This window comes from Microcoleus sp. B3-D7 (assembly GCF_036705305.1).
Lineage (GTDB): Bacteria > Cyanobacteriota > Cyanobacteriia > Cyanobacteriales > Microcoleaceae > Microcoleus.
Genome location: NZ_JAUBUE010000010.1, coordinates 115,343 through 173,013, shown reverse-complemented (window position 1 = coordinate 173,013; position 57,671 = coordinate 115,343). Strand labels below are relative to the sequence as shown.

At 45.8% G+C, this 57,671-nt stretch carries 43 protein-coding genes and 1 tRNA gene (1 of these 44 cut by a window edge); 19 read left to right on the top strand and 25 right to left on the bottom strand.

Annotated elements, in window-relative coordinates:
• Nucleotides 1-31: 31 nt before the first annotated feature.
• Both QUB25_RS10530 and QUB25_RS10525 read right to left on the bottom strand, forming a co-directional pair.
• Complete coding sequence (locus QUB25_RS10530; protein WP_333061994.1) at nucleotides 32-484, bottom strand: cupin domain-containing protein; 453 nt, start codon at nucleotides 482-484, stop codon at nucleotides 32-34.
• A gap of 213 nt (nucleotides 485-697) precedes the next feature.
• A complete protein-coding gene (locus tag QUB25_RS10525; RefSeq protein WP_333183213.1) occupies nucleotides 698-1,468 on the bottom strand; it encodes a cysteine hydrolase family protein in 771 nt (256 codons plus the stop codon).
• A 214-nt stretch (nucleotides 1,469-1,682) separates the two neighbouring features.
• Here QUB25_RS10525 and QUB25_RS10520 point away from each other — a divergent pair, with 214 nt between their 5' ends.
• The 6 genes from QUB25_RS10520 (at nucleotide 1,683) to QUB25_RS10495 (ending at nucleotide 8,841) form a co-directional block, all read left to right on the top strand.
• Nucleotides 1,683-3,128 carry an amidohydrolase gene (locus tag QUB25_RS10520; RefSeq protein ID WP_333183211.1) on the top strand — a complete coding sequence of 482 codons (1,446 nt, stop codon included), beginning with the start codon at nucleotides 1,683-1,685 and terminating at the stop codon, nucleotides 3,126-3,128.
• A gap of 113 nt (nucleotides 3,129-3,241) precedes the next feature.
• Nucleotides 3,242-4,378 (top strand): serpin family protein, encoded by a 1,137-nt coding sequence (locus QUB25_RS10515; RefSeq protein WP_333183210.1) that lies wholly within the window; start codon nucleotides 3,242-3,244, stop codon nucleotides 4,376-4,378.
• A gap of 134 nt (nucleotides 4,379-4,512) precedes the next feature.
• Nucleotides 4,513-5,715 (top strand): glycoside hydrolase family 10 protein, encoded by a 1,203-nt coding sequence (locus QUB25_RS10510; protein WP_333183208.1) that lies wholly within the window; start codon nucleotides 4,513-4,515, stop codon nucleotides 5,713-5,715.
• Between the two features lie 14 nt (nucleotides 5,716-5,729).
• Nucleotides 5,730-6,407 carry a TIGR02117 family protein gene (locus QUB25_RS10505; RefSeq protein WP_333183206.1) on the top strand — a complete coding sequence of 226 codons (678 nt, stop codon included), beginning with the start codon at nucleotides 5,730-5,732 and terminating at the stop codon, nucleotides 6,405-6,407.
• A gap of 131 nt (nucleotides 6,408-6,538) precedes the next feature.
• Complete coding sequence (gene hisA / locus QUB25_RS10500; protein WP_333183204.1) at nucleotides 6,539-7,312, top strand: 1-(5-phosphoribosyl)-5-[(5-phosphoribosylamino)methylideneamino]imidazole-4-carboxamide isomerase; 774 nt, start codon at nucleotides 6,539-6,541, stop codon at nucleotides 7,310-7,312.
• Between the two features lie 158 nt (nucleotides 7,313-7,470).
• Nucleotides 7,471-8,841, top strand: coding sequence for a cation:proton antiporter (locus QUB25_RS10495; protein WP_333183202.1), 1,371 nt, complete (start codon nucleotides 7,471-7,473; stop codon nucleotides 8,839-8,841).
• Nucleotides 8,842-8,945: 104 nt separating this feature from the next.
• On the opposite strand, the gene QUB25_RS10490 is transcribed toward QUB25_RS10495, so the two are convergent.
• From QUB25_RS10490 to QUB25_RS10455, 8 genes are all read right to left on the bottom strand, one after another.
• Nucleotides 8,946-9,953 carry an ADP-ribosylglycohydrolase family protein gene (locus tag QUB25_RS10490; protein WP_333183200.1) on the bottom strand — a complete coding sequence of 336 codons (1,008 nt, stop codon included), beginning with the start codon at nucleotides 9,951-9,953 and terminating at the stop codon, nucleotides 8,946-8,948.
• 229 nt (nucleotides 9,954-10,182) lie between these two features.
• Nucleotides 10,183-13,014, bottom strand: a complete 2,832-nt coding sequence (locus QUB25_RS10485; protein ID WP_333183199.1) for a PAS domain S-box protein — start codon at nucleotides 13,012-13,014, stop codon at nucleotides 10,183-10,185.
• A 41-nt stretch (nucleotides 13,015-13,055) separates the two neighbouring features.
• Nucleotides 13,056-14,060, bottom strand: coding sequence for a BMP family protein (locus tag QUB25_RS10480; RefSeq protein WP_333183197.1), 1,005 nt, complete (start codon nucleotides 14,058-14,060; stop codon nucleotides 13,056-13,058).
• 207 nt (nucleotides 14,061-14,267) lie between these two features.
• Nucleotides 14,268-16,442, bottom strand: a complete 2,175-nt coding sequence (locus QUB25_RS10475; RefSeq protein ID WP_333138518.1) for a glutamine synthetase III — start codon at nucleotides 16,440-16,442, stop codon at nucleotides 14,268-14,270.
• 811 nt (nucleotides 16,443-17,253) lie between these two features.
• Complete coding sequence (locus tag QUB25_RS10470) at nucleotides 17,254-18,504, bottom strand: alpha/beta hydrolase (protein ID WP_333183196.1); 1,251 nt, start codon at nucleotides 18,502-18,504, stop codon at nucleotides 17,254-17,256.
• Between the two features lie 523 nt (nucleotides 18,505-19,027).
• Entirely contained in the window at nucleotides 19,028-20,830 is a 1,803-nt protein-coding gene (locus QUB25_RS10465) for a serine hydrolase (RefSeq protein ID WP_333183194.1), read from the bottom strand.
• 71 nt (nucleotides 20,831-20,901) lie between these two features.
• The gene (locus tag QUB25_RS10460; RefSeq protein ID WP_333183193.1) at nucleotides 20,902-21,636 is read right to left on the bottom strand and encodes a calcium-binding protein; all 735 of its coding nucleotides are present in this window, start codon (nucleotides 21,634-21,636) and stop codon (nucleotides 20,902-20,904) included.
• A 348-nt stretch (nucleotides 21,637-21,984) separates the two neighbouring features.
• Complete coding sequence (locus QUB25_RS10455; RefSeq protein ID WP_333183191.1) at nucleotides 21,985-22,107, bottom strand: hypothetical protein; 123 nt, start codon at nucleotides 22,105-22,107, stop codon at nucleotides 21,985-21,987.
• Nucleotides 22,108-22,236: 129 nt separating this feature from the next.
• Between QUB25_RS10455 and QUB25_RS10450 the strand changes: the two genes are divergently transcribed.
• Nucleotides 22,237-22,398, top strand: coding sequence for a hypothetical protein (locus QUB25_RS10450; RefSeq protein ID WP_333183189.1), 162 nt, complete (start codon nucleotides 22,237-22,239; stop codon nucleotides 22,396-22,398).
• Between the two features lie 341 nt (nucleotides 22,399-22,739).
• Nucleotides 22,740-24,161, top strand: coding sequence for an AAA-like domain-containing protein (locus tag QUB25_RS10445; RefSeq protein ID WP_333183188.1), 1,422 nt, complete (start codon nucleotides 22,740-22,742; stop codon nucleotides 24,159-24,161).
• Here the strand turns inward: QUB25_RS10445 and QUB25_RS10440 are convergent.
• Both QUB25_RS10440 and QUB25_RS10435 read right to left on the bottom strand, forming a co-directional pair.
• Nucleotides 24,158-25,015: a calcium-binding protein gene (locus QUB25_RS10440; protein ID WP_333183186.1), complete on the bottom strand. Its 858-nt coding sequence runs from the start codon at nucleotides 25,013-25,015 to the stop codon at nucleotides 24,158-24,160. The two genes, QUB25_RS10445 and QUB25_RS10440, sit on opposite strands and share 4 nt — an antisense overlap.
• A gap of 79 nt (nucleotides 25,016-25,094) precedes the next feature.
• Complete coding sequence (locus tag QUB25_RS10435; RefSeq protein WP_333183184.1) at nucleotides 25,095-25,982, bottom strand: calcium-binding protein; 888 nt, start codon at nucleotides 25,980-25,982, stop codon at nucleotides 25,095-25,097.
• Between the two features lie 298 nt (nucleotides 25,983-26,280).
• Here QUB25_RS10435 and QUB25_RS10430 point away from each other — a divergent pair, with 298 nt between their 5' ends.
• Nucleotides 26,281-30,051: a WD40 domain-containing protein gene (locus QUB25_RS10430; RefSeq protein WP_333183183.1), complete on the top strand. Its 3,771-nt coding sequence runs from the start codon at nucleotides 26,281-26,283 to the stop codon at nucleotides 30,049-30,051.
• Between the two features lie 328 nt (nucleotides 30,052-30,379).
• On the opposite strand, the gene QUB25_RS10425 is transcribed toward QUB25_RS10430, so the two are convergent.
• On the bottom strand, nucleotides 30,380-30,982 hold the full coding sequence (locus QUB25_RS10425; RefSeq protein WP_333183181.1) for a 2OG-Fe(II) oxygenase: 603 nt from the start codon (nucleotides 30,980-30,982) through the stop codon (nucleotides 30,380-30,382).
• 644 nt (nucleotides 30,983-31,626) lie between these two features.
• Between QUB25_RS10425 and QUB25_RS10420 the strand changes: the two genes are divergently transcribed.
• On the top strand, nucleotides 31,627-31,986 hold the full coding sequence (locus QUB25_RS10420) for a group 1 truncated hemoglobin (protein ID WP_333183179.1): 360 nt from the start codon (nucleotides 31,627-31,629) through the stop codon (nucleotides 31,984-31,986).
• A 122-nt stretch (nucleotides 31,987-32,108) separates the two neighbouring features.
• Nucleotides 32,109-32,384 (top strand): ester cyclase, encoded by a 276-nt coding sequence (locus tag QUB25_RS10415; protein ID WP_333183236.1) that lies wholly within the window; start codon nucleotides 32,109-32,111, stop codon nucleotides 32,382-32,384.
• Nucleotides 32,385-32,609: 225 nt separating this feature from the next.
• On the opposite strand, the gene QUB25_RS10410 is transcribed toward QUB25_RS10415, so the two are convergent.
• Both QUB25_RS10410 and QUB25_RS10405 read right to left on the bottom strand, forming a co-directional pair.
• Nucleotides 32,610-34,214, bottom strand: coding sequence for an alkaline phosphatase D family protein (locus QUB25_RS10410; protein WP_333183177.1), 1,605 nt, complete (start codon nucleotides 34,212-34,214; stop codon nucleotides 32,610-32,612).
• Nucleotides 34,215-34,435: 221 nt separating this feature from the next.
• Nucleotides 34,436-34,582, bottom strand: coding sequence for a hypothetical protein (locus tag QUB25_RS10405; protein ID WP_333183176.1), 147 nt, complete (start codon nucleotides 34,580-34,582; stop codon nucleotides 34,436-34,438).
• Between the two features lie 292 nt (nucleotides 34,583-34,874).
• On the opposite strand from QUB25_RS10405, the gene QUB25_RS10400 reads away from it, so the two are divergent.
• The 3 genes from QUB25_RS10400 (at nucleotide 34,875) to QUB25_RS10390 (ending at nucleotide 40,600) form a co-directional block, all read left to right on the top strand.
• Nucleotides 34,875-37,211 carry a glycoside hydrolase family 31 protein gene (locus QUB25_RS10400; protein WP_333183174.1) on the top strand — a complete coding sequence of 779 codons (2,337 nt, stop codon included), beginning with the start codon at nucleotides 34,875-34,877 and terminating at the stop codon, nucleotides 37,209-37,211.
• A gap of 319 nt (nucleotides 37,212-37,530) precedes the next feature.
• Nucleotides 37,531-39,396 carry an ABC transporter ATP-binding protein gene (locus QUB25_RS10395; protein WP_333183172.1) on the top strand — a complete coding sequence of 622 codons (1,866 nt, stop codon included), beginning with the start codon at nucleotides 37,531-37,533 and terminating at the stop codon, nucleotides 39,394-39,396.
• Nucleotides 39,397-40,003: 607 nt separating this feature from the next.
• Nucleotides 40,004-40,600 (top strand): Uma2 family endonuclease, encoded by a 597-nt coding sequence (locus tag QUB25_RS10390; RefSeq protein ID WP_333183170.1) that lies wholly within the window; start codon nucleotides 40,004-40,006, stop codon nucleotides 40,598-40,600.
• 129 nt (nucleotides 40,601-40,729) lie between these two features.
• On the opposite strand, the gene QUB25_RS10385 is transcribed toward QUB25_RS10390, so the two are convergent.
• Entirely contained in the window at nucleotides 40,730-41,152 is a 423-nt protein-coding gene (locus QUB25_RS10385) for a hypothetical protein (protein WP_333068923.1), read from the bottom strand.
• A 293-nt stretch (nucleotides 41,153-41,445) separates the two neighbouring features.
• Between QUB25_RS10385 and gnd the strand changes: the two genes are divergently transcribed.
• A complete protein-coding gene (gnd, locus tag QUB25_RS10380; protein ID WP_333183168.1) occupies nucleotides 41,446-42,900 on the top strand; it encodes a decarboxylating NADP(+)-dependent phosphogluconate dehydrogenase in 1,455 nt (484 codons plus the stop codon).
• A 60-nt stretch (nucleotides 42,901-42,960) separates the two neighbouring features.
• Here the strand turns inward: gnd and QUB25_RS10375 are convergent, their stop codons facing one another.
• Nucleotides 42,961-44,445 (bottom strand): alpha-amylase, encoded by a 1,485-nt coding sequence (locus QUB25_RS10375; protein ID WP_333183166.1) that lies wholly within the window; start codon nucleotides 44,443-44,445, stop codon nucleotides 42,961-42,963.
• A gap of 346 nt (nucleotides 44,446-44,791) precedes the next feature.
• On the opposite strand from QUB25_RS10375, the gene QUB25_RS10370 reads away from it, so the two are divergent.
• Nucleotides 44,792-45,262 (top strand): restriction endonuclease, encoded by a 471-nt coding sequence (locus QUB25_RS10370; protein ID WP_333183164.1) that lies wholly within the window; start codon nucleotides 44,792-44,794, stop codon nucleotides 45,260-45,262.
• A gap of 72 nt (nucleotides 45,263-45,334) precedes the next feature.
• Entirely contained in the window at nucleotides 45,335-45,748 is a 414-nt protein-coding gene (arfB, locus tag QUB25_RS10365; protein ID WP_333183163.1) for an alternative ribosome rescue aminoacyl-tRNA hydrolase ArfB, read from the top strand.
• Between the two features lie 111 nt (nucleotides 45,749-45,859).
• On the opposite strand, the gene QUB25_RS10360 is transcribed toward arfB, so the two are convergent.
• Together QUB25_RS10360 and QUB25_RS10355 are read right to left on the bottom strand one after the other, a co-directional pair.
• On the bottom strand, nucleotides 45,860-46,141 hold the full coding sequence (locus QUB25_RS10360) for a helix-turn-helix transcriptional regulator (RefSeq protein ID WP_333183161.1): 282 nt from the start codon (nucleotides 46,139-46,141) through the stop codon (nucleotides 45,860-45,862).
• A 309-nt stretch (nucleotides 46,142-46,450) separates the two neighbouring features.
• The gene (locus tag QUB25_RS10355) at nucleotides 46,451-46,723 is read right to left on the bottom strand and encodes a helix-turn-helix transcriptional regulator (RefSeq protein WP_333038829.1); all 273 of its coding nucleotides are present in this window, start codon (nucleotides 46,721-46,723) and stop codon (nucleotides 46,451-46,453) included.
• Between the two features lie 357 nt (nucleotides 46,724-47,080).
• On the opposite strand from QUB25_RS10355, the gene QUB25_RS10350 reads away from it, so the two are divergent.
• Entirely contained in the window at nucleotides 47,081-48,079 is a 999-nt protein-coding gene (locus tag QUB25_RS10350; protein WP_333183160.1) for a hypothetical protein, read from the top strand.
• Between the two features lie 7 nt (nucleotides 48,080-48,086).
• Nucleotides 48,087-48,248, top strand: a complete 162-nt coding sequence (locus QUB25_RS10345) for a hypothetical protein (protein WP_246276752.1) — start codon at nucleotides 48,087-48,089, stop codon at nucleotides 48,246-48,248.
• 617 nt (nucleotides 48,249-48,865) lie between these two features.
• On the opposite strand, the gene QUB25_RS10340 is transcribed toward QUB25_RS10345, so the two are convergent.
• The 6 genes from QUB25_RS10340 to zds form a co-directional block, all read right to left on the bottom strand.
• Nucleotides 48,866-52,414 carry a PAS domain S-box protein gene (locus QUB25_RS10340; RefSeq protein WP_333183158.1) on the bottom strand — a complete coding sequence of 1,183 codons (3,549 nt, stop codon included), beginning with the start codon at nucleotides 52,412-52,414 and terminating at the stop codon, nucleotides 48,866-48,868.
• Nucleotides 52,415-52,946: 532 nt separating this feature from the next.
• Complete coding sequence (locus QUB25_RS10335; protein ID WP_333183234.1) at nucleotides 52,947-53,555, bottom strand: Uma2 family endonuclease; 609 nt, start codon at nucleotides 53,553-53,555, stop codon at nucleotides 52,947-52,949.
• 163 nt (nucleotides 53,556-53,718) lie between these two features.
• Nucleotides 53,719-53,792 (bottom strand) — tRNA-Val (locus tag QUB25_RS10330).
• Between the two features lie 87 nt (nucleotides 53,793-53,879).
• The gene (locus QUB25_RS10325; protein WP_333183156.1) at nucleotides 53,880-55,871 is read right to left on the bottom strand and encodes a serine/threonine-protein kinase; all 1,992 of its coding nucleotides are present in this window, start codon (nucleotides 55,869-55,871) and stop codon (nucleotides 53,880-53,882) included.
• 106 nt (nucleotides 55,872-55,977) lie between these two features.
• A complete protein-coding gene (locus QUB25_RS10320) occupies nucleotides 55,978-56,424 on the bottom strand; it encodes an SRPBCC family protein (RefSeq protein ID WP_333183154.1) in 447 nt (148 codons plus the stop codon).
• Between the two features lie 102 nt (nucleotides 56,425-56,526).
• A protein-coding gene (gene zds / locus QUB25_RS10315; protein ID WP_333183232.1) for a 9,9'-di-cis-zeta-carotene desaturase crosses the window boundary here: on the bottom strand, nucleotides 56,527-57,671 show its 3' portion. 292 nt of this gene lie beyond the right edge of the window; only the last 1,145 of its 1,437 coding nucleotides appear in the window; the start codon falls outside the window, past its right edge; the stop codon is at nucleotides 56,527-56,529.

The window sequence follows — 57,671 nt, the reverse complement described above, 5'->3', positions numbered from 1 at the left end:
CAAACCTAGTAATCAAGTTCTTACTACAAACCTAGCACGGTACGAGTACATCCGATCGACCGAGAACTCTCATATCTTCCTCATCGAGTTCGACTGGTGTACCGCTGCGAATTAGTTCCACAAAATCCTCATTCGGCACCATAATGCACAAAGTGTACAAACGTTCACTGCCCGTATTCTCAATTACGTGAGTGCCTGTGGGAGGCACTAACAAACTATCTCCAGGTTGAATACTAACTGTTTTGCCGTCGCAGGTTGCTTGCCCTCTTCCTTTGAGTACAAAAAACATTTCTACTGCGAATTGATGGCGGTTGGGAGGAGTTTTGCCCCCCACATCGAAAATCTCCACGCAAACTGTTAATGAAACATTAGCTATTACCGGATCGAAGACAATAGCTAATCTATTAGTATCGCCCGGACTGATGCGGAATGCTTGATAGTCTTTCGGAGACTTTATAACAGGAATCACGCACTGGTTTGTCATTTTTTTATTGTTAGTTGTCAGTGGTTATGTTTCTGCTGTCATTAATGAGAATCCAGAGTCATTAGTCCGCCGCTCAACCTCCAAAGTTTATTGATATCACAGGAGAGTTCGCTATCAGAGCAGGAAGCGAGATATATAGGCTTTGCTGTGCGGGACTCTCGCACTCCTAAAAAACGCTTTTTATACTCCAGAGGGATACTCCCCTGATGACTGCTATTTAATTGTTTCTAACATAGCCTGAGAATCCGACAAAAAGCCAAAACATTGTTTAACGTTATAAAGAGTAGCTTGCCAGCAATACTCGGGAGATGTCGTAGCTGTACAATCTTTGACTAAAATACAGTCGTAACCGAGGAAATTAGCATCTTGCAGCGTAGCCATGACGCACTGATCGGCGTTTACTCCTCCGAAGAAAAGTGTAGTTCTGCCGAGGTTCCGCAAGATACTATCTAAAGGAGTATCCCAAAAGCCGCTCATCCGATATTTATCAACGCAAATATCCTCCGGTTTGGGTTTTAATTCATCGACAACCTGCGCCGCCCAACTCCCTGCCATCAGTACAGGTGCGTTGTTTTTTGGCAGCGGATCTCCCAAACCTACGCCGTCGCCTGTGGGATTGTAAACGTGACGGGAAGCTGCACTAATATTGAGCAAATCGGGGCGGTTTCCCCAGTTGATCCAAATAATTGGTACTGCGTGCGATCGCAATTTTGGCAGCAAATTTATTAAAGGATTAATTGGAGTTCTTGCGGGCGTTACATCTACGCCGATATGTGCTAGCCAACCGTCGGGATGACAGAAATCGTTTTGCATATCTATCACCAACATTGCTGCTTTTGCTAAGTCCAAACGCAGGGTTTTAGTTTCTGTTTCCAGGGTAACAGGTTGAGGCGCGATCGGCGATCGGGTGATATCGGCAATTTTGGCATCAACTTTCCAAGCATTCGGCGGTACGCCCAAAGTGCGGAGAGAATCAGGATTCATATGATTGTGACTCAAAAACAATTTCAATCTTATAACTATTTGATTGTTACTAACTTGTCATATCTTAAATCTTTGTTATAATTAAGTAGCCGGGGTAACTTTTTAATAAAAACATTATAATTTATTAACTTTATTATAGTTGATCGCTCGCCAATGTTAGCGCCTGGGAATCATACAATAAAAATTAATGTAAATTTACAAAAAAGGTAAATCGATGAGCTTTACAATTCAAAATGCTTTAATTCCGGTTAATAGCGGTTATGAAACCGCAGATGTGCAAGTGGTGGATAATTGCATAAGTGCGATCGCGCCCAATAACCTCCCCTCTCATTCCCCCCCTTACCAAGGGGGGGATAGGGCGGGTCAAACAGTTATTAACGGCAAAAATAAGCTGCTGCTGCCAGGTTTTGTCAACGCGCACACTCACTCTTCAGAAATGTGGCAACGGGGCATAATTCCCCCTTTACCGCTGGAGTTGTGGATTGCCGAATTATACGATTTTACACCTCTAGAACCCGAACAAGTTTACTTGAGCGCCTTGGGAACTGCGGTAGAAACATTGCTGTCGGGCGGTACAAGCGTAGTCGATCATTTAGTGTTGATTCCGGGGCAAGAATTAGAGACAATTGCCGCCGCAGTTCGCGCTTATCAAGAAATCGGTATCCGCGCTTTTATCGGGCCGTTAATTCAAGATCAATCCCTGACAGCGGGAATGCCTGCAGGCGATAGCGGTATCGAACACGCGGCTTACATTCGATCGACTAAGGCAACTTTGGAATTAATGGAAACAGCCATAAAACAGTTTCACAATCCCGAAAAAGGTGTTAATATGTTGTTGGCGCCGACTGGTATTCAACTGTGTTCCGATGCTTTGTTTGAAGGCTGCATCGAATTGAGCGATCGCTACAACCTTTGTCGGCACGCCCACCTCTTGGAAACCCCCCCTCAAAAACAACTAGCTCACGAAAAATACGGCTGTAGCGCTGTCGAACACCTGCAAAAAATTGGTTATTTGAGTCCGCGAACTTCCTTAGCTCACTGCGTTTGGCTGGACGATTCCGACATTGCGATTATGGCAGAAACTGGAGCGACAGTCGTACACAATCCCCTCAGCAACTTGCGCTTGGGAAGCGGGATTGCACCAATTTTGAAATACCGTCAAGCGGGAGTCAACGTATCTTTTGGCTGCGACGGCGCTGCTAGCAATGACTCTCAAGATTTGCTGGAAGCGATTAAAATTGGTTCGATTTTGCACAATATTACGGATTTGGATTACCGCCAATGGATTACACCACGCCAGTCTGTAGAAATGGCATCGATGGGAGGAGCAAAAGGCTTGAATCTCGCCGATGAAATGGGTTCGTTGACCGTCGGTAAAAAAGCAGATTTTGTGCTGTATGATTTAACAAGTTTATCATTGCTGCCGCGCACCGATCCGATTGGCTTGCTAATATTGGGACGCCCGACTAATGCGGTAGACAGCGTTTGGGTAAACGGCAAGCAAATTGTCGCCGAAGGTAAGGTGAAAACGATCGATGTTGATGCTTTGAGGCGGGAATTATTCGATCGCAGCGAGTGGACGGGGAAGCGTCAATCGCAAACAGTAAGTGAAATAGAAGCCCACTATCGAAAAGTCATGAACCTGCAAGGTTATTCTTAAAAAATTAACCAATAGAATATGATATCATGTCCGGTAAAATCACATAATTAGCGCGGGCACTAAAAATTAACGCAATCAACCTCGCAAATCCCAATCACTCAGAAATTGTAGCCATGACACCCCCTAACAACCAGATAAATGTAGACGCCAGACTTGTTGCAGCTAATACCAAATTTGGTTTTAACTTGTTCCACACCCTCAGCAAACAACAGCCGAATCAAAATATATTTATTTCCCCTACTTCTGTGGCCCTCGCACTGTCAATGATATACAACGGAGTCAGCGGAGAAACCAAACAAGAAATGACAAAAGTTCTCGAATTAACGAAAATGAGTCCAAAAGCAATCAACGCAGCCAATCACAATTTGCAAAAGAGTTTGCAAAAAGATGACCCCAAGGTTCAAGTATCAATTGCCAACGCGCTTTTGGTCAGACAAGGCTTCTCATTAAAACCCGAATTTTTGCAAATAAATCAACAATACTACCAAGCCAATCTTACCGAAATAGACTTTGAGAGTCCGCAAGAAGCTCTCAGCATCATTAACAACTGGGTGAGCGAAAAAACTAACGGAAAAATTGATAAAATAGTCACTAAAATCAACCCTAATACACTTTTATTTTTGATTAACGCCATCTATTTCAAAGGAAACTGGGAAACGCCCTTTGATCAATCTAAAACTGCCAACAAAACTTTTTATTTAACAGACAGCAGTTCCAAACAGCATCCAATGATGTCCCAGATGGGCTCTTATCGGTGCTACGAAACAGAAACTTTTCAAGCAGTCAGTTTACCTTACGGCAAAAAAGGCGCTCTGAGTCTGTATATTTTTTTGCCAAACTCCAATACCAATTTGGCAACTTTCTCGCAGCAATTAACAGCCGAAAACTGGAATAAATGGATGCAAGAATTTAGAGTTAAAAGTGGAATGATTGAAATACCGCGCTTCAAAATGGAGTATGAGGTTCAACTGAAAGACACACTTATAGCTTTGGGAATGGCAGAATTTTTCGGTGGATTGAAAACAGACTTTTCCCCGATGACTGATAGCCAAGTAGCAGTAGAATCGGTAAAACACAAAACATTTGTCGAAGTTAACGAAGAAGGTACAGAAGCAGCAGCCGTGACTGTAATTGAGATGACGAGATCTATGCCGGCTTTTAAAATGAATGTAAACCGTCCATTCTTTTGTGCTATTCGAGACAATACTACAGGAACAATATTATTTATGGGTATCATCGTTGACCCCTAATAATATCAAAAATAGTAGGTGCGTCAGGAAATGTTCGATCGACTTTTAATAAAATAACCCTAGCTGGCGCACCCTCACAAGCTAATTATACGGTAAAATATCAGTCTAAAAATAATCATATTTGCGACAAATTGGTGATTAAATTGCACAAATGGCAGCGGATACTGGCTTTAATAGTTGTTTTTGCGATCGCCCTTACCTCCTCCGCCATATTATCCCCGCGTCTGTTAGCGCAAACCCGCCCCCAAACCCCAACAACCGAATTGCGCGGCGTCTGGCTGACGAACATTGACAGCGACGTTATTTTCTCCCGCAACAACATCATTGACGCTGTCAATCGACTGGACAAACTCAATTTTAATACCATCTATCCCACGGTTTGGCAAGGAGGCTATACCCTTTATCCGAGCGCTGCAGCCCAGCGAGTATTCGGACAGTCGATCGACCCATCGCCCGGATTGAAAGACCGAGACATCCTCAAAGAAATTATAGCACAATCCCATCAAAAAGGTATAGCAGTAATTCCCTGGTTTGAGTTTGGTTTCATGGCTCCCGCCGAATCGGAATTAGCCACACTTCACCCCGACTGGCTGGCGCACCGACGCGACGGTTCAACTATTTGGAAAGAAGGCAAACACGAGCGAGTTTGGCTGAATCCCTTTCATCCCGAAGTCCAGCAATTTATCTTAGATTTAATCCTAGAAATTGTCGATAATTATGATATAGATGGCATTCAATTTGACGACCATTTCGGCTTGCCAGTAGAATTTGGCTACGAACCGCTAACAGTGTCAATGTATCAGGAACAAATCAAAAGTCCTCCCTCCGACGACGCCCGCGAAACCTTCTGGGTGCGCTGGCGCGCTGACAAAATCAACGACTTCGTGGGGCGAGTTTCCCGCGCCATCAAATCCCGGAAAGAAAAATGTATTGTCAGCTTATCTCCGAACCCTTTTCACTTTTCTTTACCCGCCCACTTGCAGGACTGGTTTACCTGGGAAAGACGCGGCTACATCCAAGAAATTGTGTTGCAGGTTTATCGCAGCGATATCAAGCGTTTTAGTGCCGAACTGGAACGGGAAGAAGTTAAACTGGCTAAACTTAACATTCCAACTGCGATCGGCATTTTAACTGGTCTTAAAAATAATTCGGTGCCGCTCAAGCAAATTCAAGAACAAGTGCAAGAAGTGCGAAAAAGAGGTTTCGCTGGCGTGTCGTTCTTTTTCTACGAAAGTTTGTCGAATTGGGCTAGGGAAACCCCCGAAGAGCGCAATTCTGCTTTGCAAGAATTCTTCCCCACAAAGATGCAGCGCCCGCCACCCAAAGCCAGAATTTGAAACCTACTGTTAAAATGAGAAAAAGCAGACAGCGCTTAGGAATTGTCATCTTATCTTTGACTGCTTTCCTAACAATTGGCTATCTCACTCCCAGAAAGTGGGGAAATTACTCGCAAGCAGATTGCACAATCTGTCTATACATTTCCAACCAAGGCATTCACACGGAAATCATTGTTCCAGTTAAAAATGAATATTTTGACTGGAATCAATTTTTACCGCTAACAGAAATAGGGCGGGATGCCACTTCTGATTATAAATATCTATCTTTTGGCTGGGGAGATAGAGCTTTTATGCTGGAAACTTCTACCTCAGTAATCATCAACCCAGTTACAGCTTTCAAGGCGCTATTTCTCCCTACTCCGTCTACCGTACACGTTCAAGGTTATCGGCTTCCTCCCCAAAATATTGAAGCCAAATGTGTGAAAATTAGTGGAGCGAATTATCTTAAAATAATAAACTTTCTTAAAGATACATTCCAATTAGACGCAGCAGGTAATAAAATTAAAATTAGCTACAGCTACGACAACAGCGATAGTTTTTATGAAGCAAAAGGCAGTTATTCTATTTTGAGAACTTGCAACGACTGGACAGCCGAAGCTTTGCAAAAAGCTGATGTCAATACTCCTCTATGGTCTACGCTTTCTTCTGCGATTATGTTTCATTTAAATAGCGGTTGTGAATGTCAAAAATAAATGTAATGCGTAATACAATTTTAGATTTTAGATTAAACGATTGGGAATGACTGATTATCTATGGGCTGGGAGCTTGCCTAAAGTTGCATTCTTTTTTTTAACTGGTATAATTAGCAATTTGAGCAAAAATCATGAATGTAATTCCAGCGATCGACTTATTGGATGGAAAATGCGTCAGATTGTATCAGGGAGACTACGCGAAGTCTCAAACTTTTAACGACAACCCCGTCGAAGTCGCCAGACAGTGGGTAAATGAAGGCGCAACCATGCTGCATTTAGTAGACCTCGACGGCGCTAAAGCAGGTCATCCAGTCAACCAAGCAGCCATTGAAGCGATCGTCCGATCAGTAGATGTTCCCTGTCAAGTAGGTGGGGGAATGCGCGATCGCGCTTCTGTTGCTGGTATCCTCAATTTAGGCGTCCGGCGCGTCATTCTCGGCACTGTCGCCGTCGAACAACCGCAATTAGTCGGCGAATTGTGCGCCGAATTTCCAGGCCGAATTCTGGTTGGCATTGATGCCAGAAATGGTAAAGTTGCGACTAGAGGCTGGCTAGAAACTTCGGAAGTTTTAGCAACAGAATTGGCGCAAAAAATGGCCGAGTTAGGGGCGGCTGAAATTATTTACACCGACATTCACCGCGACGGTACTATGGAAGGGCCGAATTTGGAATCTTTGCGCGAAATTGCTAACGCTATTTCAATTCCGGTGATTGCTTCGGGTGGCGTTAGTTCGATCGCAGATTTGTTAAGTTTGCTGGCTTTGGAACCAATTGGTGTCAAAAGTGCGATCGTCGGTAGGGCAATTTATACCGGCGATATCTTGCTAAAAGAAGCAATTCAAGCAGTCGGACAAGGGCGGTGGCAGGATGTACCGCCAGATTTGGGTTCTTCGAGTTTTGCTTGATAGTCATGTCGAGTTAACTGCCTACCCAATATGTAACACTTATCAATTTTCCGGCTCACAGTCAACAGTCAACAGTCAACAGTCAGCCTAGAATTGTCTTTCTTACCATCATCGTACCCATGTTTTTGAACCATACAATTACAGCTTTAAGTTCTGGGATGGCTTCTCTAATTGCCCCCATACCTTTGTTAGCAACAGTCGAGGCAGAAAATTCGCCGATCGTCCTCAGCGGAGTTTTGCTCAGTTTGGTAGTGATTTATATCGCCAGTAAAATCGGCGCCGAAGTAGCGAGAAACTTCGATTTTCCACCGGTGTTGGGTGAACTTGTAGCAGGGGTGATTATTGGGGTATCTGCTTTACACTTGATCGTTTTTCCCGGAAGCGGGCTGTCAGCATCCAACTCAGGGATTATGACAGTTCTGCAATCGATTAATCATCTGTCTCCGGCCGCCCTCACCAGTGTCTTTGAATCGCAGAGTGAAGTCATTTCAGTGCTGGCTGAATTAGGCGTGATTATTCTGCTGTTTGAAATTGGCTTAGAGTCGGATCTCAAACAACTCAAGCAAGTCGGAATTCAAGCTACCGTTGTCGCCTGCGTAGGTGTGGCAGTTCCCTTTGCCGCGGGTACTGCAGGCTTAATGATAATTTTCCACACGGCAGCAATTCCAGCAATTTTTGCGGGGGCAGCTTTGACCGCAACCAGCATTGGAATTACCTCCAAAGTGTTGTCTGAATTAGGACAACTGAACTCTAAAGAAGGTCAAATTATTGTCGGTGCGGCGGTGATTGATGATGTGCTAGGAATTATTGTCCTGGCTGTTGTCGCCAGTTTAGCCAAAACCGGGGAGATTGATGTTGTTAATGTCATCTATTTGATCGTAAGTGCAACTGCCTTTCTGCTAGGTTCGATTCTCTTGGGTGGTGTCTTCGACAAAACTTTCTCGGCGGTGGCGGGTCAACTCAAAACTCGCGGCAATATTATCATCCCGGCATTTATCTTTGCTTTCTTCATGGCTTTTCTAGGCAACGCAATTCATCTCGAAGCGATTTTGGGTGCGTTTGCGGCTGGTTTGGTGTTGGATGAAAGCGATGCCCGCCTAGAGTTGGATGAACTGGTGAAACCCATCGCCGATTTATTTGTGCCAATCTTCTTTGTAACGGTGGGGGCTCGGGCGGATTTGGGGGTTTTGAACCCAACAGTGCCGGATAATCGGGCGGGACTTTTGATTGCCGTCTTTTTGATTTTGGTTGCTATTTTTGGCAAGATCGTAACAGGCTGGGTGGTGTTTGGTCAGCCGGGAATCAATCGATTGGCGATCGGAGTGGGGATGATTCCTCGGGGCGAAGTCGGGTTAGTGTTTGCCGCCATCGGTTCCGCGAGTGGGGTTTTGGATAAACCGTTAGAAGTCTCGATTATTATCATGGTGATTCTGACGACTTTTTTGGCTCCGCCTTTTCTGCGGATTGTCTTTGGCGATACGGTAGAGCCTCCTGCTAGCGGGGAACTTTCTAGCGAGAAAATCGTTTGATTGAGGGAATTTGAGTCTAGGACGATCGACTCATTGAGAAATACAAATGTCGATCGTCCAAATTTATTTAGCCGTAATAATAAGTTCTAAGTTGTTATAAGCGGCTACAACTTGACTTTTAACTCATAACAATTGTCAGCGAGTTGAATCAGTTCGCCCAGACCCCAGGTACCCCGATCGTTCAAAAATTCCGCTAGTTGATTCGGGATGGCTTCTAGGCCCAGAAATGCCCCGCTGATGGCACAAGCCATTGCTGCGGTGGTATCCACATCGCCACCGACGGCGATGCTAGTGCAGAGAGTTTCCCAGTAATCTTGAGGTGTTCTCAAAAACGCATATAAACTCCACAAGACGCTACCGACTACAAAAGGGGAAATTCCTTGCCAAGAGTCCTTGTAGTTTAACGGGAGTCCAGCTCTAGAAATCAACTCTACGGCTGACTCTGGGGGCAATTTGACCCAATCAATCAAATCTTTGAGCAAAGCGGCAAAGGAAGAATCAACTTCTCCTACCCATTCGCTCAGTTGACCGAGAAATGGCTCAGTTTCAATCATCATGTCAGATTGAAGGGCGATCGCCACAGCCCCGGCGATCGCCACAGCCCCGGCCGAACACCGCGAATCTTGATGGGTGATGCGCCCTTGATCGCAAGCAGCTTGTACAAGCTGGGACGGGCGATCGTAGAATATTAAGCCGATGGGTGCAGCCCTCATAGCACTGCCATTACCAGCATTGGGAGCAGGAGTACCAGCTTCTTGCCAAGCAACGCCCCGAATCAGGCGGTTTGCAGCTTCTTCTGTCGCTCGACCGCGCCCGACAATGCGCTGTTGAGCGAAAATGTCAGCAATACGGGTGGCGTAGTCGCTGGGGTCGAATTCGCCACAAGCGACGTAGCTTTGGAGGAGTTCGCGGGCGAGTTGGGAGTCGTCGGTGTATTGACCAAAAGGCAAGCCGAAGCGATCGCGATCTCTGATTTTTTTGCGTATAACTTCGTAGCGGACAAAGTTTTGGCAAACTTCCGGAGAATAGCCTTCTACTCTACAGCCTATAGCGTCGCCGAGACACTGACCGATCAGACAACCTCTAAATTGTTCGAGACGCGGTACTGTCATTTATCTAGCTTTAAGTAGGTCGATCTAATCTTATGTTAAATCCCCGACTCCTTAAAGCTTGCTGTCGAGAGTCAGAGAGCCCACTGCTGACAGTAACTACTTGTCTGCCCCCTTTTTTTATTGAATTTGAACTCACCACTTTTCTTTTATTTACACAAATCATTCAGATGCGCTATAGCAGTTTTCCAGTTACTTAAAAAACGCTATATATAGAGGAATGTGATAGCAGTTATTTACCCACGAGTGCTACAGCACCGCTTTGCAAAACAGGAATTTCAATTAGAAACTCTGTTCCTTGATGGGGTTGAGAGAAGCACTGGATGGAGCCACCGTGCTTATCAACTACAATTTGATAGCTGATGGATAGCCCTAATCCAGTTCCTTTACCAGTTGGTTTTGTGGTGAAGAAGGGATTGAACACCTGTTGTCTAACAGTTTCCGTCATCCCTGGCCCATTGTCTTGAACTTGAATCACCACGTTTTTAGAATAACCGGACCCAGTTTCGTTTGTGACTAGCTTAGTCCGAATAGTGATGCGACTGGAATTCTTTTGGGTGTCTTTTGGAGAACGCTGATTGTCGTAGTTTTCTAAAGCATCAATCGCATTTGCCAGAATATTCATAAAGACTTGGTTCAACTGTCCGGCATAGCACTCTACTCGCGGTAAGTCGCCGTACTCTTTAACAATTTCAATAGCAGGATGAGCCGGATTTGCCTTCAGTCTATTTTGCAAAATCATCAATGTGCTGTCAATTCCCTCGTGGATATCAACAGGCTTCTTTTCTGCCTCATCCAGCCGCGAGAAGTTTCGCAGCGACAGGACTATTTGACGAATGCGATCGGCTCCTACCTTCATTGAAGTCAGCATTTTGGGCAAATCTTCACTAATGTAGTCCAGATCGAACTCTTCAATTTTTTCCTGAATTTGGGCATTAGTTGGATAGGTTTGCTGGTAAAGCTGAATCAACTTTAGTAAATTTTGCGTGTAGTCGGCAGTATGGCTCAGGTTGCCATAGATAAAGTTGACTGGATTATTAATTTCGTGAGCAACACCAGCAACCAGTTGCCCCAAACCTGACATTTTCTCTGCCTGAATAAGCTGTGCCTGAGTTTGCTGTAAGGTTTTGAGTGCAACCTCAGCTTGCTCTTTTGCTTGCCTTAACGCAGCTTCGGCTTGCTTGCGCTCAGTAATATCCAGTGTCAAGGAAGCAACTCCAACAATCTTTCCAGCCTCCCCTACTAAAGGCGTATTGAACCATTCGCAAATAATTGTTTTGCCGTCTTTGGTAATATTTTCGTTGACGCTGTAGATTCCTCCAACCTGACTCAACAACTCGTTCATAACTCGATCGACTACCTCTCTGGCAGACGCAGGCACAATTAATTCTGCGGCATGGTGTCCGATCGCCTCTGTAGCCGTGTAACCAAAAATCTTCTCGGCCGCTGGATTCCAGGCAGTGACTTTAAAGTTTAAATCCCATTCCACAACTGCCAGCGAACTTTGGCGGAATAGAAAAGATAGCCGCTGTTCCGACGCTTTGAGTTCTTCTTCTACCTGTTTCCGTTTAGTAATGTCAATCCCTGTTTTGATGATGTACTCAATTTCACCTTGATTATCGACTAAAGCAGTATCTGACCAGGCAATCCGTCTGAGTTGTTGATTTTTGCTCACCCAACTGCCTTCATACTGCTGGGGAAAATTACCAACTTGTAAAGACTCAAAAGCAGTTTTGGCAAGTCCTGCTAAGTCTGAGTTCGGGAACAAGTCCCAAATGTAGCGCCCTTTCACTTCACTAAATGAGTAATGAGTCGTTTGTTCGCAAGCCCGGTTAAAGCGAACGATTTGTCCCTGCGGGTCGAGCACAACTACCAGCGCACCTGCAATTTCAAGAATGGCTGAAACGAAATTGCGTTCCACTTCAACTGCTGTAATCAGTTCCTCTAACTGGGTTGCCATATTGTTAAATGCGATCGCCAATGTCCCCAGTTCGTTTTGGCTGTCGATGTTGACCCGTGTATCTAATTGCCCCGCACTGAGTTCAGTAGCTGCAGCGGTTAAGCGCTGGAGCGGCACCACAATTTGCCGAATAAATAGATACCCAATGCCAACAGCGACGATCGTCACCACCGCCAATGAGCCTCCCATAACTGAGAGCATCTGGTAAACGGGAGCATAGGCCTCAGCCGTTGGCAGTTCTACAACCACATTCCAATTCACGCTCCGAACTAAGGCAGTAGCTCCCAATACTTCTACCTGCTTTAGACCCTGATAAACGTTAAGGTGCTTAGTATCTTCGGATGCTTTCAAGAATTGAAAAAAGGGGCGCTTAGAAATATCTTGAAGTTGAAACGTTTCTGGCTTACTACCCTTTTGAGCAATGAGAAAATTACGCTCATCAACTACATAGACATAACCCGTCTTGCCCACCTCCGTTTGGGAAACAATAAACCAGAGAAAGTTGAGATTTACCTGCGCTAATAGCACCCCATCCACCTCATCTCGCTCATTCCGAATCGGAACCGCCAGAATGGTGGTTGGTTGGTGAGTTTGAGGATTAATTTCTACAGGACTCACATAATCTTCCTGTTGTTTGAAGGCACGAATAAACAGTGGCGAAGTGGCTGGATTTTCTAACTTGAGCGGTTCGTAGGGTGAAACTGACGCGACAACTTGTCCCTTCCGGTTCAAAATGGCAACGGCTTCATAAGCATCATTATGACGAATCATCCCTTCCAACAGGCTCTGCTGCGCTTGAGGTTGAAATTTTGTGAGTCCTTTGACCCTAGCTAAATAGCTCAGTTTTCGTTTCAAGTCATCTAAATAATTATCAATTTGCCCTCCTGCTGTCTGGCTGCGCTCTTCTTGGAGCGATCGCGATTGCTGGATCTGCGCCTGAAAGCTGAGGTAGATCAGCAAGCCACCAGTGGGCAGTAAGCTCAGAAGAACCAAAAATATCAAACCATAGCGGAGCTGATGTGCAATAGAAAAGAAGCGTTGCCAAGGATGAGAACGGGAGCTTCTGGCGATCGGCAGAACGCGCTCGTTGCGTTGATTTTGCATCGGGCTTATGATCAATATTGGTAAATCAATTAATGCGCGCACTAAGGAGAAACATCGATTTTGCCAGTCGTCACAGCATCTCGGATGGTCTTGAAAGTGTCCTCTTCCTGAGACGTGAGAGTGCCACGGAAAGGGGCAAAGTCATAGATCTTTTCCTTGAGCCCAAACTTGTAAAGTTTTCCTTCCCAGCGACCTTGCTGGGTTAAAACTGCCACATTTAGCACCAGATTGGGAATGTCCTGCAGAACGCTAGTGAGGACTTTGCCAGGAGCCACTTCATACTGATCCTTTGTCCTACCAATTACCAAGACTCCTGGCTTTTGCGAAACGGCTGTTAGCGCGGCTAACCCTGCCTCACCCGCGTTGAAGGTCAAAACATCTACTCCAGAGGCAACCATATCAGTTGCAATTTTGGTGGCTTTTTCTGTATCAACCCAAGAATTGAGAAAAGCAGTCGAGGCTTGAACAGAGGGATTCGTTGCCTTCACTCCCCGCCTAAACAAGGCTTCTTCTTCTTTGTAAACCGGATAAGGCTCACCCACAATATAGCCAACTTTATTGCTTTTGGTCTTCATGGCAGCCAAAGCGCCTGTGAGGTAGCCCACCTCACCCGATCGAAAGGCAACAGCCCCCAAATTTCTGTTATTCCCTGGATGCGTTGTAATCAGGGCAAATTTCGTTCGCGGAAATTCTTTAGCGACCTTTTCGGAAGCTTTGGAATAGGCACCACTGGCTGCAATTACCAGGTCATAGCCTGACTGGGCATATTTGCGTATGGTAGGTTCACTATTTTCACCGTCCATACTGTCAGTAATGTCTACCTCAGCATTAAATTTATTTTTGATTAGATTCAATCCTTCAAAGCAAGCTTGATCCCAACTTTGGTTATCTTTGGCGCCTGTGGTGAGCATTGCCACTCTAAAGCTGCTAGAGGTAGTTGGTTCAGGGGAAGAGTCTACGTTCGGAGTCGAGCGACTGCAACTGATCGCAAAAAATAGAGCTAGAGCCGCCAGAGTCATTTGTTTAAAGAAAGATTGAATTCGCATAAGAGCTTTTCGGAGCCAGGTTAATTTTTTCACCCCTAAAAATTATTTTAAGGGTATCTCAACAATCTTCAGAACTCTTACTCTCGCTCGCATTTAATGACTCTGACATATTCAGCGTAACACTCATTTAAGCTCAACAACAAGTAAGGACACGGCACTGCCGTGTCCTTACTACTCTAACCTGCAATTAACCGAATTTGTTTGCTATTACTTAACAAACAGCATTTCTTGATAAGTAGGCAGAGGCCACAAATCATCAGCCACTTCACCTTCCAGAGCATCCGCATACTTGCGAACCTCATCCATCAAAGGACGAATTGTTTGCGAAGCATACTGCATATGGTCTTCTGTGGAAGCAAAATCGTGCTTGCTCAAAGCAGCACTCAATTTGCTCGCAGTATCCATCATGGACTTAACTAGCACTGCTACTTTTTCGGCACTTTCCTTTTCCAGTTCAATTCCAATCTCTTTCAATTTAGAAATCGTGCCAGAAACTTCAGCTAAATACCTCAAAGCTGCAGGGTAAATAATGGTTTTTGCCATGCTTATTACCAGTTTTGCTTCGACTTCAATTGCCAGTAAATACTGCTCAGCATAAACATCGTAACGGCTTTCCAATTCAACTGGAGTCAGAACACCTGTCTTTTCAAACAAGTCTTCAATGTATCCTTCCTTCAACACGGGCAAAGCATCTGCAGTAGTCCGCAAGTTAGCTAAACCCCGTTCCTCAACAGCCATTTTGTGCCATTCTTCCGAATAGCCGTTGCCGCCAAATACAACCGCACCGTGCTCGTCCATCACTTCTTTGAGAAGTGTTTGGATGGCAGCATTCAGTTCAGTTCCGTTAGCCAAATCGCTTTCTAATTTGTTAGCAATCCAGTCCAAAGAATCTGCAAGAATTGTATTCATCGCCACCAGCGGCCCGGAAACCGACTGACCCGAACCTACTGCACGGAATTCAAATCGGTTTCCAGTAAAGGCGAAGGGCGAAGTCCGGTTTCTGTCTCCAGCATCCTTCATGAAAGTAGGCAGTGTTTCTACACCTAAGTTCATAATTCCCCGACCTTTAGAGTCCTTAACTTCTCCCCGGCTAATTTGCCCGAAGATATCTTCTAATTGCGAACCCAAATAGACAGAGATAATTGCTGGTGGAGCCTCATTTGCACCCAACCGGTGGTCGTTGCTAGCAGTAGCAACTACCGCGCGCAATAGCGGGCCGTATTTGTGAACTCCGCGAATCACAGCGCCGCAGAAAACTAGAAATTGTATGTTCGAGTGCGGTGTATCGCCTGGGTCTAATAAGTTTCCTTGGGTGGCATTGCCGACCGACCAGTTGACGTGTTTGCCGGAACCGTTAATGCCGGCGAAAGGCTTCTCATGCAGCAAACACATAAAACCGTGTTTCTTCGCAGTGTTGCGGAGAATTGTCATGGTTAATTGTTGGTGGTCGCTGGCGACGTTTGCAGCTTCAAAAACTGGTGCAATTTCAAACTGACCGGGAGCTACTTCGTTGTGGCGGGTTTTGGCAGGAATTCCCAGCCGATACATTTTTTCTTCTACTTCCTGCATGAAGACTTGAACGCGCTCTGGAATCGCTCCAAAATAGTGGTCGTCAAATTGCTGACCTTTCGCAGGAGGTTTGCCAAAAAGGGTGCGACCAGCTAGTAGTAAATCTGGGCGGCTGTTGGTGAAATTGGCATCTACGAGGAAGTATTCTTGTTCGGAACCGCAACTGGAATTGACCGGAGCAACTTCGGTATTTCCTAATAGCTTTAACACTCGGGTTGCTGCTTTGTTCATGGCGGCAATGGAACGCAAAAGCGGCGTTTTCTTGTCTAAGGCTTCCCCTGTCCAAGAGATGAAAACAGTGGGAATGCACAATGTCATGCCGTTATCTGTTTCCATGACATAAGCAGGGCTGGTGACATCCCAGGCTGTATATCCGCGAGCGGCGGCGGTGGAACGAATGCCGCCGTTGGGGAATGAGGAGCCATCGGGTTCGCCTTGTACTAGAACTTTTCCTGCAAATTCTGAGATGACGGAGCCATCGCCTTGCACTGAGATGAAAGCATCGTGCTTTTCGGCGGTGCTGTTGGTTAGCGGGTAAAATACGTGGGCGTAATACAGGGCTCCTTTGGAAAGAGCCCAATCTTTCATTGCTGCTGCAACTACATCAGCTACGGAATCATCTAGTTTTTGGCCGGTTTGAATGGTGTTTTTTACGGATTTGAAAATGCTTTTGGGCAGACTTTCTTGCATCTTGCTCAGACTAAAAACGTCTGTTGCCCACATATCTTCTAACCGCTTGGGAGGCCGGGCCGGCATCTGTTTGCGGTTGACGATTTGAGAAATTGCTTGAACGCGCGATTGGTTTCCACTCATGGTTATTTTTATTGAGATTGCAGGACAAGTAGTTGAGAAAAAATAGATGTTAGCAAAAGTCTAACGATTGACGAATATGTTGGATTTACCCAACGTTTTTAGTCAAAGCTAACTTTTGGGAGAATGCCTTTTTGGCAGACTCTAAAAGATTGGAGGAGGGAGGCGCAATGACTTCGCCGTCCATCGGGTGTGACAATCCAGTGTGAGATGCGGTTGGATTGCGGTTATTAGCAAGAAGATAGATGGCAAGAGCCTGTACAAACTTGAGTCAACATTATAGATGTCTGCACTGCACAAATTTAGTAACTAATCTTCACCCTGGTCAGCTCAAAAATTTTGTGCGAATCAATTCCGATGAATTCAGGTCAAAACTACTTATGGTTTTTAACGGTTCGACGATCGATAAATCGCAGTCCAGCAAACAACGCACTCGTTTAGGGGTTTTGGAGAATTATGGAGAGTACACAATCTACACTTGGAGAGTTTAAACAATCATTAACCAAATAAATGTATCCTAAGCTACAGAACTTTATGTTTTTTTCAGAAAGGTCGATCGCACAAAGCGCACACAACCGCAGGATTTCAGTTTAACAGGGCATGGGGCATGGGGCATGGGGCATGGGGCATGGGGCATGGGCCCGCGCAGGGCATACGTCACCACGCTTGAGAACCGCTATATGATAAATAAAGTCTTGCAACTCTTCTAAAAGTTGGTGCGACAATTGGCCGTAGAAATCTTTAGGAGATTGGGGAACTTATTAAACTGTTATAGCCGCAGTTTATTGAGCATAAATGAGTAAGTTGATAATTTTTAGTTAACTCGTTGGTAATCCGAAGACTTCAGAGCATGAGCCAAAAAGCGTTCTGTGTAGTACAAAGCTAATTGATTGCTCGGGCCATTAAAAACTGCATCAAAGGCGTGTTCAGCCCAAGGAATTTCGAGCAAAAGAGCCCGCTCGCCCGTGGCTCGCAATCGTTCGTAGAGCGATCGACCAAACTTAGCCTGAACGATATGGTCGCGACCTGCATAAACCAGTAGAGAAGGGGGAAGATTCGGTTTAATATAATTTATGGGAGAAGCCCGCCGGTAAAGCTCGTTGAGTTCGTCTGGGGTTCCTCCCAGAAAGGCACGCAAGACGGCTCGAACATTTATAGCATCAGGAAAAGGTGGGTCATTGTAGCCCCGGATCAGGTCATTGGGGCCGTAATAATTTACCACTGCTCGAACTGGAAGCATACTAGAATCATAAGCAGTTAGCATTGCTAAATGGGCACCTGCAGACCTTCCCATCAAAGCAATTCGATCGAGATCGATTTCCCAATCACCAGCGTGAGTTTTGATATAGGAAAGAGCCGCTTGTACGTCCTCAATCTGAGCAGGAAATCGATACTTGGGAGCGTGGCGGTAAGCAATTGCAACCACACAATAGCCTTGGGCGGCCATATAGCGGCTGAATTCCTCATTGGCATCGGCATTGCCTCTCTGCCAAGCTCCCCCGTAGAGGGTGATAATCGCCGGATATTTGCCAATTTCCACGGGCCGATAAAGGTTTAGTTGCAGTGAAACTCCGTCAGGTTTGGCAAATACAATAGCCCGATCGATCCTAACCTCTCTGATGGGAATTCCTCGGAACGCATCTGCGAGGATAAAGGGTTGAGGGCGTAGCTGCGCGCGATGGGCTTGAGGAACGGCTGCTAAATAGTTTTCCCCTAGAACAGCTTGCATTTGGGTAGCTATGGCTGCATTGGCTGCGGGAAACTGAATCAGGGGTAGCAGGCCCAGGATTAGGGCTAAGAGGTTACAAACCAGTAAAATAATGTAGACTTTGCCTTGATGCCGTTTGAGTAGGTTCAGCAGAAGGGCGATCGTATTGATACCGACCAACCAAGGACTAATTTCTGGTGCTCCCACCGCCAAAGGGTACAGTAACATCGTGGGTGCTGGTACGATGACCCAGAGACTGAGAAATAGCGCGATCGCACTCAGGAACCAAGAAATAAATGGCGAGACTAAGAATGCTGCCAATAAGGGTAACTTTTTGCGGTTATTCTTGTGGATCATCGGATTTTCGCAGCCTAATTTTTTATCAGTTTAAACTAATACCATCGCCCTAACATAGGCTACAATGACACTGAGACTTTAACAAATATTGCCTAAAAGTAGATTAGCAAAAAAGCATTGATTTAACACTTAAGTATTTAAAAATAATCTAATAGCCTTCCACCCCAAACAGGATAAATATTTGGCAAACGATTTCTTACATCACTCTTTCATAAATTTTGATAATTGGAAATAAGTTTTAGATTCAAGCATTAGGAGTGACTTGTGACTCGCCGGGTTAGAGTTTTTTATAAAATTGCATTTTTTTACTGGTAAGCTAACACGCATCTAAAGTTGATAGTCAACTTTGACGAAATTCTTGTGGTGTCTGCCGCCCGCCAAAAAAATACAATTTAGATACCTACAGCTTATCAGCAGCGCTAATTCTGTTGAATTATGTGGAGCAAATTATACTCTGCATCACAAGCTTTTTTAGCGGTTAAAATGAATAGGATAAACTGCCGTGACGACAGTGATATAAATTTTATTTTTCAACTGCACGAGGTGCAACTAGATTCCAATTCACCTGAGAAACACCGTACAAAATAAAATTATTCAACATTCCGTAAGCATCCCCACAATTGTAGCCTTTAGCCTCAACACATTTCTTGTCCGCCCTTTGATTCACAGCCACAAAAATATCAACTCCATCCGGCAACACACCCGCATACATCTTCAAATTAGCAAAATCATCAAGGATGCGACCTTTATCGTCCAGCGGGGGCAATTTCCACTCTTTCGGATTGTTATTTCCCCCTAACTGGATTGCCCAAGCATGAGTGCCGTCAAGCGCTCCGTTGTGAGCAGTATATCGATTCCAAACATTATTTCGCTTTTCTCCGATGCGGGGGTTATTTTCATAACCGCCCACCCAATATTGTGACATAAATTTGAGGAAAACTTCAGCTTCTGCAGCTAGCGAACCCGTGCCAGGACTCAAATCAGTGTTTCTGCTGCTAAACGGAACTTGGCTTAAATTCCAAGACCAATTTATTCTCCCCGGCTTCGGATTTAGCCAAGTAGCAAAATCGCAGAAGCTACCCTTCCAGATGCAGTGCGGACGCTTCAAATCCCATCCCTGCCAATAGTAGGTTTTTCCGTTCCAATGCCGTTTTTCTGGCTCGCGATCGCCAATATTTTCTACTTCTTGGCTCATGAAAATTCCCCGGTCAGCCGCAGTAGAAATTCCTAACTCGGTTTTGAAGAAAACCTCCAAAGCCGAACCTTGATGAGTTGCTGGTTTACCCATTTTAGCAGCATAGCTGCCGGAAGCTATAAGCTGCTGCAAAATAAGCGTAGGAAATGCGGGACTGGTATTGGAATAGTGATATTGACCGAGAGGATACTGAAGGCATCGCCCAGCCAAAATCTGCATAGTTTCTGTTAAAGTAGGACTCGGCAAAAAATAGCCCGCGCTAGGAGAAATGCCGAGTTGATTTTTTGCTGAACTGACAGATTTGCTGCCCCATTCGCTGACAAGTAGCTGTTCTTGTGCTTGAAAATCGGCTGCTGTTTTCAGATTGCGAAGCACTGGCAAATTTGCAATCATATCTTGACCGTATCTGGGCGCGCTCCGCTGAAGTCCCGATCTGTGCGACAAAAAATGTCCGAGGGTGACGTTTTGCCACTGTTTGTCTGCAAATCCTGATTTGAGATTGGCACACTTGCTGTCTTTCACGGGAACGGGAAATTTGACTTTACCCGAAAATACGGCGTACAATTTTTCAGGGATAATCGCTACTGGATATTGCTTGTTCAAACCAGGAATTAGCGGCGGATAATGCTCTGGATCGAACAATTTCATCCCTTCAATTTGGTCGTCAGTCAGTTCTAACCCGGCCCGATCGCGCGCCGTCTGTTTAAGCGTCCAGCGCACCATTGCAAAGGTAACAGGCTTGCTAATACTGCCCATACGCATGGGGGTATCTGCCGCGACTGGGGGAGCCAGAGGAGCCTGCATATCGTCGCCACAAGCCGGATTCCAGTTATTAGTAGGTCTGCCTTTCATGCGGCCTAAACCCCACACACCGACCGGTTTACCTTTAACAGAAACACCGAGTACGGCCGCACCGACGCAGCGGTGGCGCATGAATTCTGTCAGGGATTGCAAAATCGGCTGGAGTTGCGCGTCACCGCTACCGCTAATGGGGATGTTTTCTTGCGCTAAAGCTGTGTTGTTGTTGGACTCGGAAAGCTTTCCCAACCCTCCTAAGAGGATAGCTGAAATCAAAGTCAAACTTGTGTAGAAAAGCCTGTTAATTCTTGGGCGACAATTCGCAATTCTCATTATAAAAAACTCCCGATTTAAAAAAGTAGGGCGGTGCTATGCTACCCGCCCTTTGACATTGATAATTAAGGCTATTGAGGGATAGGAGGCGCCGATAAGAATACTTGATTTGGGTTGACATTAGTTAAGTTTGTGCTTTGTACAACGCCAATCAAATTATCCTGGTAGAAGATACCAGTATCTTGAACATTGTTGCCGTTCCAATCGCCGATTTTAAGGGAATAGCCGTCCGCTAAATTACCTTTAATTTGGATTTTATCTTGACCTAGTGTAAAATCGGTAATTGTAGCATGGCCAGTTCCCAGGTAGTAAACGTTATTAACGTTGCCAAGTACAAATGTGTCTGCTGCCGCACCGCCGGCGAGAGAATCGGATTCGCTACCTGCGCCTATACCGTTACCAGCCCCAGAAAAATTAGCACCGTCAAGGTAATCGCTGCCGTCGCCGCCGATGAGATAATCTTTGCCGCTTCCTCCGAATAGATAATCGTTGTGCAACCCTCCCGATAGGGTATCTTTACCGCTGCCTCCGTATAGGAAATCTTCGCCAGCTTCGCCGTATAATTTATCGTTGCCGGCGTCGCCATTTAAATTGTCGCTGCCGAAGCCGCCGTAGAGGATGTCATCTCCGGCGCGACCGAACAATTTATCGTTGCCTTGATAGCCATAGATTGTATCATTTGCAATCTGAATTTGACCTTGACCGTCTATCGTCCAATCGTCTCCAACTAAGGATTTGTGGAATTGACCGTTGCCGTTGACAGTGTTGTTGTCGTCGAATTGAGTACCGTTGATAACTGATGACATTTTTGTTGCTCCTTGTTGTTGTGGACTTGGTGCAATAGGAATTGCGACTCAAGCAATTTGTTCTATGTAAACCAGTTTGTTCTCAAATCGAATAAGCGGCAATGGGAATAAAATCAGGTAATTTAAAAGCCTAAAAAATGGTGTTTGGCAATGATATATCCGAAAAAATCAGGTACTAAAAATATTAAAGTTGGAAAAAGTCAGGTGGGCGATCGTACTTTTTAGGTCAGTCCTGGACGCACTCTCACCAAAGAAAGCGGGTTTTTTACCGAATCTGCGGGTCACAACCTGCGTATTTTCGTAAAAAAACCCGGTTTCTGAACCGCCAAGCGCAACTACAAACCAATTTTAATATCCTAGTTGTGTCAGTCCTGATACGTTATTGAGAGTAGCTAAAATTTGACCGGTTGCTGCCAAGCGGATTAAGGTGTCGCTGTTGGCTTGAGTAATTGACAGTTGAGAGGCAGTCAAACCTCTAGTAAGGGCGATCGTATCTTTTCTGGGTTCAAAATCTAGAATGGTATCGATTGCGGAATCTGCCCAAAGCAGAAAGCGATTGTTCCCACTTCCTCCAAATCTGCAATTGTCAAAACTCCATTGTTGTATCGCTCGCCAAATGTAGCATTTCCCGTTGGATTAGTTAGACCTAAATTAACGGTTTCGTCAGCTTCGCCGATGACGCGATCGGCGATCGGAATAGTAACAATTTTTGGTGTGGTATCGCCAGCGGCAAAGTTAATGGCGATCGGCGTCTTGGTGTAGTCAGCAGCAGAAGCAGTGCCATCTGTCAGCGTCAGCGTTGCCCCAACAGCATCTTGCAGCGATAATTTTTTCCCTTGCCGCCTGGTGTTTGCTAGGTTAGGCTTTGATCGGTGTGGTTGAATGATTGATTTTTGCGCTCCTTTGCGAGGGCTTTGCTTCGGATCGCGAAAGCTAACGCTAACGGGCGATCGCTAATCAACTTGCTTCTCAACCAGTTTATTTCCTAAGAGCAAAACCGACAAGGGGAATAAAATCAGGCGTTTAACCAACAAAATGCCTTGCAGCAGTGATTGACAGTAAAAAATTAGGTTAAAATAGGGAAAAGTCAGGGTAACTTTCCAATGCAGGAACAACTGCTCTCTTGCAAGCATCTGCATACTTACGTATATGGGTACTTACCCGTCGATCCCATGAACTCAGAATTAGAATTCTCTTGGAGCAAAACCAAAGAATCTGCCGATCGCATTTTTGCTCAAAACACCGGCAAACATCTCAGCGACATCGAAATGAAAGTCCTTCAAGGTTCCTGGGAAGGAAAAAGTTACGATGAAATCGCCAAAACTTACGGCTACAGTGCTGAATACCTCAACAAAGATGTCGGCAATAAATTGTGGCACAAGCTTTCAGAAGCCTTAGCCGAAAAAATCACGAAGAAAAATTTTAAAGAAGCTCTGAGGAGATTTGCATCGCAAGAGTCCACTCAATATATTAGCACCAACCTGCTCTTACAACCGCTGACTGTGGCAAATTTGCAGTTTCCCGAAGGCTCGGTATCATTAGATTCTCCTTTTTATGTGGAGCGTTGCAACATTGAATCTTTGTGCTGCGAGACTGTTGTAAAACCCGGTTCGCTGATTCGGATTAAAGCACCGGAGATGATGGGCAAAACTTCACTGATGAACCGAATTTTAGCTGGCGCTGTTCGGGAAAACTATCACGCAGTTTATCTCGATTTGAGCGCCGCCGACCGAGGAATATTAACAAATCTGGATAAATTTCTGCGCTGGTTGTGTTTGATGGTAAGCCGACAGTTAAAGTTAGAAAACAAGTTAAACGAGTATTGGGATACCGATATTTTGGGCAGCAACGATAACTGTACGGTTTACTTTGAAGAGTATTTGCTGGCGGCAACAGAAACGCCTCTGGTTTTGGGCTTGGATGAAGTCGATCGCATATTTCCCTACACCGAAGTAGTTGAAGATTTTCTGGGGATGCTGCGAAGCTGGCACGAAAAAGCCAAGATTTCGGATATCTGGAAAAAACTGCGGTTGGTAATGGCGCATTCTACGGAAGTTTATATTCCTTTGGACATGAATCAATCTCCGTTTAATGCGGGGGTGCCCGTTGAGTTGCTGGAGTTTGAGAGCCAGCAAATTCACGATTTAGCTCGGCTGCACGGCTTGGATTGGGATGAGGGGCAGTTGCGAGAGTTAATAAGTGCGATCGGCGGACATCCTTATTTAGTAAGATTGGCAATGTATGAGATTAGTTGTGGCAAAATTTCATTAACTCAGCTATTAGAAAATGCGGCATCAGAATCTGGAATTTACACCAGTCATTTGCGAAAGCATTTGGAAATACTGCAACACAATCCAGAATTAGCTTTAGCTTTGAAAAAAGTTGTCAATTCTGCCGAACCAGTTGAATTAGATTCCATGCAAATTTACAAATTGCACAGCATGGGAATTGTGCGGCGGCAAAACAATTATGTCATGCCGCGTTGCAATTTGTACCGCGAATATTTCTGCCGCGTTTTAGGTTAAAAAGCGGAGATAAACACCTGATTGGGGTTGACATTGGTAATATTTTGGTCTTGCACAACACCAATCAAATCACCCTTGTAGAAGACTCCCGTGTCTTGGGCATTGCTACCTTCCCAGTTGCCAAGCCCAAGCGAATAACCGTCTGTTAGAATGCCTTTAATTTGGATTTTATCGCTTTGAGTTAAGCTAAAGTCCGTAATTGTGGCGTACCCATTTCCGAGGTAGTAAACGCTATTTGCGTCACCCAACGCGAACCTGTCGTTTCCAATGCCACCTGTGAGGATGTCGAATTCATTTTCCCCAAACCCGAAACCAGTAAGTTGATCGTTACCGCTTCCGCCCAAGAGACTGTCATTGCCGATACCGCCAAGCAGAGCATCGTCTAAATTACCACCAATCAGCCGATCGTTACCAGGGCCGCCAACTAGATAGTCGTAGCCAACGCCGCCATATAAAGTGTCATTACCAGCGCCACCATCGAGAACGTCGTTGTTAGACCCACCATCTAGATAGTCATTTCCACCAAGACCCAACAATATATCGCTTCCTGCATCACCATAGATTGTGTCAGATCCCAGCGTTAATACAGGGCCATTGGGGCCTTGCATCCATTCAGGATCTTTACCAACTAACTTGGGTCGGAATTGACCGTTATTGAAGGTATCGTCGTCATTGAAAGGGGTTCCATTAATAATTGCCATTTCAGTTGCTCCTTGTTCTTCAAAATTAGGGCGTAGAGATTGAGCGAAACCCACGTAGATGAATTTTGTTTGTGTAGGCAAGGGTGCAAGTTCGATGACGGGCGTCGCCACATTCGACTTGCACCCAGACGAGCGGTTTCCAACCGCAGGCAAGCGGGGTATTTTCTCTTAAGTTGACACGCCAAGAATGGGCGGAGCGAAGCGGAGTGTGTGCAGCGCCCTACAGATAGAATTACACAAAAGAGAGGGTTAAATCCGCAGTCATTGTGTCCGAAACTACGGCAATCATGTCACCTTGATAAAATATTTTTGTGTCTTTCAGAGAGTCATTGCCGTAATTGTAGTATCCCGATACAAATTCGTAGTCTTGCTTTTGACCGACCATCAAAATTGCATCTCCATCTGCTTTCTTAAAGTCCTGAATAATTGCATACGCGTGCTCGCCTAAGCCATCTAAGTAAGGAACTTCAAACTCTGGGCCGTCGATAACTAGCGAGAATGTATCGGCTCCGGAACCGCCAATTAATGTATCGACTTCATAATAATCGTATCCGTCACCATTGGCGTGACCAACAAGAAAATCGTTGCCGCTATTGCCTTCTAGCCAATCGGAATCGCCACCGCCATAGACTTTATCATTGCCAGTACCCCCAAATAGGAAGTCGTCACTGTCAAGGCCTTTGAGTGTATCTGCACCGCCACCGCCAAAGATGTCATCCTCCGTGTAATGCTTTCCTACTAGGTAGTCATTTCCTGGTGTTCCCGTTATGTTGTCATTGGGTAAGCCACTGATTTTATCGATGCGGCCGAATAAGCTGTTAGTAGAGTTGCTATCTGCGGCGATTACTTCACGTATTTCTACCATTGGATTACCATCGTCTTCTGTCCGGGGAACATCGGTGAAGTCTTCAATAAAAGGGGATTTATTGGGATTCGGATCGCCATCGGGGTCTGTCCGGGGAACATCGGTAAAGTCTTCAATCAAACCGAATTTATTAGGCTTAGGATTCGGATTATCTGAATCAGGGTCTTCAGTCCGGGGAACGTCGGTCAAGTCTTCAATTAAACCGAATCTCAGGGGAGAAATGTTAGCGTCGGCGATCGTTCTAAGTTCTGTCATGGTATTAATCCTATTTATGAGTGTATTCTGAGTTTGTCAAAGCGCTAAGTGTTTGTATTTGTTTGCTGCACCTTTCGCTTTCTGTTATCAGTGTCTTCGTAAAACTATTGAACTGCAATGGTGATAAAATCAGGTATTATAGGAACTGATAAAGAGCTTCGCACTCGGAATTTATCGGAAAAAATCAGGTGCAGCCTGACAAAGCATCATCAAAATCAGCAAAAATCAGGTTTTTTGGTAAATCTCTACATAGTCAGGTTTGCGATCGTACAATCAAATCTAGATTTTGGTGCAGGCAATGATGAAAGAATCTCCAGTTAGTTATGAATATCAGATTGGCGGGAGTCTCCCCGCAGATGCGTCGAGTTACGTGACGCGACAAGCAGACTTGGACTTTTACGAAAGTTTGAAAGCGGGTGAGTTTTGTTACGTTTTGAATTCGCGGCAAATGGGCAAATCTAGTTTGCGGGTGCGGGCGATGCAAAAATTGCAAGCTGAAGGTACTGTGTGCGCTTTTATCGATTTAACTGGGATTGGCAAGGAAGATGTAACTCCCGAAAAGTGGTATGCAGGCATTGTCAATTCTTTGGTCAGTAGCTGTCAGCTAAGTAATAAAATTAATTGGCGGAATTGGTGGCGCGAACGCCGGGACTTGTTATCTCCCGTCCAGCGGTTTAGTTTGTTTATCGAAGAAGTTATTTTAGTTGAAATTTCCCAAAATATAGTTATTTTTATTGACGAGATCGATCGAGTATTGAGCATGAATTTTTCGGCTGATGAGTTTTTTGCTCTGATTCGCTGGTTTTACAATCAAAGAGTTGACAATCCTCTGTATAGGCGTTTGACTTTTGCGCTGTTGGGGGTGGCGACGCCTTCGGATTTGATTGCTGATAAAACTCAAACTCCTTTTAATATTGGTAAGGCGATCAATTTACGCGGTTTTCAGATTGATGAAGTGCAGCCTTTAATAGATGGTTGGCAGGGGCAAGTTGCCAATCCTGAAAGTGCGATCGCAGATATTTTGGATTGGACGGGGGGACAACCTTTTTTGACCCAAAAGCTGTGCAAGTTAATGCTGGAAAAGGAGTTGAAGAAAGTTAACTGCAGAGACGCAGAGGGCGCTGAGAAAGACAGGCAGGATGCCTGTTCGATCCCCACTGACGGGCAGGATGCCTGTTCCACACAGGAGGACGGAGTTGAGAGGTTGGTGAAGTTGCGGATTGTGGAGAATTGGGAGTCTCAGGATGAGCCTGAACATTTGAAAACTATTCGCGATCGCCTTTTGAGAAATCAGCAAAAAGCGGGGCAGTTATTGGGGCTTTACCAGCAGGTTTTGCAATCCGCGAACCCCCCCCAGCCACCCCTTAGCAAGGGGGGGCTAAATGCTGCTACTTCACCCCTGGGAAAGCAAGAAATAGCCACTCTTGCTCCTCCCCTTAGCAAGGGGGGGCTGGGGGGGGTTCTTGCTGATGGCAGTCCCGAACAAACGGAATTGCGACTGTCAGGTTTAGTGGTGCAACAGCACGGAAAATTAAAAGTTTATAACCGAATCTATGCCGAAGTTTTCAATCTTGAATGGGTGGAAAAACAGTTAGGAAAGCTGCGACCTTATTCGGAAAATTTTAATGCTTGGAAGGCTGCCAATTTTGAGGATAATTCGCGGCTGCTGCGGGGTCAGGCGCTGCAAGAAGCTTTGGAATGGGCAAAATATCAAAGTTTAAGCCATCTGGATTACCGCTTTTTAGCGGCGGCTCAGGATTTGGAAAAGCGAGAAGTTGAATTGGCTTTTGCACTGCAAGCTGAGGAAAGTCAAATATTGGCACAAGCTAATGAAACTTTAAGTCTGGCTCAGCATCAAGCTAAAACAGAGTTAATGTTAGCTAAAAAACAAGCTAGAAAAATAATTGCGATCGGCTCAACAATTTTAGGGATATCTTTAGCAGCAGCTATCGGCGTACAATTGCAAGTAATTAAAGCCGATCGAGAACTCGCAGAAACTAAAATAGTCCTCGAAAGCTTGTCGTCAAAGACAACTTTAGCCTCAAACCCTTTTCCAGCACTGATCGAAGCACTGCAAGCAGCACATAAACTTAAAAAATTAGAGGCATTCAGTCCGGCAAAATCCGAAACTAAGATGCAAGTATCGATCGCCCTCCAACAAGCAATTTACAGCATCCGAGAGCGCGATCAACTCCTGGGCCACCAAGCTGTCCTCAGAAACGTCGTTTTCTCGCCCGATGGCAAAATCCTCGCATCCGCTAGCGAAGACGATACCGTCAAACTCTGGAACCCAGACGGCATCTTACTCAGAACCCTCACCGGACACCGCGACAACATTTGGACTGTCAGTTTCTCACCTGACGGCAAGACGATCGCATCTGCTAGTGACGATGCTACTATCAAACTCTGGAACATTGAAAACGGCACACAAATTAGAACCCTTACGGGGCATAGGGGCTGGGTGAGAGGAGTCAGTTTTGCTCCCGACGGATTGGCGATCGCATCTTCGGGTTCCGACGGCACTGTCAAACTCTGGAATCCAGCAGACGGCACTTTGCTCCAAACCTTTACTGGGCATAGGGGCTGGGCAACAAGCGTCACTTTTTCGCCCGACGGGTTAGCGATCGCATCTTCGGGTAGCGATCGCACTGTCAAACTCTGGAATCCTGTAGACGGAACGGAAATCGCAACGCTGAGGGGCCATACCAATGCTGTCAGAAGTGTCAGTTTCTCCGACGACGGCAAAACCCTAGCATCTTCGGGTGAAGACGGTTTAGTCAAGCTGTGGGATGTCCAAAACCTGACTCTCCTCAAAACCCTGCAAGCCCACACCAGGCAAGTCTGGAACGTCAAATTCAGTCCCAGAGACAGCCGCAGCCAAACTCTGGCTACGGCTAGCGAAGACGGCACCGTCAAATTGTGGAATTTGTCGCAGTTAGGAGACATCGAGCCACAAACGCTCAAAGGACACACCGGCAGGGTTGCCAGCCTTAGTTTCAGTCCCGACGGCCGCACTTTGGCAACGGCAGGTACCGATCGCACGGTACGACTCTGGAACCTCACCGGCATCGAACCGAAAGTGCTTGAAAGCCACCGCCGTCAGGTTTTCAGTGCGAGTTTCTCGCCCGACGGCAAAACTGTTGCCTCCGGTAGCAACGATCGCACTGTTAAATTGTGGAATGCACAAAACGGCAGCGAAATCAAAACTTTTCTAGGACATCGAGGTGCCGTCACCAGCGTCATTTTCGCCCCTGACGGCAAAATTTTAGCATCTGCAGGAAGCGATAAAACTATTAAATTGTGGAACCTAGAAACCGGCACCGAAATCAAAACTCTTTCAGGACATCAGAGGGGAATTGATAGCGTTGTTTTCAGTCCCGACGGTAAAATCTTAGCATCAGCCGGAGTCGATAAAACTGTTAAATTGTGGCATCTAGAAAGCGGTACTCAAATCAAAACCTTCACAGGACATCTCGAAAGAGTTAGAAGTGTCACATTCAGTCCCGATGGCAAAACTTTAGCATCCGCAGGAAACGATCGCGCGATCTATTTCTGGGATTTAAAGAATTTAGAATCTACTCCAAGAAGGATTCTGAGAGCGCATAACAGCCGAATTACCAACCTCCGTTTCAGTCCCGACGGCAAAATCTTAGCATCCGCTTGCGATGACAGCACAATTAAATTGTGGAATGCAGAAACAGGCACCGAACTCAAAACGATCAAAGGACACGGAACTTGGGTAAAAAGCATTAGTTTCAGTCCCGACGGCAAAACGATCGCATCTGCAAGTTTCGATCACACAATTAAATTGTGGAATGTAGCAGACGGCCAAACGGGATCGGAGGTGCTGCCCCTACAAACTTTTGAGGGACATAGCGATCGAGTTAATGACGTTAACATCAGTCCCGACGGCAAAACTCTTGTTTCTGCCAGCGATGATTCTACTTTAAGGATCTGGAATTTGAAACTTGATTTAGATAATTTAATGAAACTGAGTTGCCAATGGCTGAGCAATTATATTGCTAATCATCCCGAAGAAAAAGCGCTCCCCGAAATCTGCAATCCTTAAAAAACAGGATTTACACAACTGGCACTTTAAACAAAGGTATGTTGTTGCGCTTCAGCGCTCTTTCATATCCTAAGAGCGCTGAAGCGCAATAACATACCTAAAAGTCTTGTGACAGTTGCGTAAGTCTTGAGATTAAAGATTTGGCAACGACTAATGAACTAAGGGTTTGGTTCAGGTGCCTACAGTGGCCTTCTTTTTTTACGGGTATAAACAAGCGCCCAACATAGAGCTGGGTATTTAAGTTTGTTTTGTAGGTAGCCTGACAGTAATTCCTGCTTAGGGAGACATTTTGATTGTCAAAAAAGCTGTTTTTTTTAGATAATAAACCTTACTTGCTTTTGGCTTTCACGGCCCTAGATTCCACGGTGAATCTTGGAATATCTTGCAATTCTGTTTCGCTCAAACTGTACTGTTCGCAAACCAAACTCAAACGAGTTCCGGTACTTTTAACAGCGTTGACAGAGTGAGTCAAATCTCCTTGAAAATAAATTAGCGAGTTGGCTTGCGGCTTAATCTGCCCGACTTGCTGTTTGTTGCGCCGCAGTATCAACTCTCCCCCTTGCAAGTTCGGCGGTACTTGTACGTACAAAACGCTGACGGCTGCGGGAGGTTCAACTGTTTTGCAGTACGATCGCAATGATCGATCGATATGCGGATCGACGCGGGAACCTTCACCCAGCAACAAAGGGTTGAGGTAAAAAGCATTGCATTCAGGCTGTAATGCTTGGTCTAGATAGGGTTTGAATAAAGGGAACCGCCGTTCTACTTCGGCGATTTCCGCACGTTGAAACACTACGGAAAACCCTTTTGTGCCAATGAAATCGCGATTGAGGTTGTTGATTGCTAGATAAGGGGAGGCTAGAATTGCTCCTCGCAAGTCGTTGAGGTAGTCGAGCGAGAAAGCGTTAGGATGTTGGCTATAGTATTTCAAGGCACTCAAAAATCATCAAAGTTTAAGGAAACAGCAGATAGAAATGCAGCAATCGCTCAGATTTGGGATTGCTTGGTTCCTGGCGGAGGACATAATAATCTTATTTTCAGTCCGCGTACTTAAGTCAAAGGTTTTTTTTAACTGCGGGCGATCGCCCGGAAGTGTCGAAACCGACTAGCAACGGCAGAATATCAGTATACAGGCGATCGTTGTGGTGATTCGATTATATTGCCAATTTCATTATACATGATGCCGCTCAGCAGCCGAGCGCCCATTTATTTTAACTTGTGGAATTGCAGGGGCGGGCCTAATTTCCGCGATCGCATCCGGCCTCTGTTTTCTCACTAATTTCATGAGTTTGCTAGCTGGAGAACAGATGCGTGTTGGGCTTTTTTCGCAAACATCTTGCTAAAACAAGCAACCCGTGCATTAGGTCAAAATGCTGGGAGGGCGATCGACTATATCTAACTGGCAATAGAACGTTAATAAAGTTTACAAATAGAAGGCGATCTCAAAAATACCACCAGTCGCAACAGTTACTAAGTAATTATTTCAGATTAAATTAATATTTCACAGGGTGAAAACAGCAAAGCTGCCAGCTAACATTAAAGAGTAAGTGAAAAAAAACAACTCGCTGAAACGATATGGCAACAACATTGTACGAGAAAATGGGTGGAGAGTCAGCCATTAAAGAGATGGTGGATGATTTTTACCGCGATGTTTTGGCTGACGAGATAGTGAGCCATTTCTTCGATCATACAGATATGGAAAAGCAGCGCCGCCATCAAACTGCTTTTATCTCTTATGCCCTCGGCGGCCCCAAGCAATACTCAGGCCGTTCAATGGAGAAAGCACACGAAGGTTTGAATTTACAGCCAGAACACTTTGATGCAATTGTGAAGCATTTGACCGATGCAATAATTGCTCACGGCGCCTCCCAAGAGGATCTCGATGCAGCGCTAGCTAAGATCGCAACTTTGAAAGAGGCGGTTTTGTACAAGTAATATCTACAGTCCCGAACGCATGGGTACCTTCATAACCGAGTTTTTTATCCGAAAATACTGCATAAAGATTTTTAATCGCCGTAAAAAACTAAGGTGGTGAAGGTATTGATGCGTAAGTTTTTATCTCATTCTTTCAGGCGTTTCCAGACAACTGCACCCATATGGAGAATCTGTTTGAAGACGGCGAGTGGGCGATTTTGGAGTGGAGTGGCACGGGTACATTTGTCGGCGAATTTGCTGGTTTTACTCCGACTGGCAAGAGTTATACTCTGCGCGGGTGCGGGTTCTTCCACGTTGTAGATAGTAAAATTCAATTTCAGCGTGGATACTTCGACAAATTAACGTGGTTCACTCAAATCGGTATACCAATTACTTCGGAAAGTGACGGAACAGCCTAACAATCCTGTTGCAGCTAAGGTGCAAAGTCTTTGCGCTTCGCTTAGATTCGATCGCCGCCCAAAAGGGTCGTTTGACTAGCATTGAAAATGTTATTTTCGATGGGTAAGTAGATATCGCTTTGAGTGCGTTACTACTCCCCGATCGATCGCAGATGATAGAACTTGATATTACTCCTACATTTTGTAATTTTGCCGATCGACTTGTCCAGCGCCCTTGAAGCTGTTTTAAACCTCCGGCGGCAAGTCCACGCTGTAGAGAATTTTGCCTTCAAGGTTGTGCAGCGCGACAGTCATCACCTGACTGTCGCCATTAATTTTAACCGTACCAAAGAACTGAAAACCTTTTGTAGGAGGTAGATTTTCTAATTCTCCCGGCGGCAAACTTTGGAACTTAACTAGGGGGCCAAAAGTATTGTCAAGCTTATTTGGTCCGTAAGTTCCAGCGTGAAGCGGCCCGGCAACAAACTCCCAAAACGGTTTAAAATCAGTGAATTGAGCTTGACCGGGATCGTAGTAGTGCGCGGCAGCATAATGCACGTCAGCGGTCAGCCAAACGACATTTTGGATATTGTTTTGCTGGATAAAGCGCAACAATTGGGCAAGTTCGAGTTCGCGTCCTAATGCAGGGCCATCTCCATTGGCGAGGTTCTCAAAGTTGCCGCTGTTTTTGCCATCTTCAATCACCAATCCGACTGGCATATCGCTAGCAATTACTTTCCACCTTGCCTTTGAATTCTGCAATTTTTTCTTTAACCAGCTAACTTGAGCATTACCCAAAAATGCTGTTTCTTCACTTGCTGCTGTCTGACGGTTGGCAGTGTTTATTCCTCGGTAGCTACGCATATCCAGCATAAAAATTTCCAGGGAAGAACCGTAATTGAACGAACGGTAAATCCGTTCTGGGTCGTTGGCATCGAAGCGGATCGGCGTATACTCCATAAATGCTTGCTTGCCTCGCGCTGCCAGTAAAGAACTGCTTTTGACTTTGTAGCGGTCATCGCTGATTAGCATCTCGCCGGGATACCAGTTGTTTGTAGTTTCGTGGTCATCCCACTGAACTAGCTGAGGTACTTCGGCGTTGAAGCGCCGGATGTTATTGTCTAGCAGGTTGTAGATGTAATTTCCGCGAAACTCTGTTAAGGTTTCAGCTACTTTTGACTTTTCTTCTGTTGTGATGTTTTTCCAGATGCTACCGTCGTCAAGTTTTACCTCAGATTTAATCGGATTATCTGCATAGATGTAATCGCCAGAATGAATGAAGAAGTCTGGCTTAAGCTGCCTGATAGTTTCATAGATTTTCATGCCGCCCCATTCAGAATTGATACCCCAACCCTGTCCGGCGGTGTCTCCCGACCAGGCAAAAAAGATGTCGCGCTTGCTGTTTGGAGGTGTGCGAAAACTCCCCGTAACGGGGACGCTGTAGATGTTTGGATCGGCTAAATTCTGGAAGCTAACTCGGTAGAATATTTGCCGGTGGGCTGGTAGGTCAATCAGGTTAATACGCGCCGTGTAATCGCTAGTTTCCAACGCTGCAGGTCCGATGATGCGCTGCACGTTGCCGAAGGACTCGGCGGTGTCATATTCGACTATCATCCGGGAGGAGCGATCGCACCGACTCCAAATCACCGCACTGTTGCCGGTAATATCACCGCTAGCAACACCGTAGGGAATGCTGGGGCGCATCCGATCCGAGGTGATAATTGCCGGTGCAGAAGATTGTGCTAATCCTGATTGCGATCGCAGGTTTGCGACAACAATACCGCTACCTGCAATTGCCGAACCGAGTAGAAAATGGCGGCGGCTGAGTTGGTCTTGTTTTTTACGTTTCATGGGTACCCTCATCTTTAAAAATACCGAGACTGTACTTGTGCTAATTTGTGATTACGCAACAATCAGCAAATTCACCGCTGTTCCTGAGACGCCCAGAACTGTGAAAAGGAAAACAACTCCCACAGACAAAGGCAGGTTTTCTATCAAGTTTTAGTGTACCCAAAATAAAGGTAGCAGGCGGTCGATGAAAAAGCAACCATCTAGACTACCAAAGCACGATATTAACCATGTGTCTTCGCTTTTTCCTCTGCTAGTGCTTTTGCTAAACCAGCAGCAGCTTCAAAAGAATCATATAAACCTTGACTAGCTATTTTGTTCTGAACATCCAATGGGATTAAACCTGATTCATTCCATAATTCGGCTACCACGAAATTTAGTAGCAACAGTTTATCGGAGTGAGATAACTATTTGAGGAGGGGTAAAATTTCGGTGAGAGGCATAAGTTAAAGGTTTAATAAGCTTAGGTTACATCTATTTGAGGTTCTTTAGCTCTCACCTGTACAATACTCCCAGGCGATCGGGTTAATCAGGCGGTGGATCGGACAGATTAGAGATATTGAGGTTTTGGTGCATGAGATCGATCGTTGTAGTTCAGCCTTTTGCCAGATGACAACCCTTAACTCATGAAAGCAAAATCGATAATATTTTCAGTCAGAGTCTATGCCACAATACTTCGGAAAACTCCAAATTACTGAACAGCCTTGGTCAACAATAGGCGCGGTAGAGTCCATAAAGAAAACCGATCGCACCCTTCACTTTAATTGCGGCGAAACTTCTCTAATCCTCAGCATCCTCGCGCCGAATTTAATCAGAGTGCGAATGTCCCCGACAGGTGAATTCAAAAGCAGATCGTACTCAATAACTGTCCCTGACGAAGAGTGGGAAATTATACCCTTTGAAGTGCGAGAAACAGACGAAAAAATAGAAATTGAAACATCACAAATAACGATTTCAGTCAAGCGCGATCGCGCTTCCATCGAATGCTTGGACAAATCGGGAAAACCCTTTGCTAGCGACTGCGATCCTAGTATGGGATGGCGCACCGGCGCAACCGCAGGCTGGAAACGCATCGAAGCAGACGAACACTTCTACGGTTTTGGCGAACGCACCGGCTTTCTCGACAAACTCTCCCAAGTCAAGACAAATTGGACAATAGACGCGCTTGACTACAATTCCCTCAGCGACGAAATGTACCAGGCGATCCCATTTTACATCGCCCTGAATCCCGATCGCGCTTACGGCCTCTTTTTCAACACTACATTTTGGAGCCAGTTCGACATCGGCGCCCAACAACCGGGGGTTTTGCGGATGGAAACCAGAGGCCCGGAACTCGATTACTACATCATTTACGGCCCGGAACCCGCCCAAATTCTCGCCACCTACACGCAGCTAACCGGCCGGATGCCGCTTCCGCCAAAATGGGCGCTGGGATACCACCAATGCCGCTGGAGCTACGACTCCGAGGACGTTGTGCGGGAGTTGGCGAAGGAATTTCGCGATCGGGCGATTCCCTGCGATGTCATCCACCTCGACATCGACTATATGAACGGCTACCGCGTTTTTACCTGGAGCCCGAAGCGTTTCCCCGATCCCGCGAAACTCCTCGCAGACTTGAAAGCAGCCGGTTTTAAGGTTGTCACGATTGTCGATCCCGGTGTCAAGTACGAACCGGAAGGAGATTATGAAGTATTCGATCAGGGTGTGGAAAATGACTATTTCGTCCGCACCGCAGAGGGAAGGCTATTCCACGGTTACGTTTGGCCCGAAAAAGCGGTGTTTCCAGACTTCCTGCGGCCAGAGGTGCGCCAGTGGTGGGGCGAATTGCACAAAAACCTTACAGATATGGGCGTTGCGGGGATTTGGAACGACATGAACGAACCTTCGATCGCAGAACGGCCTTTTGGCGACGGCCACCAACACATCTGGTTTCCGCTGGATGCACCGCAAGGCCCGGAATCCGAGGGCGCCACCCACGCGGAAACGCACAATTTGTATGGGTTGATGATGGCGAAAGCTTGTTCGGAAGGGTTGCAACAAGTGCGATCGGGCGAGCGATCTTTTGTGCTGACGCGATCGGGTTTTGCCGGCATTCAGCGTTACTCGTCGGTATGGATGGGCGACAATCTATCGCAGTGGGAATACTTAGAAATGTCGCTACCGATGCTTTGCAATATGGGGCTTTCCGGCGTGGCGTTTGTCGGTTGCGACATCGGGGGTTTTGCGGAGAATGCAACCGCTGAATTGTTCGCGCGGTGGATGCAGGTGGGAATGCTGTATCCCTTGATGCGCGGTCATTCGGCGATAAATACGGCCCAACACGAACCGTGGGTTTTTGGCGATCGCACTGAGAAGATTTGCCGCGAATACATGAATTTGCGCTATCAGTTGTTGCCTTATATTTACACGTTGTTTTGGGAAGCTGCGACGACGGGAACACCGATTTTGCGACCGTTACTATATCAATTTCCGCGCGATCGGGCAACTTATCACCTTTACGATCAAGTATTGCTCGGCCCGTCGCTGATGGCTGCACCCGTTTACCGCCCGGGAGTTGAACACCGCGCCGTGTATTTCCCGGAGGGGACTTGGTACGATTGGTGGACGGGCGAATGCTATCAGGGCCCGACGCACATTTTAGCTTATGCACCTTTGGAGAGAATGCCGCTTTACGTGCGGGGTGGGGGCATAATTGCGATGGAACCCGTGAGGCAATTTGTCAGCGAAGAACGGCTTGAGTCATTAAAAATGCGAATTTGGCCCGGAAGCGGTGAATGGACGCTTTATGAGGACGACGGACACAGTTTTGAACACGAACAAGGTGTCTGGGCTACGACTAATTACAAAGTGTATTTGGAAGGGGAAAAAATCATCGTTGAAATTGCCGCGCGCGAGGGTCAATTTTTGATATCAGAACGCGAAGTTATTGTGGAAGTTGTTGGCGTTGGCGAACAGCGATTTACAGATGACGGTACGGTGCGGCGTTTGACATTTGGATAATTTGATATTTGTCGCTTTCGCACTAACCCGCCGGGGGTTTTAACCCCCGTCTCACAGCTCAAGTCCACTGAAGTGGACTGAAGAAACACACTAGCAGACTTGATGTAAATCCTGTACATATTAAGCGGCACTCCTGTTTAAACGAAGCTAACCGACTCAAATTCTAAATATTAACGAACAGTCCTCTAAAGAGGACTTTAGCTATGAGGCAGGGATTAAAATCCCTGACGACCTAATTGTTAGTAAACTATATTACGTGGTAACTACTGTTATAATACAGCAGGAGGAGATGAATAAATAAAATTATTGCGATTGAATTATGCAACCCATCCAAATTACCACATTCCAAGCTCTGTGGCGCAGCCTGGGCCTGATAATCAGAGCCGCACCAATAGAACTCCGCAATTTAATAATACTCAACATCATCGGCGGTGCTGCCCCATCTGCCGTGCTTTTTTTAGATAAATTAATCATTGATGAAGTATCTAGGTTGCTATCGCAAAACCAAACAGCACAGCCCTTTGCTTTGATGCTTTCCCGACCAATATTGCTGTGGAGTATTGCCGGAGTCTTAAGTCTCAGGTTAGTCGGCGATGCCCTAGACACAATGGGTTCTTTTGTCTCGACATCTTTGCGCGATCGCGTTCAAGGCTTTGTCGAAGGAAAAGTCATCGAAAAAGTCGCCAATTTCGACGATATTGCCCTCTTTGAAAACCCCGAACTATTAAATATAGTAGAACTAGCCAAAACGGGAGTATTCAAAATACAGCAACTAGCCTTTACCATCAGCATGACAGTCACGGGAATTTTTATATTTATTCCATCGATAGGCCTTGCTGCTGCAATAGCTTGGTGGGTGCCAGTGCTGATGTTGATTTCATCCTGCCCCTCAATTTACATCCAAAGAAAATATAGCAAAATCATCTGGAGAGTTCAAAGAAAGCAAGCTAAAATAACTCGTGAAATGAACTTATCCGCTCGAGTCTTGACGGGGGAAGAATACGCTAAAGAATTGCGTTTGTTTGGGTTGCAGGAACTTTGGCTCAAACGCTGGCAGAGTCAGTTTTTGCAGTTTTTTAGCGAGATGCAGCAAATCCGAAAAAAAGGAGCAATTGTTTTACTTTTGTGGTCAGTCTTTAGTAGAGTAGGAGTAGCTTTGCCATTTGTTTATGTGGTAATTGGAGCTTTGGGTGGTCGCTATACTTTGGGAGATTTGGCGCTTTATTCGGGTTTGATTGTTCAGGTGGAGCAAAGTTTGCAATTACTTATAGGCAATTATGCTAATTTGTACGATATCTCTCTCGGTGTTAGTCCGATTTTTCAACTTTTGGAACTGAAACCAGAATTGCAGTCTCCGCTTGTGGATGTGGCATCTCGCCTGCCTAGTTTACCAGAAGGCGGGCAAGATTCCCCCCCCACAAAAGATAAAATTGGTATCGAGATTAAGGATTTATCTTTTTGCTATCCCGGTAGCAATAAAAGCACGGTTGAAGATATCAACTTAACGATTAATCCGGGTGAAATGCTAGTGCTTGTTGGTGAAAATGGCGCGGGTAAAACAACTCTTGGCAAACTCCTCGGTCGCCTGTACGACCCCACAAGTGGTACGATCGACTGGAACGGCAAAGATTTGCGAGCGTACTCTCTAGCATACGTGCGATCGCGCATCGCCGTAGTCATGCAAGATTACGCCCGTTTCCCCTCCACAGTCCGCGAAAACGTCGGTTTCGGCGACTTGCTTTCACTGTCGGATGACAGCGCAATTAACGAAGCTATTTCCGAAGCAGGAATTGCAGCTAAAGTCAACAGTTTAGAGCAAGGTTTAGAGACTCCCTTGGGGAAACAATTAGAAGACGGCATCGACTTATCGGGGGGACAGTGGCAAAGAATTGCGATCGCCCGCGCCTTAATGCGGCTTTCTACAGCCGAAGTGCTCATTTTTGACGAACCAACTGCCGCCCTCGACCCCAAGACAGAACACGAAATTTATAGCATCTTTCGCCAAATAGCCGCCGGGAAAACCACGATTGTCATCAGTCACAGGTTGGGATTGGCCAAAATTGCCGATCGTATCGCCGTCATGGAAAACGGTAAAATAGCAGAAATAGGAACTCACGACGAATTGATAGCATCAAACGGAATTTACTGCTCAATGTTCACCCGTCAAGCTAGTAGCTATATTTAGAGTGAAATCAACAGTCCGCCAGGGGTTAAAACCCCTGTCTCATAGCGGAAGTCGGTTGAAACCGACTGGGGAGATATTGCAATGCTTGTTCAAGAATGTGTCTTTCAGTCCTCTTTGAGAGGACTTTTGCTATGAGACGGGGGTTTCAACCCCCGGCGGACTTGCGGGTTAGCGTGGGGAATTTGGCGCGGGTGATTGTGATAAATTATCGCGGATTTGCGATCTAATTTCTCTCGTTAGGTGGCGAGAAACCGAGTTCCTGCGACAATTTTCAGTTGAGTACGAGAAATATCGGAAGAAACGCGGTTTCTGGGATGATTGTGCGAGATAGATTTATGATAGATTAATCTCATTTGTTTTGTGGCAAAGTCTCGATCCCCCCTAGCCCCCCTTTTTAAGGGGGGGACAAAAGTCAAATACAAATTCCCGCTTCTTGATGGGACAAAAGTTCGATTCAAAGTCCCCCTTCTTAAGGGGGATTTAGGGGGATCTAGGCTTCGAGGTAAAGCAGAGATACCTGTTTTACTGATGAATGCGATCTTTTTGAAAAAATTGTCATAAAGTGCGAGCTATAATAAAACCAACCTAGTTGGCGATAATATCAACGATGGAAACTATAACTCTCAACCTACCTGCCGCCGTCGCTTTAACCGACGAACAATTTTATCAATTGTCCATCGCTAATGAAGAGTGGCGATTAGAACAAACCCCCGAAGGAGAACTAATTATTATGCCTCCAACAGGCGGCGAAAGCGGCATCAGAAATTCCGATTTGACTACAGACCTAAATTTGTGGAATCGTCAGACTCGATTGGGAAAAGTCTTTGACTCTTCCACTGTCTTTCAATTACCCAACGGTGCCAAGCGTTCCCCTGATGTTTCTTGGGTACTCCTAGAACGTTGGGAAGCATTATCCGCAGAAGATAAGCGCAAATTTCCTCCCCTGTGCCCGGACTTTGTAATAGAATTGCGATCGCAAAGTGATTCCCTAGAAACATTGCGGGCTAAAATGCGGTATTATCGAACTAATGGCTGTCGCTTAGGTTGGCTAATTGACCCCCAAACGCCCTTAGTAGAAATCTATCGGTTGTCTGAAGATGTAGCAGAAGTGATTAATTTCTCTTTTGACCAACCGCCTACACTTTCTGGTGAAGATGTACTTCCCGGATTTCTTCTAGATATTACACCTATTCTCAATCCTTGAATCTAGATCCAGAACTGTCGCCCAAGTGGCGAGAAACCGGGTTTCTGCGACAATTTGGGTTGAGTACGAGAAATAAGGGAAGAAACCCGGTTTCTGAGATGAGCCTCCATCCACAAAAATGATGAGCAATTATCTCCCCGTCAACGTATCCGCATAAGGATCGGGCAAAGCTTGCTGCACCTCCAAAAGCGGCAAAGGATCTCCAGTTAACGGTTGGCTAATCAAATTTTTTTTTACCCCATCCCCCTTGCGATCGCGCTCTTGCAAATGCGATAATTCCTCTTGATAAACCGCAACAATCCGCGCCAAACTCGCCGCCAAATCATCCCAATTATCATCTCCCACCAACTTCTCAGAAATTCCCTCAAATAACTCTCCCGCTTGCCTTTTTTGAACATAAGCTTTCAAAAGCTTTCCCGACTTTTGCAAAACGGCCTGATAAATATCCCCATCAGACCACCACAGCCCCTGCTGACTCAGCAGCCAAGTCAAAATATACTCGCGAGCGTGTTGCTCCTTCACCCAGGCCGCGAGATACTGCAAATCTTCCATAGTTAAAACAGTCTCCTCAATAGTCCTCAAAATGTCCGCTTGTTTGTATCTACCGTTACCGCGATCGACATAATACCTGCCTTATCATCACCTGCCCGCGTCATTAATATCCCTTAAATCTTAAAAAAACCCTACTGATTTACCAAACAGCAATTCTGGGAATATAAAAATAAACTTAAACCTCCTAGGTCTATTGTCCAATACTTTTAGTCCACCGGAAAGCGGTACACCCCGCCTCGCTTTCCTCTCTCGCAAACCTATCATCAAGCGGGAACAACCAGCGGGTTATTAGCATGACAAAGCAAAATTTTGGTTTAATCGGTCTAGCAGTGATGGGCGAAAACCTAGCGCTCAACGTCGAAAGCAGAGGCTTCTCCGTGGCTGTATACAACCGCACAGCAGCCAAAACCGACGACTTCATGGCCCTACGCGCCCCCGGCAAGAACATTGTAGGCACCAAGACTCTGACAGAATTCGTCGATGCCCTAGAAACCCCGCGCCGAATCTTAGTCATGGTGCAAGCTGGGAAACCCGTAGATGCAGTCATCGACCAGCTCAAACCCATGCTGTCACCGGGCGACATGATTATTGACGGCGGCAACTCGCTCTACGACGACACCGAACGCCGCACCAAAGATTTAGAATCGATGGGGCTGGGATTTGTCGGCATGGGCATCAGCGGCGGCGAAGAAGGCGCGCTCAACGGTGCTAGCTTGATGCCCGGTGGCACCCGTACTGCTTACGGTCTACTAGAGCCAATTCTCACCAAAATTGCGGCTCAAGTAGATGACGGCCCCTGCGTTACATTCATCGGCCCCGGTGGCGCTGGTCACTACGTGAAGATGGTTCACAACGGCATTGAGTACGGCGATATGCAGCTCATTGCTGAAGCATACGATTTGCTCAAAAACGTTGGTGGATTGAACGGCCAGCAGTTGCAGGAAGTTTTTGCCGAATGGAATACCACAGACGAACTCAACTCGTTTTTGATTGAAATTACGGCTAACATTTTCAAGTACAACGACCCGGAAACTAAGCAACCCTTAGTTGAGGTAATTATGGACGCAGCCGGTCAAAAAGGCACTGGTCGCTGGACTGTAATGAGTGCTTTGGAATTGGGCGTGAGCATTCCCACAATTATCGCTGCTGTGAATGCGAGAATCATGTCTTCTTACAAAGACGAGCGCGTTAAAGCTTCCCAAGAACTGACCGGGCCTAGCGGCAAGTACGAAGGCGATACTAAAGAGTTTGTGAACAAAGTTCGGGATGCGCTTTACTGCTCGAAGATTTGCTCCTACGCGCAAGGCATGGCGCTGTTGAGCGCGGCCTCGAAGTCGTACAATTACGACTTGAGTTTGAGCGAAATTTCCCGAATTTGGAAAGGTGGCTGTATTATTCGGGCTGGCTTTTTGGACAAGATTAAAACAGCTTTCAAGGACGACCCCACGCTGCCGAATTTGCTGTTAGCGCCGGAGTTCAAACAGAGCATTCTCGATCGCCAATCGGCTTGGCGAGACGTGTTAGCTACTGCTTGCCAACTGGGGATTGCAGTGCCAGCATTTAGCGCCTCGCTGGACTATTTCGATAGCTACCGGCGCGAAAGATTGCCGCAAAACCTCACGCAAGCTCAGCGGGATTATTTTGGGGCTCACACCTACGAGCGCACCGACAAACCGCGCGGCGAATTCTTCCACTCTGAGTGGACGCAGACTGCTAAAGAATCGCTGCAAACCGGTACTACCGATTAATTAATTTTAGTAGGGTGCGTTTCGGCGCACCTTACAGATAGAACATGAGATTACTGCCAACTAATCTTTTTCCTGAACCCACACGGATACTGAACCGCTTTGACAGCGAAACTCGCCCCAACCCCACTCGTTAGTAGAAACAGGTTCCTTAATATGCCCTGTTAAGTCCACAAACTTAGCATGAGGTTTACCAACTTCCATCCACTTGGAACCCTCCGGGCCGTCACTCATAATTACTGCCATTGCCTGTGGATGTTTCCCATTGCCCAATCTCGTCCAGCCAATGGTATTCCAATGATCGAAATAGTCATATTGAGGGCCGTAGGCGAAGTGTTTGCGAGCATGGAGCAACTTGTCAATTAGCGATCGATGAGACGGCATAAAAATTTTATACCGATTGCCATCACGCCCCCAATCTTCATATTCTGCACCGTAATAATCGCCGTAGAAAACGCAGGGATAACCTTCTCTTCGCAATAGAATAATCGCATAAGCAAGAGGTTTAAACCACGGTTCTACCACAGATTCAAGTGCTTGCAGCGGTTGGGAGTCGTGGTTTTCGACAAAGGTTACTGCATGAGTCGGTTGCTGCTGCATCATTGTACCGTCTAAAATGCGCCGCATATCGTAGTTACCGCCCTGTTGGCTGGCGTAATGAAAGTTGTAATGCAGCGGCACATCAAAAACTGACATTTTGCCATTAACTGAACCGACATACCAGTGCAGGATATCGATATTTGGTGCCCAATACTCACCGACAACAAACAAATCTTTGCCGACATATCGCTCCATTTCATCCAACCATTCGGCAAAAAACCAAGACGATATGTGCTTGATGGCATCTAAACGGAAACCGTCGGCACCTGTTGTGTCGAGATACCACTTACCCCAGTGTGTAATTTCATCTCGTACCCATTGATCCTGGAAATCCAGATCGCACCCCATTAAATATGCAAAATTGCCATTTTCTAGGGCAACATAGTCATCAAATATTCTCCCATCTACCAAATAGACTGTGCCGCGATCGTCTTTATTGTATTCGTTGTAGTCTACTGCGTCAAAATGCCACCAGTGCCATTCAAATTGGGAATATTTACCTTTGCGTCCGGGAAAGTTAAAATGGGTGTAGCTTTTGATTTCTTGCAATCCACCTTTGGGATTTAGCCGATCGTGGTGAGGATAAGGAGTTGCCTTAAATATCTCTGCTGCATCTGCACCCATTTTGTGGTTGATAACTACATCGGCATAGACTTGGATATGAGATTTGTGCAGAGCTGCGATCGCATCCAAATATTGCTGCTTAGTACCATATTTGGTGCGAATTGAACTTTTTTGGTCGAATTCTCCCAAATCAAATAAGTCGTAAACCCCATATCCAACGTCGCTTTTCCCGCCACTTCCTTTGTAAGCTGGGGGCAGCCACAGTGCGGTAAAACCCGCATCTGCCAATTCTTTCGCCTGGTTTTTCACCTCATCCCACAGGGTTCCTCGATCGGGAATGTACCAGTGGAAATATTGCATCATCGTGCCGTTGATATCTGCCATTTTGCACCCTTGCTTTGAGATGATACTGACAATTTAAACCGATCTTAGGCTACAGCATTGCCCATTGTCACTGTATCCGCCGTAATTTTTGCTAAACCTACGGTTTGGGTGTGATTAAAGTTTTGTTACAGTTCTCAACTATAAAATCCCTTGACTCTCGCCTGACTCTTTGAACCATACTTGAACTTGAGTGGAGACAAAAAGCCCAAGTCTTAGATCGGGAATCTAAAAGAATCAGTAAGTAAGATCACAATGTGCTTGTGATCTTACTTGTGATCTTAGTAGATAACTATACTGAGCAAATCTGCTAACATCATAACTACTCATTTTAAAAAAATGTAATTATATGAAATCTTTTATTGGAAGAGCCGCTGCCGTTTTGGGTGTGATTGCGACATCGGTATTGGATACACTGAAAGAAGAAGAGGAAAACAAGCGTTTATTAGGCAGTGGTATTCTGGAAGTGGATGAAATGACGGGAAAAGAGTTTGAAAAATTTCTAGAGGTTCATTTTGTCAACTTTGGTTATACTGTTACTTTAACTCAAGATAGTCAAGATTATGGGGCGGATTTAATTTTATACAAAGATGGCTCCAAAACCGTGGTTCAAGCGAAAAGAAGCAAAAATCCAGTTGGGATTAAAGCAGTTCAAGAAGTAGCAGGAGCCGTCAGACATTACAAAGGAAATAAAGGAAGAGTAATTACGAACAACAGATTTACAGAAAATGCTTACAATCTTGCTAAGTCTAACGACGTAGAGTTATGGGATAGAAAAAAACTAATCGAATTCATCCTGCTAGCTAAAAATTGTAAATAACTTATATACTAAACTAAGTTATATATAAAAGATGCACTGCTTTCTCAGTATCTTTAATTTCACTTATTCATCATGTTACAAATTTCTAATACTGTGTTCATTCCTGATGGCGAAATCGAGATTAGTGCCATTCGCTCTCAAGGCGCGGGGGGGCAAAATGTAAATAAGGTGGCGAGTGCGATTCACTTGCGCTTTGATATCCCAGCTTCCTCATTGCCCGATCGCTACAAGGAGCGTTTGTTGCAAATCAACGACCAGCGCATCACCTCCGAAGGTGTGATTGTCATCAAAGCCCAGGAACACCGCAGCCAGGAACAAAACCGGGAGGAGGCTTTGAGACGGCTGCAAGAACTGATTAAAAGTGCGATCGTCATACCGAAAAGGCGCAAACCCAGCAAAGCAACTCGTAGTTCCCAGCGCAAGCGTCTCGACAGCAAAACCAAGCGAGGGCAGATTAAAGCTCTGAGAGGGAAAATTACGGATTGAGGGATGAAAGGTCGATCGGGCTTCTGAGTTTTTAGTTATAGCCTTAGTATTTTCCGGGCTTGGGTGCATGACTCAAGCGCCTTTCCCTAGACATTTCCGAACCCCTGCAGGTTAGTTGTCGTTAGGCGAGGGCGATCGACTTGGTAAGTCATCGGGAATTTTGGTTACGTCTAATCCTAAAACCTCAAACATAGTTTTTAGAGAAACCTGGTACAGGTTAGCCAGTGCAAGTATGTTTTCAGCGTTAGGTAGAGCCTTGCCTAATTCCCAGTCAGCTTGTCTTCGCTCGGAAATTCCGATTTTTTCTTTGACTTGAGGGCGTGTTAGTCCAGCTTGTTCTCTGAGTAGTCTCAATGGAGACTTCTCCTTTTCTTGTAAATCTTCTTCTATCATAGGACGAAATATTCATGATGCAAACGTCTTGACAAAAAGTCTGATAAGACGTAAACTTCATGTTGGTAGGAACAACAAAGGCAGCTCAGCGAGCCTAGTTTCGTCAAAATGCAGGTTTGAAGAACCGCCTTATTTGTAGTGTCTACCCATTATGCCTGCATAGCCAAGCGTTTTTTCGGGGGTTGGGCCCATACCTCAAGCCCCTTTTTTCTCAAGACCGAGGAGGTGATGCCATGTAAAAGGTCGATCGACCTCACAGCCCAGTTTAAAATTGTATCAAATATCAAGACCATGATTTAGCTCTGTTTGTTAGCTGTTCCTCGGCGGAACGTAATCATCAACAAGTCCTGAAACATCTAGCCCGATCGAGTGACAGAACTGTTTCAAGCTAATATTTAGGGCTGTACAGATGGCTATTGCAGTATCAACTCTGGGTTTTTGTTTTCTTTTTTCTATTGAATACAAAGTATCTTCAGAGACTTTCCCCGTCAGTTGCTGGCTAAGCTCTCGGCGACTCAAGCCCCTGTATTCTCTAATTTCTGCAAGGCTCATTTCGTATAAATCCCGTACTTCTTGATTCATGGTGCAGAATATTTCGTAGTTTACCCTTGACAAAAACAATAAGTCTGACTAAACTACGAATAAGGACATAGCAAAGCGGTTGGGCGAGCCTCCTTTCGTCAAAATGCAGGTTTGAAGAACCGCCTGATTTTTCGTGTCTATCAATTGTGCTTGCATACCCAAGCGTATTTTTGCGGCTTGGGCGCATACCTCAAGCCCCTTTTTTCTCAACGCCGAGGAGGTGATGCCATGTAAAAGGTCTATCGACCTCACAGGACAACACAACTCAAAATTGTATCAAAGATCCAGACCAAAACTTCTCCTTTGCGATCGCACAACTTCTGTGCTATCGTGCCCTTTCTCGAACCATTCCAGATCATGTCCCCATCAATTGACAACTTCTACCTAGGCGATGTCGCCTCCAACTTTCACTTTGCAGGCCCGCTGCTAGACTTTGAAGAAGAAATCCAGAGTCAATCTCCCTTTCACGATTTAGACTACCTGACAAGCGAAATTAAAAGGGGATTCCTAGACTACGTGCGTCAAGGAATCATGCTGGACGCAATCCGAAAACTGCGATTGTACAAAGACAAGTTCAAAACTTTTAAAACTTACTGCGAACAAGCATTAGGCAGGCAGTATTTTTACTGCACGCAAATTATCAAAGCTGCTGGCATTTGCCTGCGCTTGATTAAAGCCGGATTTGAGATTTTGCCTAGCTGCGTCGCTCAAGTTGTTCCTTTGTTCAAACACGCAATTACCGACCAATATGGCGACTGTCGTTTACAGGAAAAGTGGCAAGAAGTTGTCGATGTTATACCAAAAGAAAGGATTACCGCAGTAACTATTGCCGAAACAGTTGACAACAATCCCAACCTCCGGCTCAAACAAATTCGCATTAAAACCGACACCTACGCCCTTTTAACCAAAAAAGCAGCCGCAGCCGGACTGTCAATTTCCGAATTTTTGGCAAGGTTGGTTGGCGAATACAATCCCAGAAATTTAGAGCAGCCAGCGGAACATACTCCCGAACAAGAGGAGATTTTAGACCAATTAGACGCGGAGTTTAAGAAGCCGGCAACGGAACAGACTTCAACTTCTGCCCCAGGAAAAGTTAAGTCTAAAGGTTTTGGAGTCAAAGTTGACCCTAAAGGTGGTAAAAGGGAAGGTAAGGCGAAAACTTCGGAAAGGGAAGTTAAGGCAAAAACTTCGGAAGGTGAAGTTAAGTTCAAAAATCGGCAAAGTGAAATCAAAGCCGAGAAACAGTCGAATTCATTTAATGAGAAAAATCATGAAGTCATCTGCCCAAAATCCAATCATGCGTCAACTGAAATTAATGGAGGTTCAACTGAACGAAATTCAGTGCCACCTTATTAAAGCCACTGTGTTGAATTGGTGGCAAATAGTTTTGCCTGACGGTCAGAAGATTGCGATCGAGCACGCGGGCGGCGGACACTGGATTTTTCGGGCTAACGGGCTTGAGAAATCTCATCCAGAAGTGCGGCTAGCGGTGTTAAGGGCGATCGCCGAAGGCTGTCGCCGATAAGTTACGGCTCAGGACACGGCGCGGTGCCGTGTCCTGAGATGGACTGGCGGACTGGTGGGCTGGGGGCGATCGACATTGCTTAAGGTTGCGATCGGAATTTCCTAACTGTAGGGCAAAGTTAAAATTTCCCGCGTTGTGGGCCCAGGGCAAGTGTCAAGGATATATTATCGGGTTTGGGGAGCAATGCCTTAGCAGAGCCTATTCATACATCGAAGCCAAGCAGCATTAGGCTAGCCCTCTCGTGACATTTTCTTCCCAGACTATACTCAAAAGACATCTCGAATAATCAATTTGAAATCCTTACTCCACCATCATATCAAATTTGTTAGCATCAGAATTACTCCTATCTCTCTACTCTTTATCTGCGTTAATCAGCGTCAATCCATTGTCATCTGCGCTTGCTGAAATTCTATTTTTTTAACCGCAGATAAGGGCAGATAAACACAGATTAACGCAGATGAATTATATCAATTCTGGTTGCACCATCCAGCGGTAATTGTTGACTGTTGACTGGATTTGACTATTTCGCTGCAAGCGGAATTTATCTCATTCAGTTTTTCGGCTGACAGTTAACAGCTAACAGTCAACAATCATCAGGAGTGCAACCGTAGTTAATATTACTCTATTGGATGAAGCAATTTCTCAATTGTCTCCACTAACGTTTCAGGCTCAACAGGCTTGGGAAGATGCCTTTGAAATCCGGCTGCTAGTGCTTGCTGTTGATTTGCCTCACCTGCATACGCTGTCAGGGCGATCGCGGGAATTTCTCCTCCCTCCTGTATGGATAGTTGTCTGACTTGACGAATCAACATATAGCCATCAATTTGTGGCATTCCAATATCAGCAATCAAAACATCTGGCTTAGATTCATTGAGCTTTTGTAGCGCATCTTTTGCTGAAGATACAGAGATCACTGTGGCTCCCGCTTGCTCCAAAATACATTGAACTAACTCTAAATTGTCTACTTCGTCATCGACGGCCAGGATACATAATCTAGCCAAGGGTGAAGTGTGAGCTGTGAGTGATAGATTATCGTTGCGATCGCTGTTTGCATCATTGCTTCTGGCTAATAAAGGAAGTGTGACAGTAAATGTTGATCCCTGTCCTTCTCCAAAACTTTCGGCTTTGACAGTTCCACCATGTAGCTCAACGACGTGACGCACGATCGCTAATCCCAGCCCTAATCCACCAAAGCTTCTGGTAATACTGCTATCGGCTTGTCGAAATGTGTCAAATACATAGGGAATAAATTCTGGCTTAATCCCTTTCCCTGTATCCCTGACTTGAATTTGAGCATAGGAATCAATTTTTTTTAGTTCAACTTCAACTCGACCTCCAGTTGGGGTGAACTTAATGGCATTGGTGAGCAAATTCCAGACTACCTGTTGCAATCGGGTAGCATCTCCTAACACATCGCCAACATTGGGTTCTAGGTGAGTTTGAATTTGAATGTTTTTCGCTTCGGCGGCTAAACTAACTGTTTCGAGCGCAGCTTTAAAAGTTGTTTTCAAATTAATAGGAGTAGAGTCCAAACTCAGCTTCCCTTGCAGAATGCGAGAAATATCCAGCAAATCCTCAATCAGTTGAACTTGCAACTGGGTATTGCGTTCAATCGTTTCGAGAGCTACCGCCGTCTTGCCAGAATCCAGGGTTCCCCTTCGCAGCAGTCGAGTCCAACCCAGAATCGGATTCAACGGAGTTCGCAATTCGTGCGACAAGACAGCTAAGAACTCATCTTTAATTCGGTTAGCTGCTTCTGCTTGTGTCCGTGCTTGCGATTCTGACTCGTAGAGCCGTGCTCGGTCGATCGACTGCGCTGACTGCTGTGCCAGTGCCAAAACAAAAGCGCGATCGCTCTCGGAAAGTTGGGGAACGGTCGAAAAACTCAGCGATAGTCCACCAACGGCTTGTCCTTCAATCAACAATGGCACTGAAATCCAGGCTTCTGAACCAGCCTTGGCATACGCTTCGGCTAAATGAGGATAACGGGCAATTCGGTTTTCCATAGTTTCTACCCAAACAGGTTGCCCACTTCGCACAGCTTCTGCGAGAGGATAGGGTGCGTGAATTGAAAAACTGCGCTGAAATTCTCCTACGTGCTCATACCCGATCGCTTGAATAATCTCCAGTTCGCTTGCATCCTGGTTTAATACGGCAACCAAACCAGAACTCGCTCCCAGTGCGGACATTCCCTGTTCAATAATCACCTGAGCCACTTGAGCCGAGGTTAGCGATTCAGACAAAGCCGTCATCACCGCCAGCAGTCGAGCCGTCCGGTTAGCCGCGAGTTCGGCAGCTAATTGCGCTTGTTGGGTTTCATTATAGAGACGAGCGTTATCAATGGCGATCGCTGCTCGCTGAGCCAAATCTTCAGCCAGGCCAATGTCTTCCAGGCGATAGCGGCGATCGGATTCAGTAAACACAAAGGTAATGCTACCCAAGACGCGCCCGCGTGCCTGTAGGGGTGCAATGATGCACGACTTTAACCCAACTCCACGTAAGATTTCCAGGTATTCACCATTCGGCACTGCAGCAACTAACTGTTCATCTGTAATCTCAATCCCAATTTCAACCTGTCCTGTTTGTATGACTTTAGCAATGCCATACCCATCATCGAGATGTCTCGGAAAGCGTTGAGCCAACTCCCAGCCAAACTTCACTTTTTCGGGATCAGAATGAGCCACTGCAACCCGATCGATTGTGCGATCGTCATTCAGCACATCAACACTACACCAATCTGCAAAATAAGGAACTGCCAGCTTTGCAACGCTTTGGAGAGTTTGTTCATACTCTAGTGAAGAGGAAAGGACAGCACTCACTTGGGCTAAAAATGCTGATTTTTCCTGAGAAACCTCTGCTAAAGCACGGGCTGCCTGTTCTTGAACAAGCTTTACTCGTTCGTCTTCGGTTTGCTTGCGTTCAGTAATGTCGCTGAAAGCAGCAATGATATTGATGATTTGTCCCTCTGCGTCAAACAAAGGGGAAGCATTGATCGAGAGAATCGTGCGAGTTCCATCGGCATGGCTAATGCCATGTTCAATACCATAAACAGGCTCACCTGTTTGCATAACCCTCGCAAACGGCAGTTCATCTTCTGGGAAAGGATGACCTTCCACGGTTGTAATGAACCAGGATGGATCGTTATAGCCTCGCTCCACAATGTCGCTGCTAGTTAATCTTAAAATCCTCTCTGCTGCCTTATTAGCGGCAATAATCTGTCCGGTAGAATCTAGAATAGTGATGCCATCAGGAATAGTTTGGAAGATGCTGGATAATTGCGCTTCACCCTCACGCAGAGCAGTTTCTGCCTGCTTGCGCTGTGTAATGTCGTGCATCACGACAACTGCACCCTGTTTTTCGCCGTTTGCGGCAATAATTGCCTGTCCAGTTGCTAACAGCATTCGCGCCTTTCCCTGCTGCGGAACAATCATCATTTCCACATCACGAACGTTCTGTCCTTGCAATGCCTGGAACAGGGGAATATCCTCTGTATTCATGGGTGTTTTGCCGTCGGGCAAATACAAGTCATAATACTGGGCCCATTGAGCCGGTGGAAGTGGCTGCTGAGGTACCCCATGAAAATCTTTAGCTGCTTGGTTAAATACCGTCAATATGCCATCGGCATCGCAAGCGACAATGCCAGCTTGAACGTTGTTTAGGATTGCCTTCAAAAAGTCCTGTTCTTTCTGAAGGGTGGCTTCCACCTGCTGGCACTTTGCGATTTCGGCTTTCAATTGTCGATCGAGTTGAGATGTTTGAGTCGTGTCTTGGAAGTAAATAAGTAAGCCATCTTCACTCTTGATGAGGCGAATTCTCAACCACTTGTTGAGTGAGGGGTAGTGTTCTTCAAACTCGATCGCCGTTGGCGTTACGATCGCTCGATGACAATACTTATATAGCTCAGAGGTAAGATCTACCGAAAATATAGTCCATATATTTTTGCCTATCAGGTGTTGCCACTTCCTGTTTAAAAGCTGCTCTGCTTTATGGTTGACATAGGTGGAGTGCCACTCTGAATTAATAGAAATAAAGGCCTCAGTCATGTGAGCGACTATCACCGCAAATCGTCGTGCTTCGAGTGCTTGGCAGTGCGTACATAGCTCTTGAGGAAAATTTACAGTAAGCTCTTGTCCATCATTCAAGGAGTGTGTACGTTCTACATTCATTGCGGTTAGTCCTGCCTATTTAGCTATTATGCCAGTTATTGTTAGGGAATCAAGATATAATATGCCCAAAACCTAAGTCATTCAGTGTTTAAGCACACGGGCGATCGCCACTCATGGGACAGCACCGCTAAAAACTCGTCTTGAATCCGGTTAGCGGCTTCTGCTTGGGACTCTGCAAGGCGATCGGATTCTAACTGTTGTTCTCTTTCTTTTTCTGCTTGCTTGCGCTTTGTTCACGGATGGGGATAGTGCCGACGAAAATGGGGCTAGCGTTTCTTTAACAGCGAACTCATGCAAACTGCGAAACTGCCCAGCAACAGCCTCGACAAAACGTGGCGACTGTACTAAATCTCTGCCCTAGACATATTCTGTCATTCCTAATTGATAATGCCAAATCTACCAGTTTGGTTGTAGAAAAAACAAAACCCGCTTTGTGCGCGGGTTTTAGGTGACAAAACTGGACTCTAACAAGTGACCCCTACAATGGCATTGTAGTGCTATAACCAACTTAGCTATGCGATCGCCTCCGCACTTATCCACCGTTAAAAATTTGCTTAGCGGTCAAATTTAACTCGGGAAACACCGCTGATTCAATCCTTTCCTCTCCCCGAAACAGCTTAATTTGATACTCACCATCTACTAAGTGATAAACCGATAAAGTAGGCTGTTTGGGATAACCAATATAACGGCTACCCCCTAAACCTAAATAATCTACAATCCAATATTCAGAAATGCTTAATGCTTCACAATCAATCATTTTCTGTGCATAATCATCGCGCCAATTTGTCCTGACAACTTCAATAACTAATTGAATCGAATTTCCCTGAGTAATAACTGATTCTCTTTCCCATCGAGACTCATTGGCTTCTACCGCTTGTTTATCTAATACAATCACATCTGCATCGTAGCCCGAGTTATCGTTAAATTTAAGGGTACATGCCTTGGGAATAAAGTAAGGAAGTTGTAATCGCCGAATTTCTAAACCCAATTCTATCGCTTGAAAACCCGCGATTGCTGAATGTTTACCCGTTGGATTTGGCCTTTCAACAATAACTCCGTTAAGTAATTCATAGCGTCCCTTTTCTGGTTTCCATTCCAGGAATTCATCAAAAGTCATTAACTTGGATATTGCTTGAATCAGGGTAAAGTCTCCAATGCTCTAATATCATTTGATTCTGACTCAGTAGCGTTCGTCAGATTTTTAAGTCAATTATCTAGCTAATAGGCTAATTGTCTAGCAAAAGACAAAACTCTCGGTAGGACTTTAAACAACAAAACCCGCTTTGTGGGCGGGTTTGAGAAGATGGACACAACTGGACTCGAACCAGTGACCCCTACGATGTCAACGTAGTGCTCTAACCAACTGAGCTATGCGTCCTCACGAATTCCTAATGTAGCAGAACATTTGATCGCCTGTCAAGCAGAAATATGAGATTTTTTTAAGCGGGCACTCTTGACATCGCCCCTAATGCCCAATCCCCAGCCAAATCTTCACAGTTCGATCGCCCGCACCACTAGCCAAACTCCCCCCATCAGCACTAAACGCCACCGACAAAACCTCCCCCCCGTGGCCCGTCAGAATTTCCAGCAAACCCCCCGTACCCGCATCCCACAAATAAATCGTGCCATCCCGACTCCCCGTCGCCAAAACCCGACCATCGGGACTCAACGCCAGACACAAAACATCCCCAGAATTGTCCCTCATACTCCGCAACAGCGTCCCTCGCCCCTGTGCATCCACCCGCCACAACTTCGCCGTACCGTCCCGACTCCCCGTCGCCAAAATCAATCCTTCTGCTACTCCCCCCCTTACCAAGGGGGGGCTGGGCGGGGTCACAAAAACGATCGCCCGCACCCAATCCCCGTGTTCGGCCAGAGTACAAATCGATCGACCATTTTGCCAATCCCACAACTGCACAGTCTTGTCCCGACTGCCGCTAGCCAAAAACTCCCCGCCAGGACTAAAAGCCACCGCCTCCACCCCGCCAGCGTGACCAGTCAAAGCCGACATCCCCTTTCCCTTATTCAAATTCCACAACTGCACAGTTTTGTCGCGACTGCCGCTAGCCAAAACCTGACCATCCCGACTAAACGCCACAGCAGAAACCCTGTCAGAATGACCAGCCAAAGCGTACCACCACTTACCCTTATTCAAATCCCAAATATGAATTATTTTGTCCCTGCCGCCACTAGCCAAAGTCGCGCTATCAGGACTAAACGCCACACAAGTCACCCAGTCAGAATGACCCGTAAGAGTGTACCAGCGCTTACCCGCGTCCAACTTCCACATCTCAATCGTCTTGTCCTCACTGCCGCTAGCTAAAGTCGCGCCATCAGGACTGAAAGCTACCGACGTGACAGCATTAGAATGCCCTACCAGAGTATGAACACACCTCCAAGTAGGCGCGCGTGCGGGAACAACCCGCTGCATCGGCGGCACAGGTATGATTGTGCCTGCAAGCGTTGGCGGCACTGCATTCTGCACCGCCGGCGTCCTCTGCGGCGTGGAAATAGCAGGAGCAGCCGGAGTCGGAACCTGTGCCGCCGACTGCTGCGGCTGCAAATCTTTCAATACCTCAGCTACAGATTTGTAGCGCCGACTGAGACTCGATTCGATCATTTTGTCGAGGATGCGACTTAATTTCGGATCGATTGGAACCTTCAAAAAGTCTCGCCAAACCCAAACATCTTGATTGATATCAAACAAATCAAAAGGAGATATTTGAGTTAGCAAATAAATGCAAGTTACTCCCAAACTGTACAAATCGCTGGCATAAACCGCTTGACCTCTAATTTGTTCCGGCGCCACAAATTCGGGAGAACCGATGACTGTACCAGTTTCTCTCAAACCCTCCACAACTTTTGCAGCGCCAAAATCAACTAAAACTAATTCCCCGGTTAAGGTGGGGTAAGTATAAATAATGGGAGTTTGAGAAATGCGGCGGCGGATAATATTGGGGGGTTTAATATCTCGGTGAATTACACTGCGATCGTGCACGAACTGCAATACTGGCAATAAATCCTTCAGCAGACTGAGAATTTTACTTTCGCTGAAAGGCCCAGTCCGCGCCAACTCTTCCTGTAAATTTTGACCTTCTATAAATTCCTGTACCAAATACTGATAGCGTTCCTGCTGAAAGTGCGCCAGCAGTTCGGGAATTTGCGGGTGTTTCCCCAATTCATCCAGCCGCACTGCTTCTCGGTTGAATAATTCTGCTGCTTTTTCGCTGCTGCTGGTACCTTGAGATAGCGGGAAAAACTGTTTAATTGCACAGCGGGGTTTTGAGGGTTTGTCTTGGTCTATTGCTAAAAAAGTCCGACCGAAACCGCCGCGCCCGAGGGGTTTGATGGCGCGGTAACGTTCTCTCAGCAACAGTTTGGAGCCGCAATTCAGGCAGAATTGGGTACGATCGGCATTTTGCGGGTTTTGACAAGCGGGGTTTAGGCAGTAACTCATAACTGAACCGAGAAGGAATCAGCAGCACATCTCTATGATACTGACGCCCAAGAGCGATCGGCTCTCGCGTTACAATTAAAAACCACAGGACTTTAGTCCTCAGAATTTAAGATGTCGCTTTCACTTTCAGAGCATACTCTTTAAACCTTTCCAAGTCAGCCTGAATTGTCGATTCAACCACGCGGCCCAGAAATAGGTTATCCATCAATTTTCCCAGCCAGCCGGGAATTCCGTAAGCCACTGTCAGCTTGACGATACTGCTGCCTTTGCGATCGTAAAATCTTACGGCACCTCGATTTGGCAAACCGTCTACCGATTCCCACTGAATTATCTGATGCGGCACTAATTTGAGAATCCGAGAAAGCCAGCTAAATTCTAACCCGCCAGTTGCGAGTTTCCAGCGAGACAATTCTGGATCTTCTTCGAGAACATGAACAGATTCTATCCACTTCATCCAGCGCGGCATTTGCTCTAAATCTGACCAGAGTTGCCACGCTAATTCGATGGGAATTGCCACTTCTACTTGGACGCTGTGTTCTAACCAATCAGTCATGCGATTTTAGATTTTAGATTTTAGATTTTAGATTGAAGAATTGTTTCTTTCTGGTTCCCCGGCTAGGGCTGGGAACCAGAGAAAACGAGAGACGACTAATGACTAATGACTGTAAGCTTCGAGAATTGCCTTAGCCGCTTGATGGCCTGAAAGTGTCGCTCCTTCCATGCTATCAATGTAGTCTTGCTGAGTGTAACTTCCTGCTAGAAAGAAATTGGCGATCGGAGTTTTTTGAGCAGGGCGGAAAACATCCATTCCCGGTGCTTCGCGATACAAAGATTGAGCGAGCTTAACTACACTATACCAAGTCATGTTTAATTCCCGCGCTGAGGGGAATAAATCCTGAACTTGTTTGAGTACGTGTTGGGCGATCGCCTCATTGCTTTGTTTAATAAACGGATCTCCCGGTGTCAGCACCAACTGCAACAGCGAACCTTTTCCTTCTTGATAATAATCCTTGGGGCTTGTCAGCGCCAAATCTGCAAAACAAGAAAAATCTGCATCTGCTGAATATAGCAAATTATCGATTCCTACAGCGTGGCTCAACTGTTTGCGCTTGGCTTCGTCTTCCAGTTCCGTTACCCAACCGTCGAACCGCAATTGTACTGTAGCCACCGGCACCGCATCTAATTTATAAATGTTGTCAAATTCTGACCATTTGCGCCAAGCTGGGGGCAATATTTTCTGAATTCCTGGCACGTCGCAGGCGAAAACGTAAGCGTCTGCGGTAATATTTTCTTGTGTTTCGCCGTTAGCTACTAGCAAGCCTGTTACGCGGGTTTCTTCGCCTTCTTCAAACTGAATTTCTCTCACTCTGCGCCGCGTGTAAATTTTTGCTCCTTTCTTTTCCAAATATTCCACAATTGGTTTGTGCAAATATTCGTTGGGAGAACCAGCTAGCATCCGCATGACAGAGGCTTCGGTTTTTGATGCAAAGAATTGAAATATTGTCAACATACACCGGGCAGAAATATTTTCAGTGTCGATAAAACCCAGTGCGTAGGCGATCGGATTCCACATTCTTTTGAGCGAGTTTTGGTTGCCACCTTGGCTGCGGAACCAGTCAGCGAAGCTAATTTTATCCAAATCGCGGATAGTTTTCATTGCCCCGTCAAAGTCTATCAAACCTCGGACGATCGGGCTAGTTCCCAGGGCGATCGCATTTTGAATTTTGTCTTGTACGGATAGCTGGGATGTCGTGAAAAACGCCTTCAATCCGTGCAAAGGAGCACCCACGGGAAAGCGAA

Bases quoted from the DNA above. Each gene is read 5' to 3' on its own strand.
- QUB25_RS10525 (WP_333183213.1), bottom strand. From the start codon at position 1,468: ATGAATCCTGATTCTCTCCGCACTTTGGGCGTACCGCCGAATGCTTGG.
- QUB25_RS10410 (WP_333183177.1), bottom strand. From the start codon at position 34,214: ATGAAACGTAAAAAACAAGACCAACTCAGCCGCCGCCATTTTCTACTC.
- QUB25_RS10375 (WP_333183166.1), bottom strand. From the start codon at position 44,445: ATGGCAGATATCAACGGCACGATGATGCAATATTTCCACTGGTACATT.
- QUB25_RS10320 (WP_333183154.1), bottom strand. From the start codon at position 56,424: ATGACTGATTGGTTAGAACACAGCGTCCAAGTAGAAGTGGCAATTCCC.
- QUB25_RS10390 (WP_333183170.1), top strand. From the start codon at position 40,004: ATGGAAACTATAACTCTCAACCTACCTGCCGCCGTCGCTTTAACCGAC.
- QUB25_RS10350 (WP_333183160.1), top strand. From the start codon at position 47,081: ATGTCCCCATCAATTGACAACTTCTACCTAGGCGATGTCGCCTCCAAC.
- QUB25_RS10325 (WP_333183156.1), bottom strand. From the start codon at position 55,871: ATGAGTTACTGCCTAAACCCCGCTTGTCAAAACCCGCAAAATGCCGAT.
- QUB25_RS10465 (WP_333183194.1), bottom strand. From the start codon at position 20,830: ATGAGAATTGCGAATTGTCGCCCAAGAATTAACAGGCTTTTCTACACA.
- QUB25_RS10530 (WP_333061994.1), bottom strand. From the start codon at position 484: ATGACAAACCAGTGCGTGATTCCTGTTATAAAGTCTCCGAAAGACTAT.
- QUB25_RS10490 (WP_333183200.1), bottom strand. From the start codon at position 9,953: ATGACAGTACCGCGTCTCGAACAATTTAGAGGTTGTCTGATCGGTCAG.
- QUB25_RS10435 (WP_333183184.1), bottom strand. From the start codon at position 25,982: ATGACAGAACTTAGAACGATCGCCGACGCTAACATTTCTCCCCTGAGA.
- QUB25_RS10460 (WP_333183193.1), bottom strand. From the start codon at position 21,636: ATGTCATCAGTTATCAACGGTACTCAATTCGACGACAACAACACTGTC.
- QUB25_RS10340 (WP_333183158.1), bottom strand. From the start codon at position 52,414: ATGAATGTAGAACGTACACACTCCTTGAATGATGGACAAGAGCTTACT.
- QUB25_RS10475 (WP_333138518.1), bottom strand. From the start codon at position 16,442: ATGAGTGGAAACCAATCGCGCGTTCAAGCAATTTCTCAAATCGTCAAC.
- QUB25_RS10470 (WP_333183196.1), bottom strand. From the start codon at position 18,504: ATGATCCACAAGAATAACCGCAAAAAGTTACCCTTATTGGCAGCATTC.
- QUB25_RS10495 (WP_333183202.1), top strand. From the start codon at position 7,471: ATGGCTTCTCTAATTGCCCCCATACCTTTGTTAGCAACAGTCGAGGCA.
- gnd (WP_333183168.1), top strand. From the start codon at position 41,446: ATGACAAAGCAAAATTTTGGTTTAATCGGTCTAGCAGTGATGGGCGAA.
- hisA (WP_333183204.1), top strand. From the start codon at position 6,539: ATGAATGTAATTCCAGCGATCGACTTATTGGATGGAAAATGCGTCAGA.
- QUB25_RS10485 (WP_333183199.1), bottom strand. From the start codon at position 13,014: ATGCAAAATCAACGCAACGAGCGCGTTCTGCCGATCGCCAGAAGCTCC.
- arfB (WP_333183163.1), top strand. From the start codon at position 45,335: ATGTTACAAATTTCTAATACTGTGTTCATTCCTGATGGCGAAATCGAG.
- QUB25_RS10360 (WP_333183161.1), bottom strand. From the start codon at position 46,141: ATGATAGAAGAAGATTTACAAGAAAAGGAGAAGTCTCCATTGAGACTA.
- QUB25_RS10505 (WP_333183206.1), top strand. From the start codon at position 5,730: ATGAGAAAAAGCAGACAGCGCTTAGGAATTGTCATCTTATCTTTGACT.
- QUB25_RS10420 (WP_333183179.1), top strand. From the start codon at position 31,627: ATGGCAACAACATTGTACGAGAAAATGGGTGGAGAGTCAGCCATTAAA.
- QUB25_RS10395 (WP_333183172.1), top strand. From the start codon at position 37,531: ATGCAACCCATCCAAATTACCACATTCCAAGCTCTGTGGCGCAGCCTG.
- QUB25_RS10385 (WP_333068923.1), bottom strand. From the start codon at position 41,152: ATGGAAGATTTGCAGTATCTCGCGGCCTGGGTGAAGGAGCAACACGCT.
- QUB25_RS10520 (WP_333183211.1), top strand. From the start codon at position 1,683: ATGAGCTTTACAATTCAAAATGCTTTAATTCCGGTTAATAGCGGTTAT.
- QUB25_RS10355 (WP_333038829.1), bottom strand. From the start codon at position 46,723: ATGAATCAAGAAGTACGGGATTTATACGAAATGAGCCTTGCAGAAATT.
- QUB25_RS10480 (WP_333183197.1), bottom strand. From the start codon at position 14,060: ATGCGAATTCAATCTTTCTTTAAACAAATGACTCTGGCGGCTCTAGCT.
- QUB25_RS10445 (WP_333183188.1), top strand. From the start codon at position 22,740: ATGCAGGAACAACTGCTCTCTTGCAAGCATCTGCATACTTACGTATAT.
- QUB25_RS10430 (WP_333183183.1), top strand. From the start codon at position 26,281: ATGATGAAAGAATCTCCAGTTAGTTATGAATATCAGATTGGCGGGAGT.
- QUB25_RS10400 (WP_333183174.1), top strand. From the start codon at position 34,875: ATGCCACAATACTTCGGAAAACTCCAAATTACTGAACAGCCTTGGTCA.
- QUB25_RS10370 (WP_333183164.1), top strand. From the start codon at position 44,792: ATGAAATCTTTTATTGGAAGAGCCGCTGCCGTTTTGGGTGTGATTGCG.
- QUB25_RS10515 (WP_333183210.1), top strand. From the start codon at position 3,242: ATGACACCCCCTAACAACCAGATAAATGTAGACGCCAGACTTGTTGCA.